The following is a 57,671-nucleotide window of genomic DNA, read 5'->3' on the forward strand; positions in this document are numbered from 1 at the left end:
AGCACCTGCGGGTCTTCGTGGAATACCTGACCTATGCCATGACCACAGTATTCACGCACCACTGAGTAGCTGTGTTTTTCGGCATGTTGCTGAATAACAAAACCAATATCACCTAAACGGGCGCCGTTTTTCACTTTACGAATGCCCATATACAAGCATTCCTGAGTCACTCGAATTAAACGGTCAGCTAAAATGCTCGGTTTACCAATCACAAACATTTTTGAGGTATCGCCGTGATAACCATCTTTAATCACAGTGATATCTATATTGATGATGTCGCCGTCTTTGAGTTTTTTCTCAGCCGACGGAATACCATGGCAAATCACCTGATTAACTGAAGTACAGATGGATTTTGGAAAGCCGTGGTAATTCAACGGGGCAGGGATAGCCTGCTGCACATCAACAATATAATTGTGGCAAATCGTATTCAGCTCTTCGGTGGTGACACCGGCTTTGACGTATGGCTCAATCATCTCTAATACTTCGGCAGCTAACTTACCTGCCACACGCATTTTTTCGATCTGATCTGCTGTCTTAATAATCGCGGCCATGCCATCTCTCTCTGCTGTAAAAATACACATTTCATTGTGTTTCAAGGGTGTCTATGGTATAAAGCGCGCCGCGATTTGGCAAATCAGATTCTGCTAAAAACGCAAAACGCAGATTAAAACTGCAATTAACTAAACAACACACATACATCGACACATAATCCGGGGTGCTGCAACTCATTGAGTTACGGTCGGTTTTATGGGATGTATGGAGGCCCAACCCCATTACTAAGGAATATTTATAATGGCAAAAGTTTCTATGCGCGATATGCTCCAGGCGGGCGTACATTTCGGTCACCAAACACGTTACTGGAACCCAAAAATGAAGCCATTCATTTTCGGCGCTCGTAACCGTGTTCACATCATCAACCTGGAACAAACTGTTCCAATGATGAACGATGCTTTAGCTTTCATTCAGTCTGTTGCTGCTAAAAAAGGCAAAATCCTGTTTGTTGGTACTAAGCGCGCTGCCTCTGAAGCAATCAAAGAAGCTGCTTCTCAAGTTGACCAGTACTATGTAAACCACCGTTGGTTAGGTGGCATGCTGACTAACTGGAAAACTGTTCGCCAGTCTATCAAGCGTTTAAAAGACCTGGAATCTCAAAGCCAGGACGGTACTTTCGACAAGCTGACTAAAAAAGAAGCTTTAGACCGTACCCGTGAAATGGACAAGCTGGAAAAAAGCTTAGGCGGTATCAAAGACATGGGCGGCTTGCCTGATGTTCTGTTTGTGATCGACGCCGACCACGAACACATTGCAATTAAAGAAGCCAACAACCTGGGTATCCCAGTTGTATCTATCGTTGATACTAACTCTGATCCTAAAGGTGTTGACTATGTGATTCCAGGTAACGATGACGCTATCCGCGCTATCCAGTTATACCTGGGCGCAGTAAATCAGGCCATCACTGAAGGCCGCAGCAAAAACATCGAAGTTCAGGCTGAATCTGAAAACTTCGTAGCTGCTGAGTAATTGCATTGTCTCTGTAGACTTGTAACCAAGGCTACATAAAGCAAGTTTAAACTTACAGGGGCATTTGCCCCTGTTTGTCCACGAAAAAATTTTGCGAGGAACTCCCCATGGCTGTAACTGCCGGTATGGTAAAAGAATTACGCGAGCGCACTGGCGCTGGCATGATGGACTGCAAAAAAGCTTTAGAAGAAACTGCAGGTGACATCGAAGGCGCAATCGAATTAATGCGTAAAAACGGTCAGGCTAAAGCTGCCAAGAAAGCTGGCCGTATCGCCGCTGAAGGTACTGTGATCACTCGCGTTGGTAACGGTTACGCTGTTGCAATCGAATTTAACTGTGAAACAGATTTCGTAGGCCGTGACGCTAGCTTCCTGGCTTTCTCTAACGCTGCTGCTGATCTGGCTCACGCCAACAAGCTGTTCACTGTTGAAGAGCTGTCTGCTGCGAAGCTTGGTGACACTACAGTTGAAGAAGCTCGCGCTACACTGGTTACTAAAATCGGTGAAAACATCAACATCCGTCGTATCTCTGTAGTTCAGGGTGACGTGATTGGTCAGTACACTCACTCAGGCCGTATCGGCGTGTTAGTGGTACTGGAAGGCGGTAACGAAGATATCGCTAAAGACGTTGCTATGCACGTTGCTGCTAACAACCCTTCATTCCTGACTCCAGAGTCAGTGCCAGCTGAAGTTGTTGCTAAAGAGCAGGAAATCCAGATCGAAATCGCTATCAACAGCGGCAAGCCAAAAGAAATCGCAGAGAAGATGGTTGCTGGTCGTATGACTAAGTTCACTGGCGAAGTTTCTTTAACTGGCCAGATGTTCGTAAAAGATCCTTCAATCACTACTGGTGAATTCCTGAAGCAAAACGGTGCTAAAGCTGTTAGCTACATCCGTTTAGAAGTTGGTGAAGGCATCGAAAAAGCTGAAACTGATTTCGCTGCTGAAGTTGCTGCTCAAATCGCTGCTGCTAAGAAGTAATTTACGCTTTAGCAATGCTTTGAAACCAGCTAGAATAACCGCGACCTGACCTTTGTCTGTCGCGGTTTTTTTATGTGCAGGATGTGCGGAACCTTATTACGACCTGTACGGCACCTGCCACAATTGAAAATCCGATAGCAAGGTTATATTCCTTCCAGATAAATGAGGACCTCATGAGCAATCCAAAACTCGCCTATAGAAGAATTTTATTAAAACTCAGTGGTGAAGCCCTGATGGGTGAAGAAGGCTTTGGTATAGATCCTAAAGTGCTGGATCGGATGGCTCAGGAAATCAAAGAGCTGGTTGAATTGGGTATCCAGGTCGCCATTGTAATTGGTGGCGGTAATATATTCCGTGGTGAAGGTTTAGCAAAAGCTGGCATGAACCGTGTGGTCGGTGACCATATGGGGATGTTAGCTACAGTGATGAATGGTCTGGCGATGCGTGATGCTTTGCATCGTGCTTTTGTGAACGCCCGACTGATGTCTGCTATCCCGTTAAATGGTGTATGTGACAATTACAGCTGGGCAGAAGCCATTAGTCTGTTAAAGTCTGGCCGTGTAGTCATTTTCTCTGCCGGTACTGGTAACCCGTTTTTTACCACAGATTCAGCTGCCTGTTTACGTGGTATTGAAATTGAAGCTGATGCGGTTTTAAAAGCCACTAAAGTCGATGGCGTCTATTCAGCAGACCCTGTAAAAGACCCAACAGCCACTCTGTACAGCAAATTGAGCTACACAGAAGTTCTGGAAAAAGAATTAAAAGTTATGGATTTAGCGGCCTTTACCTTGGCCCGCGACCATAATATGCAAATTCGTGTCTTCAATATGAATACTCCTGGTGCACTGAAACGTGTAGTGCTGGGTGAAGAAGAAGGCACAGTGATCGACCACGCTGAAAAATTACAGTAAACTAACTGCCACTTTTTTGGTGTAGCAAAAAAAGGAATAGCCAAAGTGATTAACGATATTCTCAAAGACAGCAAAACCCGGATGGAAAAAAGCGTTGAAGCGCTGAAAGGCCAATTGTCCAAAATTCGTACCGGTCGTGCTCACCCAAGTTTATTAGATGGCATTCAGGTGTCTTATTACGGCGCTAATACGCCATTACGTCAGGTTGCTAACGTGTCTGTAGAAGATGCCCGTACTCTGACCATCAGCGTGTTTGATAAAACTCTGATCCAACCTGTAGAGAAAGCTATTCTGCAGTCAGATTTAGGGTTAAACCCAATGAGCGCTGGTACTACTATTCGTGTGCCATTGCCTCCACTGACTGAAGAACGTCGTCGTGATTTAGTCAAAGTAGTACGTAACGAAGCTGAAGGTGCCCGTGTTGCTGTGCGTAACATTCGTCGTGACGCTAACGCTGATCTGAAGACTTTATTAAAAGATAAAGAAATTGGTGAAGACGACGAGCGTAAAGCCGTAGACGAAGTTCAGAAGCTGACTGACGCCTTTGTGAAGAAGGTTGACGAGGTTTTAGCTGACAAAGAAAAAGAGTTGATGGAAGTTTAATCAACCTCGCCCTGATTAGGGAAATAGCGCCGTGTAGGGTATACTTCGCGGCGTTTTTTATTATTGTGACAAGGTCAGATTCAGATGACAGAAGTGCAAACCGCGTTACAAAACGCGTTGCCACAACATGTCGCCATTATCATGGACGGCAACGGACGCTGGGCTGAACGGCAAGGCAGACCCCGGGTATGGGGTCATAAAAAAGGTGTTGATGCAGTGCGTCGCGCCGTAAGCTTTTGCCGTAAATTAGGCATCCAGTCTCTTACCTTATTTGCGTTTAGCAGTGAAAACTGGCGTCGGCCTGAAGACGAAGTCAGCGGTTTGATGCAACTGTTTTTACTGGTATTACAGCAGGAAGTGAAAACCCTGCACAAAAACAATGTACGGCTGAATATTATCGGAGACTTGTCTCCTTTTAGCGATAAACTCAAACAACATATTAAAGAGGCGCAACAGCTTACAGCTCAGAATACAGCTTTGACCCTAAATGTTGCAGCCAACTATGGCGGACGTTGGGACATAGTGCAGGCAGCACAACAATTAGCGCAAAAAGTCGCTGATGGTGAGATGACTGCTGCACAAATTGACGAACAATTGTTATCAGGCTGCATGCAAATGCATGACCAACCGGAACTGGATCTGATGATCCGTACCGGTGGTGATGTACGCATCAGCAACTTTTTGTTGTGGCAAGCTGCTTATGCTGAGTTATGGTTTACCGAAACCTTATGGCCTGACTTTGATGATCAGGTGTTTTCGGAAGCTTTGGCAACCTACGCCAGTAGAGAACGGCGTTTTGGTTGTACCGGAGCACAAATCCGTGAGCTGGCAATGCGTCCGATACAAGGATAACCAATTTGTTTAAGCAACGAGTTATTACAGCCCTGATCATGGCGCCATTGGCGTTGGCCGCAGTTTTTTTCCTTCCTTTGCACTATTTCGCTATTTTTATTGCTGCTGCTTTTTTGATTGGAGCCTGGGAGTGGAGTTTATTTTGTGGCTACACAACCAAACCCAGCCAATACAGTTTTATCGCTGTTGTGGCCCTGAGTATGGCGCTGATTTATTGGCAACTGCCTGACACTGCATACTGGCCAGTACAGCTTGATCTGTTGAGCAACAGCCTGCTTGCTATGGGTGTGGTCTGGTGGCTGATTGCGGTGCTTTTGGTCTTAAGTTACCCGCGTAGCAGTCAAAGCTGGGCCCAGGGGCATTTACGCCGTGCTTTGATGGGGTGGTTTACTTTAGTTCCTGCCTGGACTGCTTTGTTATTAATTCGTTCTGTCGATTTTCATCAATCCAGCTACACAGGCGCCTGGTTAATTTGTTTATTGCTGGGGATTGTCTGGGCCGCTGATATTGGTGGCTATTTTATTGGCAAGCCTTTTGGTAAACGCAAATTATTGCCTGCTGTCAGTCCGGGGAAAACGCTGGAAGGCATGCTAGGTGGCGTCGGCTTTGTGATGCTGCTGGTCACTGCTGTGGCTTATTACCAGGGGTTTCCGGAAGAAACAACCACCTGGTATCTGGCGGCTTTAGTGCTGACTATTTTGTCGGTGTTTGGCGATTTAAGTGAAAGTATGTTTAAACGTGTGGCTGGCTTAAAAGACAGCGGCAACATTATCCCTGGTCACGGTGGCATTTTAGATCGTATTGACAGTCTGACGGCCACAGCGCCACTTTATGCTGTATTGGTAGCTCTGATTGGGGGCTTCGCTTAATGCGGACGCTGGTGATCCTTGGTGCAACAGGCTCTATTGGCTGTAATACGCTGGACGTTGTGGCTATGCACCCCGGTGACTATCAGGTACTGGGGTTAACAGGTGCCACTCAGGTGGATAAGTTGTTTGCTCAAATTCAGCAGTTTAAGCCACGTTATGCGGTAATGACGGATGTGCAGGCTGCTGACAAATTACGCCAACTGGTGAAAGACGCTAGTCTTCCGACTGAAGTCTGGGCAGGAGCACAAGCACTTTGTGATTTAGCTGCTCATCCTGACGCTGATATGGTGATGGCTGCTATTGTCGGAGCGGCAGGTTTATTGCCTACTTTAGCAGCTGTTGAGCAAGGTAAAATTGTATTACTGGCCAATAAAGAAGCGCTGGTGATGAGTGGTGAGCTGTTTATCAATAAAGTGCAACATTATGGTGCTACTTTATTGCCTATAGACAGCGAACATAATGCCATTTTCCAGTGTTTACCTGCGCAATTACAACAAAACACCGCGACTCAGAAATTGTCTGACTTTGGTATCAGTAAACTGTTACTGACCGGCAGCGGTGGTCCGTTTTTACGTAAAGATTTGACAGAGTTCTCAAGCATTACTCCAGCTCAGGCTGTGGCGCATCCAAATTGGGTGATGGGACAGAAAATTTCAGTCGATAGCGCCACTATGATGAATAAAGGCCTGGAGTTTATTGAAGCACGCTGGTTATTTAACTGTGCTGCGGACGATATTCAGGTGGTGATCCACCCACAAAGTATTATTCATTCGATGGTGCAATACACGGACGGCTCTGTGCTCGCTCAATTGGGGCAACCTGATATGCGCACTCCTATTGCTCATGCACTGGCTTATCCACACCGCATTCAGACCCACGTAAAACCACTGAATTTTTTTGAACTGGCAGACTTTAGCTTCTCCAAACCAGAACCAGCGCGTTACCCCAACTTATATCTGGCGATAGCCGCTTGCGGTTATGGGCAAGGGGCTACAACGGCGCTGAACGCGGCCAACGAAATGACGGTCGCTGCATTTTTAGCAGGCCAAATTAGATTTACGGATATAGCGCAGTTGAACGAAAAAGCATTGGAGCGTTTTGCCACTATAAAAGCGCCTGATTTAGAAAGTATTCTGGGTCTTGATCAACAAGCCAGAGCTTATATGCAAGACCAACTGAAAAAGGTGAGTTAATGTCGGGTTTTGTCTGGAATTTAATCAGCTTTGTGGTTGCTATTGGCCTGCTGGTGACAGTGCATGAGTTTGGCCACTTTTGGGTGGCGCGAAAAAACAATGTACTGGTCAAACGTTTTTCTATAGGTTTTGGCAAAGCTATTTACCGCTGGCGCGACAAACAAGGCACAGAGTTTGTGATTGCGATGATCCCGCTTGGTGGTTATGTCCGGATGCTGGATGAGCGGGTAGACCCTGTGTTGCCGCAGTTTAAGGACTTAAGTTTTAACAGCAAAACAGTCGGACAACGTATGGCTATTATTGCTGCTGGCCCTATAGCCAATTTCCTGTTCGCTATCCTGCTGCTCTGGGGCATGTACCTGATAGGTGTGCCTAATATTAAACCTGTGATAGGGCAGGTAACGGCTGAGTCCATTGCCGCCAAAGCAGGTGTTCCGTCCAATGCGCAAATCACAGCGATCAACGGTGAACCCGCTGAAGACTGGCGCGCCATCAGTTTATTACTGGTCGAGCAGGTCGGTAGCACTGCTGTGGATATTACAGTGCAGCAGCTGGAAGGCAGTGACCAAAGTTATCAGCTGGATTTAACCGACTGGGTATTTGATCCGGATAAACAAAGCGTATTTGGCAGTTTAGGTTTAGAGCCACTGCGCCCGGAAGTTTTAAATGAAATCAGCCAGATTCAGCCAGGCTCAGCAGCTGAAGCCGCAGGTTTGCAGTTTGGCGATAAACTGGTTTCAGTGGATGGCAAAGCTGTGGCTGACTGGAATTCAGTCGTCACTTTAGTGCAAAACAATCCGGAAAAACCTTTGTTGTTTGGTATTGAACGTGCTGGCCAATCGATGGATATTCTGGTGACACCACAAAGCCGCGAAACTGCAGATGGTTTTCATCAGGGTTACCTTGGAGTCAGCCCAAAAGTATTGCCATGGCCTGAGCATTTATTGTTCACTCAGCAGTATGGCCCTGTACAGGCGGCCTTGGTTGGGGTAGAAAAGACCTGGCAATTGGTACGGTTAAGCTTCTCAATGATTGGAAAATTCATTTTTGGTGATATTTCTGTCAAACATTTAAGTGGCCCAATTTCGATAGCACAAGGCGCTGGAAGCAGCGCAGATATTGGCTTGATTGCCTTTATCTCCTTTTTAGCACTGATTAGCGTCAACCTTGGGGTGATAAATTTACTGCCTCTGCCTATTTTGGATGGTGGCCATTTAATGTATCTTGTGCTGGAACTAATACGCGGCAAACCTGTCTCTGAGAAGGCGCAGGAGCTGGGTTTCCGGATCGGAGCTCTGTTGCTGCTGACATTAATGGGAATTGCGCTGCTCAACGATATTTCTCGTTTGTAATAAACTAATCAAAAGTAGTCCAAAACAATGACAATTAAACGATTAGTAGCTGCGATGTTACTTGCTGGTTTAAGTAACTCGGTGCTCGCTGAACAATCATTTACTGTGCAAGACATTCAGGTCGAAGGCTTGCAGCGTGTTGCGCTTGGTGCAGCATTAAATAATTTGCCGTTTAATATCGGCGATACCATCACAGAAGCATCCTTATCGCGCAGTATCAAAAGTCTGTATGCGGCAGGTCACTTTGACGATATTCAGGTATATCGTGACGGCAATACCGTCATTTATCGCTTAAAAGAGCGTCCAACCATCAATAACATTGAGTTTGATGGCAATAAAGACATCAAAGAAGATCAGTTAAACGAAAGTTTAACGGGTCAGAAAATTATCATTGGTGAGCCTTTAGATAAAACTGTGATCAAAGAAGTTGAAAACGGTTTAACAGAGTTTTATCACGGCGTAGGTAAATACAACGCTGCGGTTGAGATGAAGGTCACTTATTTACCTCGTAACAGAGTCAATCTGAAAATCGAATTTGAAGAAGGCGATGCCGCTTCTGTTCGTCAGATCAACGTGGTAGGTAACGAGATATTCAGCGACGAAGAGTTGCTGAAAAATATTGAATCACTGTACGACTTGCCCTGGTGGCGTTTTCTGGCCTCTGATCGCTACCAGAAACAAACCTTGCAAGGTGACTTTGAAAAAATCCGTAGCTACTACTTAGACCGTGGTTATCTGCGTTTTAACATCGACGCCAACCAGGTTTCTGTTAGTACAGATAAAACCTCTGTCTACGTGACCCTGAACGTGACTGAAGGTGAACAATACACTATTACAGGCGTTGATTTTGTCGGTGATTTAATAGGGCAGGATGCTTTTATCAAGGCACTGTTACCTTTAAAAGCGGGTCAGCTGTACAACGGTGCTTTGGTAACTTACACAGAAGAAAGTATCGCCAAGTTACTGGCACGTTTTGGTTATGCCAACTCGAAAGTCCGCACTATTCCTGCGATCAACGACGACACCAAAGAAGTGGCTCTGACCATCAGTGTAGACCCGGGCAAACGCGTTTACGTGCGTCGTCTGGAAGTTGCCGGTAACGCTTCTACCAAAGACGAAGTTATTCGTCGTGAAGTCCGTCAGATGGAAGGCGCCTGGTTATCTAACGATGCGCTGGAATTGTCTAAAGAGCGTATTCAGCGTTTACCTTACATTGAGAAGGTTGAGTTTGAGACCAAAGAAGTTGCAGGCGTGGATGACAAAGTCGACGTTAGCTACAAAATTAAAGAACAACCGTCTGGTAACTTTAATGCCGGTATTTCTTACGGTGATTTCCAGGGCTTGTCATTCCAGATTGGCGTGGAGCAACAAAACTTCTTTGGTACAGGTAACTCAGCTGGCGTTAACTTAAGTACAAACAAGTACAACAGACAAATTTCATTGTCTGTGACTGATCCGTACTTCACACTTGATGCTGTCAGTTTAGGTGGTCAGATATTCTATTCAGATACCGACTATTCCAGTTTGTCATCTAACTTAGAAGCCTATAAACAAAAACGTTATGGTTTTGGCGCTACTGTTGGTTACCCAATCAATGAGTACAACAGATTAAACTTCGGCACCAACTATGCGGTCAACGAAATTAACTCCTTATCTGAATATGATCAGTTACGTCATTTCAGAGCTGTGTTAATGGATAAAAATGATCCGGATGGTGGTTATAAGTTTACTAACTACGAGCTGATTGCCAGCTGGATCCAAAGCACATTAAACCGTGGTTTGTTCCCGACTGCTGGTCATGAACTGGTGTTAAGCGGACGTATTACTACACCAAATTCAGATTTGCAGTACTACAAAACCACTTTTGAAGCCCGCAATTATATTCCGCTGAGTAATGACCACCGCTGGTCGTTCTTAAGTAAGCTGGAAGTGGGTTATGGTAATGGTTACGGCAGTAAAGATGGTTACGATTATACGCTGCCATTTACTGATAACTTCTATGCTGGTGGTCAGAATTTACGTGGTTTTGAAGCCCGTATTATCGGTCCTCACGCTATATACCGTCAGGTCAGTACAGTTCCGGGTTTACCTAATCCTACAGGTGGATCTGGTAATCCACTGCCGACTGATCCGAGTTTTGACACTTATTTAGTGTCTCCACGGTCAACGGGTGGTAATGCCATGGCTATTGCTACCCTTGAGTTAATCACACCGACACCTTTTGTCAGTGAGGATTATGTAAACCAGATACGTACCAGCCTATTTGTTGACGCAGGTAACGTCTGGGATACAGAGTTTGATTTAAGTCGTTATGATGGTTTAAGCCCGTCGACAAGTCAGAATTTTAACAGTCCTGCATTGTTAGACTATTCTGATCCAGGCTTAATCCGTGTTTCGACAGGTCTTTCTCTGCAATGGATTTCACCTATGGGTCCATTGACATTTAGCCTGGCTAAAATCATCCGGAAAGAAGAGGGTGATGATCAGGAAAACTTTAGTTTCAATATTGGTACTACATTCTAAATTTATGGGAAAGGGAAACACATGTTTAAGCAAAGCTTAGCAAAAACTGCATTGGTATTGATGGCTGGCCTGTTGATGGCTGGTACTGCTGCAGCAAAAGAAATGAAGATTGGTATCGTTGATGTACAGGCCATTGTTGCCCAATTACCTCAAACGACCTCTATTCAAAATACATTAAAAGCTGAGTTCGAAGGCCGTATTGCTGAAGTACAAAAGCTGGAAAAAGACATCGCTTTTAATCAGGAAAAATTAAAGCGTGATGGCGCTACCATGAACGACCAGCAGAAAAAAACTCTGCAGGGCGAAATGGAAAAGCAAATGCGCAGCTACGAGCAGTTAGCTCGTCCATTGGATGAAGATTACCGTAAGCGCCAGGGCGAAGAACGTAACAAGCTGATGGGTTTAGTGAAAACTGCGATTGATAGTCTGGCTAAAAAAGACAACTACGACCTGATTTTAAATGCTCAGGCTGGTGTGTTTGTTAAACCTGAATATGACATCTCTAATGCTGTTGTAGCTCAGGTGAGCAAAGCCAAATAATGGCAAAGCTTACTTTAGCTTTTATAGCTGAGCAGTTAAATGCTCAGCTAGTTGGAGACGCCACGGCACTGATTAGTGCCGTTGGTACATTGGAAGAGGCGACAAGCCATCAAATCAGCTTCTTGTCCAACAGCAAGTACCGTAAATTTTTGCAGTCGACTCAAGCCGGTGCAGTGCTTATTAAAGCTGATGATCAGAGCTACTGTCCTGTTAATGCGCTGATCGTAAACGACCCTTATGTGGCTTTTGCTAAAATAGCCCAATTATTAGATTCCACACCTGCTGCCGCTTATGGGCGGGGGCAGAATATAGTGATAGACCCTTCAGCTTCAGTGCCAGATTCAGTCGTTATAGGCCCCAACGTGGTGATTTCCGCTGGTGCCGTGATTGGCGAGAATGTACAAATTGGCGCTGGTTGTTTTATTGGCGAAAATGTCTTGATAGCCGATGGCTGTAAAATCTGGCCTAACGTGACCTTTTACCACGGCGTGAAGCTTGGTAAAAATTGTCTGGTGCACAGTGGTGCTGTGATAGGTGCAGATGGTTTTGGTTTTGCTAACGAACGTGGTCGCTGGTTAAAAATCCCTCAGGTCGGTACTGTCATCATAGGCGACGATACTGAAGTGGGTGCCAATACCACGATAGACCGTGGAGCTTTAGGCGATACAGTGATTGGTAAGAACGTGATTCTGGACAATCAGGTACAAATTGCTCACAACGTGCAAATTGGTGATCACACAGCCATTGCAGGTTGCACTGTCGTAGCTGGCAGCACTAAAATTGGCCGCTATTGTATTATTGGTGGTGCCTGCGCCATTAATGGTCATATGGAAATATGTGATGGTGTGCAAATTACCGGCATGTCGATGATCATTAAGTCCATCACCGAAAAAGGTATTTATTCATCCGGTACTCCGGCCAGCACCAATCTGGAATGGCGGAAAAATAGCGTCCGGTTTCGTCAACTGGACCAGATGTATCAAAAATTACGGGAACTTGAACAGCAAATGGCTGCTTTGTCCCTACCGCCTTCAAAAGACGAATAATATAAAAGAGGTTCACTTTGGCTAACCAATTGAATATCCTTGAAATACAGGAAATCATGGCCTTGCTGCCACATCGCTATCCATTTTTAATGATCGACCGGGTTCTTGATTTCACTCCTGGCGAATCTTTAACTGCTATTAAAAACGTCACAATCAATGAGCCGATTTTTACCGGTCACTTCCCTAATATGCCAATTTTCCCTGGCGTATTAATTCTGGAAGCTTTGGCTCAGGCCACAGGTATTTTAGGTTTTAAGACAGTGACAGAACGTTCTGAGAACGAGCTGTATTTATTTGCTGCTATAGACGAAGCCCGTTTTAAAAAGCCTGTTGTTCCTGGCGATCAAATGGTGCTGGAAGTAAAGTTCTTGAAAGAACGCCGTAATTTGTGGAAGTTTTATGGTGAAGCCAAAGTGGATGGCCAGGTCGTTTGTAGTGCTGAACTGATGTGTGCCAGAAGAGAGCTTTAATATGATCCATCCTACCGCTGTGATAGAACCCGGTGCCGTACTTGGTCAAAACGTCAAAGTTGGACCATTTTGTTATATTGCCGCTAACGTGGTGATTGGCGATGACACAGTGCTTGAATCTCATGTGGTGCTGAAAGGCCCAACCGTCATGGGCAAAGGCAATCATTTTTACCAGTTCACCAGCATAGGTGAAGATTGCCAGGACAAAAAATACAACGGCGAGCCAACAGAACTGATTATTGGTGACAACAATGTATTCCGCGAAAACTGTACTGTGCATCGTGGCACGGTGCAGGACAAAGGTGTCACCCGTATTGGCTCGAATAACCTCTTTATGAACAATACCCATGTCGCACACGACTGTGTGATTGGCGATAACGTGATTTTTGCCAGCGGTGCTCAGTCAGCTGGTCATGTACATGTTGGCGATTGGGCTATTTTAGGCGGCATGACAGGGATCCATCAGTTCTGCCATATAGGCGCTCATGCTTTTATCGGCGGTGGTTCTATTGTCGTCAAAGACGTACCTCCTTACCTGATGGCGCACGGCTCACATGCTGTACCTGCTGGTTTAAACCTTGAAGGTTTAAAACGCCGCGGCTTTAGTGCCGATGCGATTTTAGAAGTGCGCCGAGCTTATAAAGAAGTCTATCGCAAAGGTTTAACAGTGCAGGAAGCTTTGGATGCTCTGGCAGAAAAGTCTGCCGAATTCCCGGAAGTGAAAGCCTTCACTGATTTTATCGCCAACTCCAGCCGTGGCATTATTCGCTGATGGTTGAGTTGCAAACTAAGATTAAAATCGCGTTAGTCGCCGGGGAACACTCCGGCGATATTTTAGGTGCAGATTTAATCCGCGCTTTAAAGTTGTTGTACCCGCAGGCAGAATTTTACGGCATAGGCGGCGAGCGCATGAAAGCCGAAGGCTTTAGCGCTTTGTTTGATATGGAAGAGCTGGCGGTTATGGGCATAGTGGAAGTTTTAGGCCGCTTGCCACGTTTGCTGCAAGTTCGCAAAGAGCTACTGGCGAATCTTACTGCCACAAAGCCTGATGTCTTTATTGGCATAGACGCGCCGGATTTTAATATTCCGGTGGAGCTCAAGCTCAAAGCCGCTGGTATTAAAACTGTGCATTATGTCAGCCCCTCTGTCTGGGCCTGGCGGCAAAAACGTATTTTTAAAATAGCCAAAGCCACCCATATGGTGCTGGCGTTATTGCCTTTTGAGAAAGCCTTTTACGACAAATTTGCTGTGCCATGCAGCTTTGTCGGCCATACGCTGGCAGACCAAATGCCTTTGCAGCCTGATAAAGCCGCTGCCAAAACTGAACTGGGTTTAAAAGCCGAAGCGCCAGTGCTGGCGATCATGCCGGGCAGCAGAACCAATGAAATCAAATTATTAGCTGCAGATTATCTGCTTGCTGCAGAAGAATTACAACGTCAGCAGCCTGATTTACAGCTGATTTGTAATATGGTGACAGAGCAAAAAGCAGAGTTGTTCCGCCAGATTAAACAGCAGGTTGCACCGGATTTAGTGGTGCAGTTGGAAATCGGCAAAGCCCGCACTACGTTAACAGCGGCTGATGCTGTGTTTATCGCCTCAGGCACTGCCACCTTAGAAGCCATGCTGGCCAAAACCGCCATGGTGGTGGGTTATAAGATGAACTGGCTGACGCATCAGATAGCTAAACGTTTAGTGAAACTGAAGTTCTTTAGCCTGCCAAATTTATTGGCTGATAAAGCTTTAGTGACAGAGCTGCTGCAACAGCAGGTCACAGTCGACAACCTGGTGACAGCTATGGCGCCTTTATTACAAAACCAGGCAGCGCAGCAAGCATGTGTCAGCTCTTTTACAGAGCTGCATCAAGTGATCCGCTGCAATGCCAGCGAACAAGCTGCTGCGGCAATAGCAAAAGTGATGGAAAACCCTGTATGAGTGTTAAAGCTCTGAATGCTGAAACATACCAAAGACCACAAGTTCAGCTGATTTGTGGTGTAGACGAAGTAGGGCGTGGCCCGCTTGTTGGCGCTGTAGTAACAGCCGCTGTGATCCTTGATCCAAATAACCCTATTGTTGGCTTAAACGATTCTAAAAAACTGTCAGAAAAAAAACGCCTGCAACTGGCTGAAGAAATTAAAGCTAAAGCCTTAAGCTGGAGCTTAGGCCGGGCTGAAGTGCATGAAATTGACAGTTTAAATATTCTACACGCCACTATGCTGGCCATGACCCGTGCTGTGCAGGGGCTGCATATTAAGCCGGAATGGGCCTTAATAGATGGCAACCGTGTGCCTAAAGATATAGGGGTTCAGGCCAGTGCTGTGGTCAAAGGTGATGCTTTAGTGCCGGAAATCAGTGCTGCTTCTATTCTTGCCAAAGTGGCGCGGGATGAAGAAATGCAGCAACTGGCAGAGTTATATCCACAGTATGGTTTTGCTGGTCATAAAGGTTATCCGACCGCTGAGCACCTGGCAGCTATTAAAACTCATGGTGTGATTAACGAACACAGACGCAGCTTTAAACCTGTCAGGGATGTGTTGGAGCAGATGCATGGCTGATCCGGGTTTTATTCATTTAAGGGTGCACAGCGATTTTTCGATGATCGATGGCATCAAAAAAATAAAGCCTATAGTCAAAGCGGCGAAAGAGCTGAATATGCCTGCGCTTGCTTTAACAGATCAGATGAATATGTGTGGCCTGGTGCGTTTTTACAGTACAGCACATGAAGCCGGTATTAAGCCGATAGTAGGTGCAGATCTGTGGGTGCAGCATCCGCTGTTTCCGGGTGATGCCTGTCGTTTATTGATTTTGGCAGCCGACAACGCGGGTTACCAGAACCTGACTATGTTGCTGTCCAAGGCCTATTTACGTGGCCATGTGCATCACAAACCGCAGATTGATCATGAATGGCTGGTGGAATACAAAGAAGGCCTGATTGTATTATCAGGTGCGAAAGACGGCCCTTTAGGCAAAGCCTTAATTAAAGGCAATGCCCCCAGTGCTTTGGCCTTAGTGCAGTTTTATCGTGAACATTTCCCAAACCGGTTTTTTATTGAACTGACCCGCACCGGCCGTCCTGACGAAGAAACTTATATTCAGGCTGCAGTAGAACTGGCAGAACGTGAACAGTTGCCTGTGGTTGCCACTAACGAAGTGGTGATGTTAAGCCCTGACGATTTTCCGGCCCATGAAATCCGTGTTGCCATTCATGATGGTTACACCTTAGAAGATAAAAGACGGCCAAAAAACTACAGCGAACAGCAGTATCTGCGATCTGCAGAAGAAATGCTGGAGCTGTTCTCCGATATTCCGGAAGCGCTACAAAACTCAGTTGAAATCGCTAAACGTTGTAATGTCACCATAAGGTTAGGTGAATACTTCCTGCCGGCTTTCCCGACTGGTGGTTTGTCCGACGCTGACTTCTTAGTCTTAAAATCCAAAGAAGGTCTGGAAAAGCGTTTGCTGCAGTTATTTCCCGACCCTGAAGTTCGTAAAGTAAAACGGGTTGAATACGACGAACGTTTAGACATTGAGCTCGGCGTAATCAACCAGATGGGATTCCCTGGTTACTTCCTGGTTGTTATGGAATTTATCCAGTGGAGCAAAGACAACGATATTCCGGTCGGCCCTGGCCGGGGCTCGGGTGCCGGTTCTTTAGTGGCTTATGCACTGAGCATTACCGACCTTGACCCTTTGGAATTTGACTTACTGTTCGAACGTTTCTTAAACCCTGAGCGGGTGTCGATGCCTGACTTTGACGTCGACTTCTGTATGGACAGACGCGACGAGGTGATAGAACACGTTTCCGACATGTATGGCCGCGAAGCCGTATCGCAGATCATCACCTTCGGTACTATGGCGGCTAAAGCTGTTATTCGTGACGTTGGTCGGGTACTGGGTCATCCTTATGGTTTTGTGGACCGTATCTCTAAGCTGATCCCACCCACTCCTGGTATGACGCTGGAACAGGCTTTTAAAGAAGAGCCACGTTTACCCGAATTGTATGCCGCCGATCAGGAAGTAAAAGACTTGATCGACATGGCGCGTCAGTTGGAAGGTGTGACCCGAAACGCCGGTAAACACGCCGGTGGTGTGGTGATAGCGCCGACTAAAATTACCGACTTTGCGCCTGTCTATTGTGATGAAGAGGGTAATAACCCCGTCACTCAGTTTGATAAAAACGACGTAGAATACGCAGGTCTGGTGAAGTTCGACTTCCTCGGTTTGCGCACACTGACCATCTTGCAGTGGGCTGTGAATATGACCAACGAGCGTCTGGCCCGTGAAGGCAAGCCGCTGGTGGATATTAATACTATTCCGCTGACCGACCGCAAGAGTTTTGATGTGCTGATGAAGGCGGATACCACAGCGGTATTCCAGCTTGAATCCCGTGGTATGAAAGACTTAATACGCCGTCTGCAGCCCGACTGTTTCGAAGATATGATAGCCCTTGTGGCTTTGTTCCGTCCTGGTCCATTGCAGTCAGGCATGGTAGATAACTTTATCGACCGTAAACGGGGTCGTGAAGAAATCTCTTATCCGGATTCTACCTGGCAACATGACTCGTTAATTCCTATTCTGGAGCCTACCTACGGCATTATCCTGTATCAGGAACAGGTTATGCAAATCGCGCAGGTCTTGTCTGGTTATTCACTGGGCGGCGCTGACTTATTGCGCCGTGCTATGGGTAAAAAGAAGCCAGAAGAGATGGCTAAACAGCGCGATACTTTCCGTGATGGTGCTGTGGCGAATGGCGTCGATGCCGAACTGTCGATGAAAATCTTCGATTTGGTAGAGAAGTTCGCAGGCTACGGTTTTAACAAATCTCACTCAGCCGCTTATGCTTTGGTGTCGTATCAGACCTTGTGGATGAAGGCACATTATCCGGCTGAGTTTATGGCCGCTGTAATGTCTGCCGATATGGATAACACCGACAAAATCGTCATTCTGGTGGATGAATGTGAGCATATGAAGCTCAAATTGATCCCGCCTGATGTGAATTCTGGTGAATATAAATTTACCGTAAACCGCCAAGGCCATATAGTTTATGGTATAGGCGCGATAAAAGGTGTGGGTGAAGGTCCGGTTGAAGCTATTTTGGCGGCACGGGCTAAACATGGAACATTCACAGACTTGTTCGACTTCTGTAATAAAGTTGATTTAAAACAGTTGAACCGCCGCGTTATTGAAAAGCTGATTTTATCCGGCGCTATGGACCAGTTGGGCCCACATCGTGCTGCTATGATGGCGACCTTGGAAGAAGCAATGAAAGGCGCGGAGCAGCAGGCTAAAGCCGAAGCTATGGGTCAATCTGATCTATTTGGTTTAATGGCACCAGAGCCTGAACACGCAGCCAGTGCTTTTAAACAAGTGCCGATTTGGCCGGACGAAGTCTGGCTGGAAGGCGAACGAGAAACCTTGGGTTTATACCTGACAGGTCACCCTATCAACAGATATCTGGTGGAGTTACCGCATTACAGTTCTGGCCGTTTAGTCGATATGCAGCCGGGTCGTCGTGATCAGGTGGTGCATGCTGCTGGTTTAGTCTTGTCTGTGCGCACTATGATCAATAAAAAGGGCAGACGTTGGGCTATTGTCACTTTAGATGACAAATCTGCGCGCCTGGATGTACGTTTTTTCCCCGAACAGTTCGAAAACTTCGAGCATTTGCTGCAAAAAGACAAAATATTGGTGGTGTCGGGACAGGTCAGCTTTGATGATTTCAGCGGTGGCCTTACAATGTCCGGCCGCGAAGTAGTGGACATCATAGCTGCACGGGAAAAATGCTTAAAATCCTTGACCTTAACTGTACATCAGCAGCAAATGGGACTGGATTATCTGCAAAAACTGCAGCAAGCTATGCACGAATTTAAATTAGGCACAGTGCCTGTGAAGCTGGTGTACCAGCGTGACGAAGGTCAAATCACAGTGGCATTGGGCACCGAATGGTGGGTAACACCTACCGATGCTTTGTTGCATCAACTGCGACAATTAGCAACAATACAACTGGATTTTCATTAATTAGGTAGTGACAGTCGATGATGCTGAATTATTTAGAGTTTGAGCAACCGATTGCGGAACTTGAAGCCAAAATAGAAGAACTTCGCAAAGTAAGCCGCAATGGCGAGTTTGATCTCGGCCTTGAAGAAGAAGTAAACAAGCTGAAGGAAAAAAGCTTAACTCTGACAAAAAAGATCTTTGCAGAATTAGGTGCCTGGCAGGTTGCTCAGTTAGCCCGTCATCCGTTGCGTCCTTACACGCTGGATTACATCAAACATATTTTCACTGACTTTGACGAGTTTGCCGGTGATCGTACTTTTGCCAACGATCCTGCCATTGTCTGTGGTACAGCCCGTTTAGGTGACAAAACCGTGATGGTGATTGGTCATCAGAAAGGTCGTGACACCTCTGAGAAAATCAAACGTAACTTTGGTATGCCAAAACCTGAAGGCTACCGTAAAGCTTTACGTATGATGGAAATGGCTGAACGTTTTAATTTGCCCATCATCACTTTTATCGACACGCCTGGTGCTTATCCTGGTGTGGGCGCTGAAGAACGTGGTCAAAGTGAAGCTATTGCCCGTAACCTTAAAGTGATGGCTGGCCTGAAAGTGCCGGTGCTCTGTACTGTGATAGGCGAGGGTGGTTCTGGTGGTGCTTTAGCTATTGGCGTCGGCGATCAGGTCAACATGCTGCAATACAGTACTTATTCGGTGATTTCACCTGAAGGTTGTGCTTCTATTCTGTGGAAAAGTGCTGATAAAGCCCCTATTGCTGCTGATGCCATGGGTATCACAGCACCACGTTTAAAAGAGCTGAACCTGATTGACGAAATTGTCAGCGAGCCTTTAGGTGGTGCACACCGTAATCATGAACAAATGGCACAAAGCTTAAAGCAGGCCCTTTTACGTGACTTAGCCAAGCTGGAAAAGTTAAGTATTGAAGACTTGCTGGACAGAAGGTATAAACGCTTAATGTCTTTTGGCTATTGCTAATATACCCGTCGTACTTGAAGCTGCAGCTTTGTTGCCTGCGCGCTCTCGCCCCAGTCACATAGACAACTATGCTCCTGGGGTCTCGCTCGCTAGTCGCCTCACTGCAACATCAATTACTTAGGGTATAAAAGCCGCCGCAAGGCGGTTTTTTGTTGTTTAGGATCTATGGTTTTTATGAGTTCAGAGTTCACCGCCTCACTGCGCAAGCATATCCAACAGCTTGGTTTAAACCAGCTGGTGCTGGGGTTATCTGGTGGGCTGGATTCTATGGTGTTGCTGGAGTTATGCCATCAGCTTACTCAGAGTTGTGTTATCAAGCTTAAAGCTGTTTATATCCATCATGGCTTAAGTGTTAATGCCGATCAGTGGGCAGCTTTTTGTCAGCAGCAATGCCTTAAACGCCAGATCCCTTTTGAAGTGCAAAAAGTGCAGCTGAATCCAACTGCCAATATTGAAGCTCAAGCTCGCGCTGCCCGTTATTCTGCTTTGAGCGCTTTTGTCCTTACTCCCCAAACAGCTTTATTAACGGCTCATCATGCCGATGATCAACTCGAAACTTTGTTGCTGGCATTAAAACGCGGTGCAGGTCCGGCAGGTTTATCAGGTATTGCCGCTTTACAGTCTTTTGCTGCGGGCTGGTTACTACGGCCTTTGTTAGATTTTAGCCGTGAGCAACTGGACGCTTTTGCGAAGCAGCAACAGCTGGAGTGGATTGAAGATGAAAGTAATAACGACAGCAGATTTGACCGTAACTTTTTACGATTACAGGTTATTCCATTATTGCAGCAACGCTGGCCGGCATTCCGGCAAAATGCATTGCGTTCTGTCACTCATATTCAGCAGCAACAGCAGTTTGTTGAAAAGCAGCTTGAGCAGCTATTACCCACTGTAATGCACGCTGCTGAATTAGATTTAAAACTGCTAACAGCACAAGACTTAACCACACAAAAGCTATTGGTGCGCAGCTGGTTGGCTTTAACAGGGTTTAATCCATCAACCGACTGGCTGGAACGATTCTTTTCGGAGCTGATTGGTGCTAAAGCAGATGCTCAGCCTTTGCTGGAGCTGGATGCTTACCAAATTCGCCGTTTTGCCGACAAAGCTTATATCACACAAATGGCAGAGGCACCGCAGGCCGGAGTTTTGCTCGAATTAAAACACGGGCAACAGCTGAACACTGCTGTAGGACAGTTCCTGCTGAATGGTGACAACAAGGGCACGCCTGTGCTGATAACTGACGATACTCTATATCTGGTGTTTGGACTTTTTAGTTTGCCTTTTAAACCTGCAGGTGAGCGTCAGAGCAAAGAATTGAAACAATGGTTGAAGTTATGGTCTATTCCGCCCTGGCAACGTGGGCACTTGCCTGTGCTAGTGCAGAATAATCGGGTGGTGGCAGTACTTGGGGTCGCCACTAGTGCAGCGCAAGATCAAGCCAATGCCTTTATCGACTGGCAAAAAAGTTAACGCGAAGCTGAACCAAATCGCGGGCAAAAAAAAGGGCTTTTGGATCTTCTGTCCTTTAGCCCTAATGTACGACGACCAAAACCTCTGTCTACTTATGTCAGGTCTGCTAACGTCAGGCCTGATTCAACAGTGCGACTTTCACCGCGTTTTTACCAGCCTGTTTAGCTTGTGATAAAGCTTCATCAGCACGACTGAATAACAACTCAGATTTTTGATTAGGTGCCAGATGTGCTAAACCCGCGCTTGCTGTGACAGCAAACTGATTACACACATGATGCTGATTAATAGCTTTTACCAGACGATGTGCCACTAATTCAGCCGATAAAGCGTCATCCGCTGTCAGTAATATGGCAAATTCATCGCCACCAAAACGGAATAAACAATCGCTGGCTCTTAAGGTTTGACGCATCGCATCTGCTACTGCAATCAACACATCGTCACCGGCAGGGTGGCCAAAGTTATCGTTAGTTTGTTTAAAATTATCCAAATCCAACAAAATTAATGCACAGGCTTCCTGGCGTCTGTTGGCCAGTTGTACAGCCCGTTCAAACTGATCGTCAAAATTACGTCTGTTGCCTAAATCAGTCAGACTGTCTTTTAACGCCAACTGCTGCAAACGAACCACCACTAAGGTATTTCGCAGCGGATACAGCCATTGCCGTTCCAGTTGCCATAACTGATGTTGGATCAGAGGCGTAAAAGCCTGATCGGACTGATAACTCAGCTCAGCAAGGCATTGATCGTTCAGCATTAACACGCTGCGGTGCTCAAAATTGCCATCTTCTGAACCTGGTGCCAGGTATTTACCTACTGCGGTTTGTAATTGAATGGAGCGCAGAGGCAAAACTTTGCCAGCGGCCATTGAATAGATTTGTAGCTGATTAGCGAGATCTAAGCTGGTTTGCAATTGCTCTGGCAGAGTTGCCGGATCCGCGGACAAACCAGACCAATGTGGCTGACTGGTGATGCCAGCATAACTGGTTCCACTCAAAGTCATATCTTGTAAGCCAAATAATTCCACTGCCGACACTCCGGAGCATATCTAAGATAGCTGGAATTTGCAGGTATTGTGCCACTTTAATAAGTGAATGATATTATTGATTTTTTCAATTATGCAGTTTCAGCTGACGATTTTTTGACGGCAAGGGCTGGCTAAAAATTGCCCCCTCATACCCGCCTTAAGATCGCAAAAAATCCAGCAGTTCCGGCATTTGTTGCATCGCATCCTGATAGCCAATTTCAATGAGCCTTTTGGTGTAGGATTTCTCAAACAGCAGGTAGCTGGTTAAGCTCGACTCCGAATGCTGGGTAATACCTGTTAAACGCAATAAGCTACGAACAGCCATAGGAAGCTGCAAAAAGTGCTGGCTGGCAATTTCATTAAAATTCACACTGGGGTTAATTAAAAAACTCTCAACCTTCTTCAGATCGGTCGGAATATTATGTGCAGTTAAAGTATCTACGGTTTTATTGATCCTGTTCATGCGCTCTAAATCGGCATTGAGCGTATCCGAAAAAATCGTATCCAACAAATGACCCGCCACAGTAGCTAAACCCGGATGATGCGGCATAGCGTTCGCTAAGTCGCGGGCACGGGGTTGCTCCAGACCTATGATCAGTATTTTTTCTGCACCTAAGTGAATCGGCGAGCTCAGAGGCGACAATTGATTGACTGAACCATCGCCATAATAATGCTGGTTAATCCGCACCGAAGGGAACACCAGCGGAATAGCAGCTGAAGCCAATAAATGGTGAACCCCCAATAAGGTTTTTTGGCCGCAACGTTTTGCTCTGCGCCATTCTTTGGCTTCATTACCCTGAAAAAAGGTGATGGAGTCGCCAGTGTTATAACTTGATGCAGTCACAGAGACACTGGATAAATAACCGCCCTGAATGTTGCGGTCTATGCGCTGTAAATCAACAATATTGTGAAGTAGCAAACGCAGCGGTTTGTTGTCCAACAAGCTGACTGGCCTTTTATTGGCGTAGTCGGTTTGAAAAGCAGTTAAAAAACCACGTAACAAATGCCAGCCCAAACGTAAATAATCTGAGTAATACACCTGGTGGGTATGAAAATTACGCCAGACCCATTCAATTTTTTTCACACCTAAGTGAAAACAGGAGGCATAACAGGCGATCCCAGTGGCATTGATGGCGCCAGCTGAGGTGCCACAAATAATTTCAAACGGAATTTTACTGTTGCGTGGGTAATGCTGGGCCAGTGCTTTGAGCACGCCAACCTGATAAGCGGCTCTGGCACCACCCCCTGTCAGCAGCAAAGCAACTTTTTTATTGGTGTTTTCACCTTTTTCGCTATCAGTCACTGAAACTTCTTAACTCTTTAGAGACTCTCTGTTTATATATTGCTGAAAAGCAAAATAAATGCAACGCTATAGCCAGTTTTTCAACGGCTTAATATCAGTGACCCGAATTAGTGAAAGGAAAAAACAAAAATGACTGAGAAGGCTCCTGGCACAGGCCAGCAACAATATTACATAGGTTTAGCTGTAGTGGCTGTAACCCTGATCGCCATTGCCTGGTTTTTCTTCCGGGCTGACGATGCAGTGGTAGAGCCTGAAGCTACTCCTGTACCTACAGTACAACAACCAGCTCCTGCCGATGTGTTAACAGCAGAGCAAGAGCCTGTCGATAGTTTGACTGTGCAGGCTCAGGATGAAACTCCGTTGCAGGAGACTCCACTAGACGACGCAGTGGCGGTTGAGCCTACGGTGAAGTTACCCAGCCTGGATAACTCAGATGCTGAAGTGAAAAGTGGATTATTGGGGTTACGCTGGAAAGCGGGTTTAGCTTCTTTGTTTGTTACAGAAGATATGATCCGTCGTTTTGTGGTGAATGTGGATAATATCGCCCAAGGCACATTGCCAAAAAATCAGGCGCTGTTTCAGCCTATGACAGTCAAGTTTGCCACTTTACCGGCTGAAGGCGGTGCTGTGCAGCTGGATCCGGCTAACTTTGAACGTTATGAGCCTTACCTGCAATTGCTGGAAAGCGTTTCAGTGACTGAAGTAAAACGTTTATTTGAATACTATTACCCGCTGATGCAGCAGGCTTATGCTGAGTTGGGTTACCCTAATGCACAGTTCCGAGTGCGTTTGCAAGAAGCTATTAAAGTACTATTGGCAACTCCTGAAGTGGCACCACCTATGGTATTAGCACGTCCTAACGTCTATTACACATATGCTGATCCGGAGATTGAAGCTTTGCCTTTGGCACAACGTCAAATGATCCGTTTAGGACCTGACAATCAAAAACGCTTAAAACGCGTTTTAGAAGCACATCAATTGGTGCTGGCTCAGCCTTAATGCCAGCTTTACCTGCTATTCCGGCGAGCTTGCCACGTCGTCACAGTAACCTGGGCCAAAAACTTGGCCTCTGGTTGCTGAAACTGCTGGGTGGCTGGAGTATTCAGGGCGAACTACCTGCACATAAAAAGATGGTCATTGCCGTCGCCCCTCATACCTCAAATCAGGATTTTTTTGTCGGTATAGCCGCAGCTTTAGCCCTTGATCTTAAAATCCGCTTTTTAGGCAAACACAGTATCTTTGTTTGGCCTGTGAAAAGGCTTTTGCTGTCTTTAGGCGGGATCCCTGTTGATCGCAGCCATCCACAGGGTGTGGTAGGGCAAGTGGTGGCAGAGTTTGAGCAGAGTGATTCGTTATTATTAGGCTTATCACCAGAAGGCAGCCGTAAAAAAGTACAACAGTGGCGGTCAGGTTTTTGGTTTATCGCAAAACAAGCCAATGTGCCTGTGTGTTTAGTCGGGCTGGATTACAAAAACAAGCAACTGGTGTTTGGTCCATGCTTGAACACTGGTGAAAATTTCGCCGACGATCTCCAGCAAATACGCACATTTTTTCAGCAAATGACTGCAAAGTATCCAGAAAACGCTTAAGTTCTTGCACAGCTAAAAGCTTTTAAGCATAATGCGCGCACCAGTTTTACTGGTACCTTCAATGGTGGCCTCATCGGTCCTCCCGCAATACTAATTCGTTCACCTGGTCAGGTCCGGAAGGAAGCAGCCAAAGCGGATAACGTATGTGCCGGGATGTCGGCTGGTGAGGTCGCCACCCAAATTTTGTTCCTTCGATTGCTACCCACTTTTAATTTAGTTAAATTAATTCATTAGATTGATTTTTAATTCATGGAACGGACTCTGTATGCATAATTTTCTTTCCGGTTTACTACTGGCATCTGGTGTTTTAGCTTTTTTCTCTGTCGCTGCTGAAGATAACAAGGCTGGCGTTTTGCCGCTTGAGACCTTTTATCAGGGCGAGCGCATCGAACAACTGAAGTTATCACCGGACGGAAAACGTTTGGTGGCACTGAAGAACATTAAGCAAGACACCTTAATTCAGCTAATCGACTTAGTTTCGGGTGAGTCGGTTTATCTGGGCAAAACTGATAATAAAAAATACAGGTTTGCCTGGGTACGTTGGGCTAATAATACCCATTTGTTAGCCAGCTTCCGCTATGGTGATGTGCGGGGCTTAAATACCAAAACCACCGAAAGCCGCTTATTTTCTATTGAAGCCAAAGCTGGTGCAGAACTGGTGCCTATGGTCAAAGCCGTAAGAAAAGGGGAGCACCAAAGTCAGTTCCAGGATGATGTGATTAAATTACGTTTTCCGGATGATGATCATTTTTTACTCGGATTAGACCGGGAAATGGCTGGACACGATACCATCTATCAGGTCAACGTGAAAACAGGTAAAGCCAGTGTGGTACAACGGCATAAAACCAACGTTGCTTCATGGGTAGTGGACAGACAAGGACAAGCCAGAGCCAGCGTTGATTACAATACAAAAACCACAGAATCTTCAGTACGGGTATTACGCCCAGGTCAAACAGAATGGGTTGATGCCTGGCGTTGGCCTGCATTTTCTGAACAAGCCATTTCGCTGCTAGGTTTTGGTAAAGACCCTAAAGATCTGTATATATCAGCGAATCATGAAGGGCGCTTAGCTGTATTTAAAGTCGATTTAAGTAAAGCAGACTTACCCCGCCAGTTGATCCTGAGTCATCCTGTGTATGATATTGAAGGCTCATTGATTTATTCGGCTGCGCGCGATGAACCTGTAGGTATATATTTCAGTGATGAGTCTTCCCGCAGTTTATTCTGGGATGAGGAATTTAAAGCTTTTCAGGCGGGTCTGGATAAAGCTTTGCCTGATACGGTCAATTACATTACCAACTTAAGTTCAAATGACCGTAGTTACCTGCTGTATGCAACCAATGCCACCACACCTGGGGTTTATCTGCTTGGCAACAGGGATGAAAAAACCTTAATTCATCTGGCGGATACCTTCCCTGGATTAAACGAAGAAAATTTAGTTCATAAAGAAAAAATCAGTTACAAAGCACGGGATGGTTTGAACATTGAAGGCTATTTATCTGTACCAAAAGGTAAAACCGGGCCTGGCGCTCTGGTGGTATTACCTCATGGTGGACCTTTTTCACAGGATTCCAATAGTTTTGACACCTTCTCAGCTTATCTGGCGAACAAAGGTTATATAGTGTTTCAGCCTAACTTCCGTGGTTCTAGTGGTTACGGCCATCAGTTTTTAACTCAGGCTGTGGGTCAGTATGGTATGGCCATGCAGGACGATATAACTGATGGTACTCAATATCTGATTGAACAAAAGATCGCAGACCCTAAACGTATTTGCATTATGGGTGCCAGTTACGGTGGTTATGCCGCTTTGTTAGGGGCTGCCCGTACACCAGATTTATATCAGTGTGCTATCAGCTTTGCCGGGATCTCTGATTTACGTGAACAACGCAATAGTTACCGTAATTACACCAATTACAATCTGGCGAAAAAGCAGATGGGTGAAGACAATGACCAGCTTGAACAGAATTCACCAGTGAATATGGTTGAAAACATTAAAGCCCCTGTCTTGCTGCTGCATGGCACTGAAGATCTTAGCGTAAGGGTAAAACAAAGCCGGATGATGGCGGAAGAGCTAGCCGACGAGAAGAAAGTATTTACTTATATTGAAATTGAAGATGGCACCCATAATCTGGATTATTTGCCCCACCGCAAACAAACCTTCGAAGCTATAGATGCCTTTTTAAATAAGTATTTACCGCTCTAACCCTTCACTTACTACAGACTGCAGTGCGTTACAGAACGCGCACTGCAGTCTGTTAATCATCATCCACTGTCGAGTTTTTACCTGAGTGCTGAATACGGTCTATGACAATCACTGCCGCTAATAATTGCGCTGTTAGTTTCGGCTCGTAAATATCCACGCCGTAAGTATCTGACCAGCTAAACCAGGACTTTGATACTTCTGCCAGTACCTTGCCGTTTTGACTGATTTTATATTCGTGTTGCCATAAATTGCCATGCATCTCCAGCTCACCGGCAGGACCGCTAATGGTAAAGCGGCTGGTCCAGAAGGGCCAAAAACATTTGCGGATCAACCACTCACTACCATCTGCACACAACAGCCGGCAGGCGGGCATGATGGTCAGGTACTTACGTTTGATTTTTAAAAGCTCAACACCACGGCTGTCAAACATCGTCTGGCTGCTGGAGATACTGAAAAACTTGCCTTTGGCACTAAAAGCCGCGTTGCCGTTTTCATCTTCAATAGTAAAGCTGTCGGTCAGGCTGAATATCTTTTGTTTGATTTTATATTTCATAGGTGCAGCTCCTGTCTTCCATATCTGCCTTATGCTGCCTGAGTTTTTCATTGGATCAAAGTCATAACATAATGATTTACAAAAAAGTGTGGGCTTTGGTGTTACGGGTATTTCTGCAGGCATCTGGACCTTCGCTTTACTGTGCTCAGCAAAATATTGGAAACCTATAATTAAGGATGCTAAGTTAGCTGCATGTTTCAATTATTTAGCCGCGCAGCTCCAAAACTAAATAGGTCCTGATTGCTGTTATACACTGCTAAACAACAAGGAGAGTTCATTTGAACATTGATGCAACGCTGTACGGCCAGTTTGTGATCATATTTGCGCTCGTTATGGCGGCGCTTTGTTATTACCTGGGACGTCGTAAAACCCAAAATCCTGTTTTAGCTGGTTTACTTGGCGCAGTTTTATCTTTATTACCGCTATTTGGTCTGGTTTATCTGATGGTGTTGCTGTTTAAAAAAGATCTGAGTTCAACATCAGCAAGTAAGTTAGATGCTGTATAGCCTTGCAAGGTAGCGCTAATTACTAAAAGAGAGCAGAGGATCATGAAAAAAAGTAACAAAACTGAAGGCAGTTCAAATGCTTCGTTGTTTTCATTTTTGCTTTTGGGTTTTGCATTTGACAAGTCAGTGCCGAAATCAAAAACATCCTTGGTCATGCTTTTGGTTTTTATCTTGTTATTTGGCTGTTTAGCTTTGTTTCTGGTTAAGATGGCAGGCGCTCGATAAAGCAGAGATGCTGAGTTTACGCATCACTTTATAAGCGCCGCTAGCCTTAAACGCCAGAGCTATTCAGCCTTAGCCTGATGCCGCTGCCTTAGTACCTCAAGCACATCATGCAAAGCCAAATCCTGACTTTTCAGCAACACCAGCAAGTGATAGATCAGATCCGCAGCTTCGTTTTTCAGCTCTTCTCTATCGCCTACAGTAGCGGCCAGAGCAGTTTCTACCCCTTCTTCACCGACTTTTTGCGCTATACGCTTCACACCTTTGGCAAATAAAGAGGCGGTGTAGCTAGAGCTTGGGTCGGCGCCGTATCTGCTGTGGATCACTTGTTCTAATTGATCTAAAAAGGCTAAGTCGGGCTGGTTGGCGTCTTCGGCGTGCCAACAACTTTCGGTGCCTACATGACAAGTGGGGCCAATAGGCAGGACTAAAGCCAGAATACTGTCCTGGTCGCAGTCCGCTGCCATGCTTTGTAATTTCAGCGTATGGCCTGAGCTTTCGCCTTTGGTCCATAAGCGGTTTTTACTGCGGCTAAAAAAAGTCACATCGCCGGTTTCCAGGCTTTTTTGTAGCGCTTCTTTGTTGGCAAAACCTTGCATCAGCACTTTGCCTGAACGGGCATGTTGCACTATTACCGGTAATAGGCCATCACCTTTGCTGAAATCCAGCTGGTTCAGGTTGGTTAAATTCAGTTTCATGGCCTGATCTCCAGCTTACGTTCTAATAAAAATGCTTTTAGCTCTGGTATAGGAATAATGCCTTTGTGGAACACCGAAGCGGCTAAAGCGCCGTCTACATCGGCTTGTTCAAACACATCTGCAAAATGCTGCATGCTACCCGCGCCACCACTGGCAATCAGCGGCACTTTGCACGCATTTCGCATCAGTTGTAACTGAGTTAAATCATACCCCTGGCGCACACCATCCTGATTCATACAGTTCAGTACTATTTCACCAGCGCCCAGCTCTTGAACCCGCTTTAACCAGTCAAGCGTTTGCCAGCGGGTTTTTTGGGTGCGACTTTCATCGCCTGTGAACTGATAGACCTGATATTGACCTGTTTCTTTATCAAAAAAGCTGTCGATGCCAATCACCACACATTGCTGACCAAAGCTGTGTTCCAGCTCGCTAATCAGTTCTGGTCGCGCCAGGGCAGGGCTATTCACAGAGATTTTATCTGCACCCATCTCCAGAATTAATCCGGCGTCAGCGACAGATTTAATACCACCGGCGACACAAAACGGAATGTCGATCACTTCAGCTATACGGCGCACCCAGCTTTTATCGACCACACGGCCATCGCTGGAGGCTGTGATATCGTAAAACACCAGCTCGTCTGCGCCTTGTTCGGCATAAGCCTGAGCCAGCGGCACTATATCGCCAATGATTTCGTGGTTACGAAACTGCACGCCTTTGACCACTTTGCCATCGCGCACGTCTAAACAAGGAATTATGCGTCTTGCCAGCATTGGATTGCCTCCTCTGCCGTGAACTTACCCTCTAACAAAGCCCGGCCTAAAATCACCCCGGCCACGCCAGTAGGTTTTAAGGCTTTGATATCAGCCAAAGAGCCAACACCACCCGAGGCTTGCCACTGAATTTGCGGATACTTCTGCACCAGCTCTGTATACAAGGCGACATTAGGGCCCTGCAAGGTGCCATCTTTACTGATATCGGTGCACAGTACATGTTTTGCACCTGCCGCAATAAAACCATCCAGCACCTGCTCAAGGGTAATAGTCGATTCTTCAATCCAGCCGTGGCTTGGCAAGGTTTTATCGCCTTTGGCGTTAATAGATACATCAAGCGCCAGAACTATTTTGTCACCGCCATAAGTTCGCAGCCAGCCTTGCACTGTTTCTGGCTCACGAATAGCCACACTGCCCACCACTACACGGCTGGCACCAGCAGCCAGTAACTGCTCTACATCTGCTGCCGTACGCACACCACCACCCACCTGGACTGGCAGAGGCGCGTTTTGCATTAAGCTGGTTAACAGTTCAAGTTGGCGGTCCGCAGCATTTTTGGCGCCCGTTAAATCCACCAGATGCAAAATGCCTGCGCCAGCTTCGGCGTATAAGTCGCGCAGCTGCAATGGAGTTTGCTGATACTCAGTGGTTTTATCGTAGCTGCCCTGATAAAGCCGCACTGTTTTACCTTGTATTAAATCTATAGCCGGAATAATCACTTTTAATCCTGTAACGGCATCGCCGAATCAAAAAATATTAACCATTAAAAGCCAGAAAGTTCTGTAATAAACGAGCGCCGACAGCACCTGAACGTTCAGGGTGAAATTGCGCTCCCAGCTTATTGCCTTTGCCTATCACAGCAGCAAAATCACTGCCGTAATGGCAGCGGGCTAAAGTGGTATCGGATGGCGCTACCGCAAAACTATGGACAAAATACACATAGTCTTTTTCGCCTATGCCTTTGAGTAGCGGGTGATTTTGTGCACTATCTTCCACCTGCAAAGTATTCCAGCCCATATGAGGCAAACGTAAATCGCCGACTTGCATGCGCTTGACCTGACCTGGTATTAAACCTAAACAGTCGACATCCCCTTCTTCGCTGCGGTCGGTTAAAAGCTGCATACCCAAGCAAATGCCAAGGAGTGGCTGCTCTGCCTGTTGTAAGGTGGCAATTAAATCGCGTTCACGCAAATTCGCCATCGCCTGACGGGCAGCGCCTACGCCCGGCACTAATAAACGGCTGGCGTTTTTTATCACGCTTAAATCGCGGCTGACTTTGGCATCCACCCCCAAGCGCTGGAAAGCACAATACACAGAGCTGATATTGGCGCAGCCGGTATCTACAATCACCAAAGACATTAAAGCACTCCTTTACTGCTTGGCAGAGCTTCGCCTGATACTTTAATAGCCTGACCAAGTGCCCGGCCAAAGGCTTTAAATAAACCTTCGACCATATGGTGTTTATTGCCCGGGCTGACGGATAAGTGCAGTGTCATCAGCATGGCATCACTTAAAGAGCGGAAGAAGTGGTGTACCATTTCAAGGTTCATAGTACCAACAGAACCCTGACCTAAATCGGCATCAAACTTCAGCAGCGGACGGCCGGATAAATCCAGCACACATTCAGCGCGGCATTCATCCATTGGCAAGACAAAACCAAAGCGGGTAATGCCTTTTTTATTGCCTAGCGCTTGTTTGAGCGCCTGACCTAAAGCCAACGCTGTATCTTCCACGCTGTGGTGATCGTCAATGTGCAAGTCGCCTTTAACTTTGAGTTGCAGGCTAAAACCACCGTGGGTGGCAATTTGATCCAGCATATGGTCAAAAAAGCCAACGCCGGTTTCAATGACATTGCCGCCTTGCTGGTCTAAATCGACATTGACCTGAATATCAGTTTCGCGGGTGACACGATTGACGCTGCCTTTACGGCCTTTGCTTAACAGCTGTTTGGTGATTTCTTTCCAGCCTAAAGTGTCACGGTCATAACGGAACGAAGGCAGGCCCATATTTTCGGCCAGTTGCACGTCGGTTAAACGGTCGCCAATGACAAAAGAGTTGGTGAAATCCACTTTACCTTGCTGCAGATAATCTTTAACTAAACCCAGCTTCGGCTTACGGCAGCTGCAGTTGTCTTTATCAAAGTGTGGGCAAATCAGAATATCGTCAAAACGAATGCCCTGCGAATTCAGCAACTGCATCATTTTTTCCTGCGGCGCATCAAAGGTATCACGCGGGAAACTACTGGTGCCCAGACCGTCCTGATTAGTCACCATCACCAATGAATAACCAGCGGCCTGCAACTTGAGTAATGAAGGCACCAGATCGGGCTCGTATGCCAGTTTTTCCAATGAATCCAGTTGTTTATCTACCGGAGGTTCTTCCACCATAGTGCCGTCACGGTCGATAAATAAAATAGCTTTGGCACTCATAAAGACTCCTGTTTTTCTGTAGTTATTTTGGTGGAATAAGACGACATAATCTGTTGTAACTGCGCCATTTCATCTGGCGAACCAATGGATACCCGCACCACCTGACCTAAACCTAATTGGCTGGATTGGTTACGAATAAGCACCCCTTGCTCTGCAATAAAGCTGACCAGCGCCGCAGCATCAGGCACAGAGAGCAGCACATAGTTAGCCTTAGACGGATAGACACGGCTTACATAACTCAGAGTTGTGGCAAAAGTGCTGAAGCTGTCACGTAAGCTGTTGATTTGTTCCACTGTCGCACGCATTTTTTGCTGACCCTGGCTTGATAACGCCTGCACCGCAATTTCAGCCACAGGAGCTGGCACAGGGTAGGGCGCAATCATCTGGCGAAGTGCGGCTATCACAGAAGGCTCTGCCAAAGTAAAACCACAACGCAGGCCTGCCAAAGCAAAAGCTTTAGATAAAGTACGCAGCACCACTAAGTTGCTGTATTGGTTTAATAAACCAGCCACAGAAGCTTCTGGTGCAAACTCAATATAGGCCTCATCAACGACCACTAAAGCTTTGTCTTTATAAAACTCCAGCACCTCGACAATTTGCTCCCGGGGTATTAAATCGCCTGTAGGGTTATTGGGGCTACAAATAAATACCAGTTTTACATTGGCTTTTTGTGCAAATAAAGTCGGCAGATCCAAAGTTAAATCTTGGGTTAAAGGCACTATATTGACATCCACCAGCTGACTTTCGGCGCTGATTTTGTACATGCCATAAGTGGGCGGGCAAATGCTGATGGCATCTTGTCCTGGTTCACAGAAGCTACGAATTAAAAGCTCAATGCCTTCGTCTGCACCACGGCTGGTCAGTACCTGATTGGTTTCTACGCCAGCATAAGCTGCATAAGCGCTGATTAACTCTTTTGGCTGACAATCCGGGTATCTGTTGTATTGGCCTGACAATTCATAGTCTGTTGCCATAGAGTTTTCGTTGGCATTCAGCCATACCGAGCCGCCACTCATGCTTAAGCGGGCTGACGCATAAGGCACTAGTTGTTGTACTTTTTGCCGGGCTAAAGAACTGATACGGCTCATTGACGATTTTCCTCTGAAATTTTTGCTGAAAGCTCTAGCTCTGCTAAGCGAAATGACACCGCATTGGCGTGCGCATCTAATCCTTCGGCTTTGGCCAGTTTGACAATAGTGGGGCCTAAATCGCGCATACCAGCTGCTGTTAAAGTCTGCACTGTGTAACGACGATAAAAGTCGGCCAGACTTAAACTGCTGTGATTACGGCTGTAGCCATAAGTCGGCAATACGTGGTTAGTACCACTGGCATAATCACCTGCAGATTCAGGTGTGTAAGGGCCAACAAAAATACTGGCGGCGTTGGTCAGTTTGCCAAGCAAAGCCTGATCGTCAGCGGTTTGAATAATTAAGTGCTCAGGCGCGTATTGATTGCTCACTTGTGCCGCTGTCGCTAAATCCGGCGTTAAAATCAGTCTGCTGTTGCTCAGGGCTTTTTTAGCAATTTCAGCTCGTGGTAATAAAGCCGTCTGACGTTTTAGCTCACTGATGGTATTAACCAGTAAAGCTTCAGAAGGGCTTACCAACACCACTTGTGAGTCCGGACCGTGTTCGGCCTGGGATAATAAATCTGCCGCCACAAAGACCGGATTGGCGTTGTCATCGGCAATCACCAGCACTTCAGAAGGGCCAGCTGGCATATCAATAGCGGCGCCGCGGGCATCCTGACTGACTTGCTGTTTGGCTTCGGTAACAAATCTATTGCCAGGGCCAAAAATCTTATCCACTTTGCCGATAGTTTCAGTGCCATAGGCCAAGGCCGCAACAGCCTGAGCCCCACCTAAGGTATAAATCTCCGTAATGCCACAAAGTGATGCTGCATAAACAATCTCTGCGGCAATATCACCAGCTGAAGGCTGGCCCGGAGGCGTGACTAACACCACACGACGGCAACCAGCCAGTTGAGCTGGCACACCTAGCATCAGTACAGTCGAAGGCAAAGGGGCGCTGCCACCTGGTACATACAAACCCACCTGATCCAAAGCACTGTAATTCAGTTCACAGACCACACCGGGCTGAGTTTCAATGCGGATATTTTGTGGCAATTGAGCCGCATGAAAGGTGCGGATATTACGGTACGCAATCTGAATGGCGGTTTTTAGCTCATCGGATAAAGAGGCGATTAAGCTTTGTTGCAGATCCTCGGTCAAACGCAAAGGGTTGCTTTGCAGCTTGTCAAATTCGCGACTAAAACGCAGCAAAGCAACATCGCCTTCAGTACGCACTGCACGGATAATGTCCCGCACTGTTTGTTTTAGGCTGTCGGATTCCTGCTGCAGCGGGCGCTCTAATAAAGCCTGCTGTGCAGTTTTATCCAGTTGTTGCCAGTTGCTGATCTGAAACTGCATGTTTTACTCCATCATCTTTTCAATGGGTAATACAAGAATGGAGCTGGCACCTAAGCCTTTCAGTTGCTCCATGGTTTCCCAGAACAAAGTTTCGCTGCTGACTACGTGCAAAGCCACTAAATCGTCATTGCCTGCCAGTGGCAATAAAGTTGGGTTTTCGGCGCCTGGCAGCAGAGCTATCACTTCCTGCAAACGAGCGCGCGGTGCGTGCAACATGATGTATTTGCTTTCATTGGCCTGCATCACACCCTGAATACGTGGCATCAGTTTTTTAATCAGTTTCAGTTGTTTCTCATCTGCTAAATCACGGCGCTGAATCAGTACTGCTTTGGAGCGGTAAATCACTTCCACTTCTTTTAAACCATTGGCCTCTAACGTAGCGCCTGTGGAGACTAAGTCACAAATGGCGTCGGCTAAACCTGCGCGTGGAGCTACTTCAACCGAACCTTTTAAATTGACGATACGGCAATTGACGCCGTTTTGTTTTAAATAGCGATTCAGTAAACGTGGGTAGGTGGTCGCAATAGTGCGGCCTTCTAAATCTTTGATGGATGTATAGTCTTCTTCCTGCGGCACTGCGATAGATAAGCGGCAGCCACCGAAATCGAGACGGGCCAGTACAGTGTAATCATAAGTTTCGTTGTCCATTTGACGTTGCAAAGAGACTTCTTCCAGTACGTTTTCGCCAACAAAACCTAAGTCACAGACGCCATCCATCACTAAACCCGGAATATCGTCATCCCGCACCCGCAGTAAGTCGATATCCATATTTTCTACATGGGCAATCAGGCGCTGTTCGCGTAAGTTGATTTTCAAACCGCAGCTGGTTAAAAGTGCCTGAGAGTCTTGCGACAGGCGGCCTGACTTCTGAATGGCGATACGTAATCTGTTGGTAGTGACTGTCATGTTATTATTTCTCTCATAAAAGCTGGGGCTTATAAAAATCGTAAAACAAAAACCCCGGGATTTTAGCCCCGGGGTTCAGTTGGAATTGGTTTTCACTTTTCCACCAGAGGCTGGTTATGACCTAGCCTCCAATGTCAACACGGACCGGCTAGTCGGATAAATGATGGTGATGATGCCAGTGGATGTTGATAGTCATGGAAAGTTACTCCTCGTTAAGATGTATACAAGCTAACTGCTTTTTGTCATTCAGGCAACAGGATTTTTTGTTTCAGCTGTATTTTGTTTTGAAGCTGTTATTTTGTTATCTTGCTGTTTTAATTCGGCTATTTTGTTTTTCATACAATTATTTGCGATAAAAAATGAATAAGTTATAAAAAAACAACTCTAACGGGTAGAGTGAAAAATAATCAGGTTGTATAGATAAAGTTATTTTGTTGTCTGCCGATAACAGAGCAAAGGAGGGTCTATGGACGCTATATTTCCCTATTTGTACCGACCACCGGGTACGCCAGCTGAACAGCCTGGACCTATGATCGCGCCTGTGTTTAAAGATGCCAAAATCAGCGCTTATGAAAAAGAAGAAAAGCGTTTCCTGATTTTACTGAAAGATCAGCAAAAAAAACGTCAGGACAGGCGCCGTCGTGACGACTATCCGCCAGCACCTGAAACCACACCTGAAGAAGAGCAGCATGTGGATGATGAAGGACACTTAGATATTTTTGTCTAGCCAAGGCATAATAGCGCAAATTCTTGCCGGGCCTTGTTTATGCTGTTGTCTGCTGTTTCATCCATCATCTCTGTCTTCTCTGACAGACAGTTCGCCCACTTATGCTAAAACAAGTGCAGCAGGCTTTTGCCGAACAAGGAGCTTTATCCAAGGCTATTGACGGTTTTAAGGCCCGTGAGCCACAAAAGCTGATGGCGGCTTCTGTGACTAAATCTATTGAAAACGGCAACGCTTTATTGGTGGAAGCTGGCACTGGTACAGGTAAAACTTACGCCTATTTAGTGCCGGCTTTGTTATCCGGCAAAAAAGTTATTTTATCCACTGGTACTAAAAACCTGCAGGAACAGCTGTATTTCCGTGACTTACCTACGGTACTCAAAGCTTTGGCTTTGCCGGTGGATACCTCTTTATTAAAAGGCCGCTCCAACTATTTGTGTTTATTTCGCTTAGATCAGCATTATCAGCATGTGCCTACGGCAGATGCGGCTGTGATCAATGATTTAAGTCTGATCAAAAAGTGGTCGAACGAAACCCAAAGTGGGGATATCGGCGAGCTGACTTATATAGCCGAAGACTCCAAAGCTTTGCCTTTGGTGACCAGTACGGCAGACAACTGCCTTGGCAAAGACTGCCCTTCTTATGAAGACTGTTATTTGCTGCGAGCTCGCAAAAAGGCGATGCAGGCCGATTTAGTGGTTGTGAACCACCATTTGTTTTTTGCCGATATGGCACTGAAAGACACTGGTTTTGGTGAGCTGCTGCCGAATATGGATGTGGTGATTTTTGATGAAGCGCACCAAATTCCGGATATTGCCAGTGAGTATTTTGGTGAGACCTTATCCAGCCGTACTTTGCTGGAGCTTTGCAAAGAGCTGGAACTGATTTGTAAAACTGAATTGCGTGATCATCCGCAGTTAAGCAAAACAGCAGATAAGCTGGCGACTTTAGTGCGGGACTGGCGCCTGCTGTGGTCAGATGAACCTGAACGCGGCAACTGGCGTGACAGCAGTAAAAGACCTGATGTGCAGTTGGCGCTCACAAGGGTGTCTGAAGCCATGGGCATGTTGTATCAGGTGCTTAAAGGCAGTTTAGGTCGCAACGAAGTAGTGGATCACTGTTTTGAGCGGCTGGCTTTGGCTAAAACTCAGCTGGAAAAACTGCAGGATGTCAGCAAAACCGGCGTCAGTTTTTGGTATGAAACCACCAGACAACATATAAGTCTGCATTTAACGCCTTTAAGTATTGCCGATAAATTCCGTGAGCTGGTGTTTGCGGAAAAACGCAGCTGGATTTTTACCTCAGCGACCTTGTCGGTGGATCAGGGTTTTGCTCACTATATTGAACAAATGGGCTTGCAGCAGGCGGATACTTTGCTGCTCGACAGCCCTTTTGATTATGAACAACAAGCCATGTTACTGGTGCCTCGTTATTTACCAGAACCCAATGACGCCCGTATGGGCAAAGCACTGCTAAAATTGGCGGTGCCTTTAATTGAAGCTAATCAGGGCCGTTGTTTTTTCCTGTTCACCAGCCATCGTATGCTGCAGTGGATGGCGAACGAGCTGCCACAGCATTTGTCGTTGCCTGTGCTGGTGCAGGGTACTACCAGTAAACGTTTATTGCTGGAACAGTTTGTTGAAACCAAACATGCTGTGTTACTCGGCACCGGCAGTTTCTGGGAAGGTGTTGATGTGCGGGGTGATACCTTAAGCTGCGTCATTATCGACAAACTGCCTTTTGCATCGCCTGACGACCCGTTATTGCAGGCGCGTAACGAAGACTGTCAGATGAAAGGCCTTGACCCTTTTGCTTTAGTGCAATTGCCACAAGCCGTGATCACCTTAAAGCAGGGCGTTGGGCGTTTAATCCGTGACGTGTCAGACCGTGGTGTATTGGTGATTTGTGATAACAGATTAGTGACCCGGCCTTATGGCTCGGTATTTTTAAAAAGCTTACCGCCAATGCGCCGTAGTCGTGATTTGCAGGCTGCAGTAAAATTTTTAGAAGATTTACCCAAATAAAATGAATTGTAGAAAAGGAGCCGCCTGTTGAAATTACTGGCATTAGATACCTCAACCGAAGCTTGTTCAGTGGCTTTAACTGTCGATGGCAAAATTCTGACTTTGGACGAAGTCTGTCCACAGCAACACAGCAAACGTATTTTGCCTATGGTGCAGCAGCTGTTGTCTGAAGCTGGCTTAACCTTGCAGCAACTGGATGGTCTGGTTTTTGGCAAAGGCCCTGGTAGTTTTACCGGTGTACGTATTGGTGTGGGTGTATGTCAGGGCCTGGCTTTTGGCGCTGAACTGCCAGTTTATGGTGTATCAACCCTGGCGGCTATGGCACAAGCCGCACACAGATTACATCAGGCCCATCAGGTCGTTGCCGCTATAGATGCACGAATGAATGAAGTGTATCTGGCCAGTTTTCAGTTAGATGATCAGGGCTTGATGCAGCCGCTAAGCACTGAAATAGCAGCTAAACCTACTGCTTTGCCTGCACCTGTATTAAAAGGCCATATTTGCGCTGTAGGGACGGGCTGGCAAACCTATCCACAACAGCTTGAAGACTGGCATAAAACTGGCAATAGCGGATCAGAGGATCTTGCTGTGGTTCATTATAGCCCTGTGATTCTGTACCCTTCAGCGCAGGATATGTTGAGTCTGGCGGCAATTCCGTTCCGGCATGGGCAGTTTATTGCCGCAGAACTGGCAGAACCTACTTATGTTAGGGACGAAGTAACCTGGCAGAAATTGCCCGGTAGATAAACCCGTCGTCTTTGAAGCCGCAGTGTTGTTGACTGCGTGCCTCGCCCCAGTCACATAGGACTACTATGCTCCTGGGGTCTCAGGCACTTGTCGCCTAACTGCAACTGCAATGACTTAGGGTTTTGTCCCGTCGTCGGAGTAGCTGCGGCCTAGGGATAAAGATTGAAAAAAGCTACTTGGCGAAATTTTTTGCTAAGTTATACTGGCATCAAATAAAGGCAAATTGCGAGCAGTTATGACAATAGCCGTCAGTCGTGATGTACCTAAAAGCCCCAGTGTCGGGCTGGTATTTCAGGGCAATAAAACCAAAGCCGTTGAGGCTGAACAGCAAAGCAAAACCACACTGGTACCTTCTGGCACCGGTGTGCGTGCTGACGCTCAGGCTTTATCTATGCTGGATGAGCAGGAAGCACAAAAACGCACCATGTACGACCAGCCAAAACAGCGTAATCAACAAGCTTTAGATGCCTACGAAATGTTAGCTAATCAGGAAAAACGCGAAAAAGTTCAGCAAATGTTTAGTCTGGATTTGTACGCCTAAACCTTAATCCCGCTCCAAAACAATCACTTCAAAATTCATAACAATAAAACCAATGAAAGTGTTTTCATTGTGATTTATGCTGTCTTTCTAATAATAAAATGGATTCAGGTTATGTTTGACAGCAAGGTGTTTCGGGTTTGGTTTATTGCTGCTTTAGCGCTGTGGTTTGTGCTTTTTAATCAGTTTAATCAACTCAGTTTTTTAATAGAGCATTGGTATTACCCGGCCATTATGGTGGCTGGTGCTTTTGTCGCTGGTGTGACGCCAGAAGGTGGCGGAGCTGTTGCTTTCCCTATTTTAAATATCTTCCTCAATATAGACCGCACTATGGCGCGGGATTTTAGTTTAATGATCCAGAGTATTGGCATGACCAGCGCCAGTATTTTTATCTTAAGTCACAAAGCTAACTCGCTTAAAACCTATAAACCTTTACTGATGTTTATCCCCGTAGCTTTTGCTGGTTTTGTAGTGGGCATGCAACTGCTGCAACAACTGCCTGTGTACATAATGCAGGCGCTGTTTTTAAGCCTGATCACCAGTTTTGCAGTGGTCTATAGCTTTGGTAAACACAGAGGCAGCAAAGCCACTTTAGACCTGAATAAGCCTATGGATTTTGTCTTGTTGCTGCTGATGTTAGTAGCTGGTGGCATGTGCGCCAGTTTATTTGGCACTGGCGCTGATATTATTTTATATACCTTGTTAGTGACTCGTTTTCGTATGCAGGAAAAAGTCGCTACTCATATGAGCATTATGTTGATGGCCTCTATCAGTGTGCTTGGTTATGCCTACCGACATTTTGTTGATCAGGGCTTAACTGGCTATCAGGTGCAAACCTGGTTATGTGCTTACCCTGTAGTATTGCTGATGGCGCCTTTAGGGGCTTATGTACTACACCATATTAATAAAGAGATTATGTTGTATGCCATAGCAGTGCTGAATGTCGCTCAACTGCTGTATTTCCTTTGTTATAACCCTTCGGTAGATAAGCTGATTTGGGCTTGTGTATTCACTGTAGTACTGTCGACTGGCTTTTATCTGCTGATCCGTAATCTGAGTCGCAAAACTCTGTATTCAGAACAACCGCAGGTGCTTGTGTCACATTAAGGGATCCAAAGAGTCTAACCACACGTATACATAAACATTGATCCTAAGAGTCTGTGTTTATGTCCCGTTATTGTTTAGTCACTGGTGCCAGTTCAGGTTTAGGCCGCGAACTGGCCATTCAATACGCTAACGAAGGTTGGCAGGTGATCGCTGTTGCTCGTTCTGTCAACGCGCTCAATGAACTGCACAACCAACACAACAGCATTCACGCTTTTCCTTTGGATTTGACCAACACAGAGCTGTTTTCGGCTGCTGTTGAGCAACTCTCCCAACAGATCCCGGCTTTGGATTTAGTTATTCTTAATGCGGGCAGTTGTGATTACGTCGATGCGACCAATCTGCCTTTAGATATTTTCGACCGCACTATGGCGCTGAATTTTCAAGCCCAGGTAGCGGCTGTGAAGTTGCTATTACCGCTGCTGCAAAAATCGGAGCTGGGTACTTTGGCTGTCGTTAGTAGTCTGGCGCATTTGTTTCCATTTACCAAAGCAGAGGCCTATGGCGCCAGTAAAGCAGCACTGAGTTACTTTGCTGACAGCTTAAGAGTGGATTTAACGGACTCTGGCGTGCGGGTTTGTCTGATTGAACCAGGTTTTGTCGATACCCCTTTAACGCAAAAGAACGATTTTAAGATGCCATTTCTGCTGCAGGTCGAAGACGCTGCAGCTCGTATCAGAACAGGGCTTCAGGCACAGCAGCAACGCATACGGTTTCCAAAACGGCTGGTGTGGAGCCTGCATCTGCTGAACCTGCTACCTTATTCATTGCGCTGCAAAGTCGCGTCGGGGATGCGGCAACCATGACAAGCATGAACTGGCCCGCCTTGATTGGCTTTAAATTAAGCTGGTTTGCACTTGTGTTCTTCCAAAACTTGCTGCTTATTCCAGTGGTGCTGTTTGTGCTGTGGTCGTTGTGGCGCTGCAGTAACGCTGAACGTTTGGCCTGGTTTGCTTTGGCAGCCGTGGGGATTACGCTGGATTCTGTATTGCAGTACAGCGGGGTTTTAAGTTTTACCGGCTCCATCTGGTTACCACTTTGGATGTTGGCCTTGTGGCTGGTTTTTAGTTTAGTGGTGGTACAGGTGTTTTCGGCTTATCTGCAAAATTACTGGATAGCGGCACTTAGTTCAGCCGTTGCTGGTCCAATGGCTTATCTGGGAGGTGCAGCATTAAGCGGTCAGATGCAGGTCAGCAGCACAACTGAAGCCTATATAGCATTGGCTTTGTGTTGGGGCTGCTATGGTGTGTTATCAGGATGGAGCAGACGATTTTATGCGTAAAATTTTAATGATAGTCACAGTTCTTTTCAGCTTGAACGCGCAGGCCATGCCAGATAACGTCAAGTTAGTGGGGCAGGGTCAGTTCAGTTATTTATTCTGGGATTTGTACCAGGCGCAACTTTATACGGCAGATGGCAACTGGAGCGGTTACCAGCAAAGTGCTCCTTTGGTACTCAAGCTGACTTATCAGCGTGATATCAGCAAAGCGGATTTTATTGAAGCGACTGTTGATCAGTGGAAACATTTGCACGGTAAGGTTTCAGCTCAGCATCAGGATTGGGCAAAGCAACTCGACACACTTTGGACTGATGTTAAAAAAGGCGACCAGTTAAGTTGTGTTTTATTGGCCGATGGCACAGTACAGTTTTACTTCAACGATAAGCTGCTGGGAGACGTCACAGACCCTGCTTTTGGTCCGGCGTTTTTAGATATTTGGTTGTCTGAAAAAACCTCTGCGCCAAAGCTGAGAAAACAATTGCTGAAAACTTCAGCATAAAAATGAGGCAGTGATGTGTTGGTGGCGGTGGATTTCTTCACTACACCCAACGCATATCAATGCCTCTTGTCCCCTCTGTATGCACATCTAATTTAGTTGATGGTGTTTTTCATCTTATTTACTTTCAGTTTTGTCACAAAACAACAGCTGACTGACTTCTGTTTATTAATTAATCTTTTGGTGAGTGGCCCTGAATAAGGTGTTTTTGCAGTATTGTTGTTATTAAACAGTTAGATATGTCATAACCCTTCTGTTTTGTTGTCTGATCCTTATACAGTTTCATCGTTTATTTTGTATACATATGTTTATGTTGTTGATTCTTATCATAAATTTAACACCTGTACTTTTTGCGGCAGATGCCAGTTAACGCAGTCATTTGGCGGTTAAAAGCGGTTGACCCTTACAAAACATTGCATTTATTATCCGCCGCCTTTTTGGGATAGCCCCAAATCAGGCGTGTTGTAGCTTCAATCAACACCATTGTTGATTGCCGTAAAAACAGAGTCACTACGCAGTGGCCCAGGGAGAAAAAATGTTTGTAAGTAGTAAGCTGTCAAAAGCAGTTGGTTTAGCTGTCGCTTTTGGCGCTGTGTCAGGCGTCACTTTTTCTGGTTCAGTACAAGCTCAGGATACTGGGAGTGTTGAACGTATTCAGGTTACAGGTTCGAGCATCAAACGTACTGATTTCGAAGGTGCATTACCAGTTCAGACTATTGATCGTGCAGCTATTGACCGTTCAGGTTTAGCAACAGCAGGTGATTTAATTCAGTCTATTCCGTCTATGCAAGGTTTCACCTCTGATGGTGACTCAGTGGGTGGCGGCGGTGGAGGTATGAAAACCGCTTCATTACGTGGTTTAGGTGCTGAATACACTCTGGTTCTGATCAATGGTCGCAGAATGGCACCACGTGGCTCAGGCTCTACTATCGACCTGAACTCTATTCCTTTAGCTGCTATTGAGCGTGTTGAAGTACTGACAGACGGCGCATCTGCTTTGTACGGTTCTGACGCTATTGCAGGTGTTGTAAACTTTATTACCAAAGACGATGCTCAGGGTGTGAATGTTTCTGCCCGTTATAGCAAACCTGAAGAGAAAAATGGTACCAGCGACAATTTCTCTATTACAGGTGGTTTAGGTGATTTTGATACTGACGGTTACAACGTATTGTTATCTTACAGCCGTGACTCTCAGGAACAGCTGAAGGCGACAGACCGTGACTTTGCTAAATCAGGTATTATCCCTTTTACCTTGAATAACAAAGAATATTTCTATGTTGCAGGCTCGCCAAACGCCATCCCTGCAAACGCCCGTTATGTATACACTGGCGCCGATGGCAAATTAACCAACTCAGCTGCATTTAACCCTTATGCAAAACAAAATGGCGCTTGTGCACCAGACAACTTTGAATCTTCAGGTTTATGTCAGTATGACTACACTACAACTGTAGAAATCCTGCCAGAAAGTGAACGTGATTCATTTATGCTGGGCACTGACATTGCATTGGGCGAAGATACAAAGTTATTTGCTGATGTGATGTACTCAGATTTCTCTCAGACCACCCGTATCGCACCAAACGCTACAGGTTTCTTCACCTTAGACAAAGATTCAGCCTTAGCTCAACAATACGTGATGCCATATGTTGATCCAGCTCATGTGGGTTCTGTAACTTCTGTCCAGGCCCAATGGCGTGCATTACCACTGGGTGGCCGTGCTACTGAGTGGAACACCAAATCAACTCATATCGTCAGTGGTATCGAAGGTGTGATTGACACTATCGACTACTCAGCTGCTTTCACTTTCTCAAAAAATGATACAGATGAAAACATTGCTGGCGGATACCCAATCTATGACAAGTTCATGGACGCGGTAAGTTCTGGTCTGGTGAACGTATTTGAAACTCCGGATAAGATCAGTGCTGAAGGCCTTCAGGCGCTGCAGGATTCTCAGTACTTCGGTAACTGGAGCAATGAGACCACTGAAGTCAAAGGTGTGGATCTGAAAGCATCTACGCCGGTGTATTCTCTGCCTGCTGGTGATGTGTATATAGGTACTGGTGTTGAGTTCCGTAACACAAACTACGTTAGCTCTCTGGCTGATGCGAATAAACAGGATCTGCTGTTAGGCGCAAACATTGGTTCAGAGTATGACTTAAGCCGTGACAACTACGGTGGTTTTGTCGAAGTGATAGTTCCGGCTCTTGAGAATCTGGAACTGACTGGTGCTGTGCGTTATGACAACATTGGTGAAGTAGAATCTGATTTCGTTTATGACGAAGACGGTATTGCCAGCCCGGGCAGCTACACTGTAAACGATTCAATGAATGACACCACGTACAAACTGGCGCTACGTTACAACGCAACGGAAGACTTGTTACTGCGTGCATCAACTGGTACAGGCTTTAAAGCGCCTTCTATGCTGGACTTAGCTCAGCCTAAAGCTCCGTTTGGTGTAACAAGCGGCGCTTACCTGTGTCCATTCGCAGGTACAACGGATCCATTGGCTGAGGTATGTAGTGTATCGCCACAGCAGTTTGAAGCTTTTAATCAGGGTAACCCGAACTTAAAACCAGAAGAGTCAAAACAGTACACTGTAGGTTTTGTGTACGCACCTGACAATAACTTCAGCTTCAGCCTGGACTACTGGAATATTGAGCTGACAAATATGGTGACAGCAGTCACTGAAGCTCAGATTGTTGCAGATCCAGAGCGTTACCGTCACCTGTATACCACGAAAACAAACAAAGCGACTGGTCAGGAAGAGCTGGCCATCATTTTTGAAAGCATCAACGTGGGCCAATCCAAAAATACTGGTCTTGACTGGGATTTAACAGTAGGTAATGACTTATCTTTTGGTCGTTTAACTACAACGCTGGCTGGTACTTATGTGCTGGATAGCGAATATACCCGTCCAGGTACTACAGATGACTGGATCAGCAGCTTAGGTCGTTTTGGTGATGACAATAAGGTTGTTTTCAGAACCTTAGCTAAATTCACTAATACATTAACTCACGGTGATTTCGCTCACAGTGCGACGCTGAATTACCGCAGTGGTTATGAAGATCAAGCGCAATCTGCAGCCAGCCGTTATGTACGTTTAGGCTCTGTAACTGGTCCTGGTGTAGACATTCAACTGAGTGTTCCTTCATACGCCACTATCAACTATCAGACCAAATACCAGGCGATGGACGCTTTGGGTGTGACGTTCGGTATCAACAACTTAGCTGACCGTGCTCCTCCATTATCCTTACGCTCAGGTGGTGCTGGTCACCAGGTTGGTTTCGACCCTCGTTACACTGATGTTTATGGCCGTACTTTCTATTTAGGTCTGGACTACAAGTTCATGTAACTTGATCGCAAGTGAAGGGAGATTTCTGTTGATGACAGAAGTTTCCCTGAACCAAAGAAAAACCCCACTGCGTGCAGTGGGGTTTGTTTTTTTAGAGCTACAGATCATTTTTTCTGTTGAATAAACTGGATCAGTTTTGCTGCGATTTCAGTATTGTCCTGAAAGCCTGCGAATGCTTGTTTATCAGCACCATAAGCCAGTACTGGTACATCAGCCGCTGTATGGCCACCGCTGGTCCAGCCCGTGGTAGAGTGATGGTCAATACGTTGTTTCACTGCTTTAGCCAGAGGCTCTAAGCCTTCAGCACGCGCCTTAGTCAGCAACTGTTGCTCATCTGTTTTCAGTTCAAGACCTGTTAAACCCAACCATGCCTGATACAACACCTTGTCATCTTTCAGCGCTAACAGCTGACCCGCTATGTATTCGCCAGAATGTTTTACCTTTTTAATCACATCCCGTTTCCAGCTGTAATTACCATTCGCTCCTAAAGACAAACCACCGGTTTCGTGATCTGCTGTCACCACTAAAATGGTATCAGGGTGACTATCGACATAAGCTTTGGCTACTTTGATGGCCTCACCAAAATCATGCATTTCAGCCATGGCACAAGCTATATCGTTGGCATGACCACACCAGTCAATCTGGCTGCCTTCAATCATCACGACAAAACCTTTTTCGGCCGGAGACAGCAGCTTCAGTGCTTTTTCTGTCATTTGTTTTAGTGGCAGAGGTTCAGGGTTGTCTAAGGCACTGTCAAACCCCTTAGGTGCAAATAAACCTAAAGCAGGCAGCTTGTTCAGCGTTTTTAAGCCAGTCCAGCTGTCTGCGTACTGGAAACCCGCCTGTTTAAATTCTTCCACCAGATTACGGTCTTTACGGATAAAGTAGCTGGTACCGCCGCCGAGCATTAAATCGGCAACGATCTGACCATTTACTTTATTGTCGATGTAATCATCGGCTATCTGATCGTAGTTTTGACGGCTTTTGTCATGCGCCAGAAAACCAGCAGGCGTGGCATGGTTAATTTGCGCCGTCACCACTACACCTGTCTGCATACCTTTGGCTTTGGCAATTTCCAGCATAGTGGTTAAAGGTTTATGGTCATGGTCAACTGCAATAGCGCCATTATAAGTTTTATGCGTGCTGGACAAGGCAGTCGCCGCCGCAGCTGAGTCTGTCACTACGGTATCGTCATCCGGGTAAGTACTGGCATTGCCAATCCATAACTCGTCAAACACAGTGCGTTCCACCACTTTGGTGTCCGGATTATCCATGTAATAACGATAGGCGGCTAAATAGGCCGGGCCCATACCATCGCCAATCATATAAATAATGTTCTTAGGTGCGGCAGTGACAGCGAAAGATGTTGAAGCAAGGCAAGCGATGCTGATTAAACTTAGTTTCTTTAACATAGGAAAGCTCTGTAGATGGCTGAAAATCTGGTGCTACCAGAGTCTGTAGGGTGAGGTTATCTTACGTCAGTGACTAAAATATGACAAAACTGTAAATAGTCTAAACGCGACCAACAGACGTAAAAGCAGGACTGAAAGGTGTGAAAACAAAACTTAGTATATAAGTGTTGCGGAGCGGATCATGCATGGCTTAGAGTAAGTATGGAACTAAAGCCGCTACACCTTATCTAACAGGCCGTGTAGCAAACGAGGTTGAAAAAGTCATGAGTAAGAAGTTTGTAGTTGTTGCTTTGAGTCTGATGATATTGGCTGGCTGTGCCAGTTATCCCGAACAGGTTCGTATTGCAGATAACGTAGCTTTAACCAGCTATGAAAATGCGGTGCAACAAAATATCGATTTTGGTACTGCCCGCTGGAGCGGCGTCATTGCTGAAATCAGTAATAAAGCCAATCAAACCCGTCTGGAAGTTGTGTATTTTCCGTCAGGCTCTAATGGACGTCCTGCAGTATCTGATCAAACCAAAGGCCGTTTTGTTACCTACATCAACGGCTTTTTAGATCCTATGGTGTACCAGCGTGGTAAGTCGGTTACAGTGCTGGGTGATTTAACCCGATCTGAAGTGGGTAAAGTTGACGAATACGAGTACCGTTACCCGGTCATTAAAGACGCTAAAGTGTATTTATGGCCAAAACAAGAAGAACGTATTGAAGTGATTGATACCTGGCCTATGATGCGTCCGTACCCTTACCCTTATTATTGGGGTTATGGCCCAGGTGTGCGTGTCCGTACTATTACAAAACAACAATCGACAACACAAGGCGCAGTTCATGTTGACAATAATAAACAGAATAAAGTGCAACCTTAATTTAGTAGTAATTTCAGCTGCGCTTTTTAGCGCAGCGGCTGTGGCTGAAACTCCTTCTGCTCCAGACTTAACAGCTCTGGCGGAACATTCATTCCGAAGCGTAGAAGATAAGGCCAGAAATCAGTATCGCCATCCGGTAGAAACACTGAACTTTTTTGGCATTAAGCCTACCATGTCAGTGCTGGAGATCTGGCCTGCCCGTGGCTGGTATACAGAAATTCTTGGTCCCTATTTAAAAGAGCAGGGCAAACTGAGTATTGCTAATTTTCGTGTGGATGATGGCACTATGCAGGATGACAGAAAAATCTTCTGGAGTCGGATCAGTGAAAAACTCAGCCAGCGTATTCTGAAACATAAAGACCATTTTGGCACTATCCAGCAAACGGAATTTGATCCTCCTGCCTATATGTATCTGGGGTTAACTCAACAATACGATATGGTGCTGAGTTTCCGCAACGCTCATATCTGGAATGAACAAGGTTATCTGCTGGATGTATTTCGCGCCGTATTTGATGTACTCAAACCTGGCGGAGTCTTTGGCATAGTCGAACACAGAGCAAGCCGGGTATCTGAAATCTCCAGCTCTGCTGTTGAAGGTTATCTGGACGAGTCTTATGTGATTGCTGTGGCTGAACAAGCTGGTTTTACACTGCAGACAAAGTCTGAAATCAATGCCAATCCAAAAGACACCAAAGATTACCCTAAAGGGGTGTACACCTTACCGCCAACCTTAGCTATGGGTGCTGTAGACAGAGCTAAATATCTGGCTATAGGTGAAAGTGATCGTATGACCTTAAAATTCGTCAAGGCCGCCAGCGAGTAATGCTGGCTGTGGAGTTTTCACTGCCCGCTTTATCTTTAGCGGGCTGGCAGCAAGGTCCAACTCAGCAAAAAGTAACTTTATGCCTGCACGGCTGGCTGGATAATGCCGATAGTTTTTTACCCCTTTCTGCCTGCTTAAACGAGTTGAATCTGGTTGCCATTGATTTACCGGGGCATGGACTGTCACAACATCGTAGCCTGGATGCCCATTATCATTTTTTAGACTGGATTTATGATCTGGCGACGCTGATTAAAATTCAGGGTTGGCAACAGGTCGATATTATTGGCCATTCGATGGGCGGTATGATTGGTTCTGTGCTTGCTGCTGTAATGCCACAGATGGTGCGCAAATTAGTACTGATCGACAGTATGGGTCTGGTGACTGGCGAGGCTGGAAAAACAACAGAGCAAATACGAAGTGCCATCAATCACAGATGGCAAAGCCCACATAAACAAAAACCAGTGTATCCCGATCTGCAAAGTGCAGCGCTTGCCCGCCAAAGTCAAAGCGATTTTGATCTGGCTTCGGCGTTGATTTTGGCCAAACGTGGCACAAAGCTTTGCCCTGGTGGGCTCACCTGGTCGGCTGATATGCGCTTGAGAGAATCTTCTGCCTATCGATTGCTGCAACCCCAGGCGATGCAGCTGCTTAAAGATATTCAATGCCCAGTGCAAGCTATTCTGGCCAGTGATGGTCTGGAGATGATGCAACAAGCCAGGCAACAGTATCAAAGCTGTTATCAGCAACTTGAATGGGTTGAGATCAGAGGGGGTCATCATTGCCATATGACTCAGCCAGAACAAACGGCCAAGGCCATTCGTCAATTTTTACTGTCCTGATTGTTTTTTATGCTCTGCAATCCTGCAGAGCACCCTTAGGGGCCAGCTAAAGCTGTTAAAAATCGTTCCTGACGATTTTTTATGCTCTGCAATCCTGCAGAGCACCCTTACGGGCCAGCTAAAGCTGTTAAAAATGGTTCCTGACGATTTTTTATGCTCTGTAATCCTGCAGAGCACCCTTACGGGCCAGCTAAAGCTGTTAAAAATCGTTCCTGACGATTTTTTATGCTGTTATAGTCGGGGTCAGAACTGCTGCTTGAGCAGGCAATTGTTAAATGAAAGCAATTGTGGGATGATGCAGGATTAGAGTAAAAACTCAGTGTCGTTTTGTTTCAGACCCCCAATGATGTCTGTACAAAGGGCCAAAGCACTAACTATAACTACTATAACTAAAAAATAATAAATACCACGAGGAGAGGACAGTGGATCGAGTCTGGGCAAAAAATTATCCTGAAGGCGTTCCGACAGATATCAATGCTGATCATTACGCATCATTACTGGAAGTTTTTGATGAGAGCATCAAAGACCATGCTGAAAAAACCGCCTACATCAATATGGGCAAAAGCATTACGTACGCAGAACTGGACCAGCTGAGCTTAAAGTTTGCTGCTTATTTGCAGCAGCAATTAGGCCTGAAAAAAGGTGATGCTGTTGCTGTGATGATGCCAAACCTGCTGCAATACCCAGTTTGTATTTTAGGTATATTGCGTGCAGGTTGTGTAGTGGTTAACGTCAATCCACTGTACACACCTCGTGAATTAGAGCACCAACTGCTCGACTCACAAGCCAAAGCAATCGTCATTGTTGAAAACTTCGCTCATACCTTGTCTGATGTGCAGGATAAAGTGAAGCTGGACCATGTGATCCTGACACATATGGGCGATATGTTAGGCCTGCTTAAAGGCACTATCGTCAATCTGGTGGTTAAGCATGTTAAAAAGCTGATCCCTGCTCATAATCTGAAAAAGTACGTCACCTACAAACAGGTGATCGCTGCCGGTAATGCGGCTGCGTACAAAAAGCCTGTAGTGGTTGGAGAAGATTTAGCTTTCCTGCAGTACACAGGTGGTACTACAGGTGTATCTAAAGGCGCTATGCTGACGCACCGCAATATGGTGGCCAATCTGGAGCAGGCTGATGGTTGTATAGGTCCTCTGCTGACTCACGGCAAAGAGCTCGTGGTCACAGCTCTACCGCTTTATCATATCTTCGCATTAACGGCCAATTTCCTGGTCTTTATGAAGTATGGTGGTACAAACCTTTTGATCACCAACCCAAGGGATATGCCCAACTTTGTTAAAGAACTGGCAAAGTATCCTTTCTCTGTTATCACAGGTGTAAATACACTATTTAATGGTTTATTGAATACGCCTGGTTTTGCTCAGCTGGATTTCAGCAATATGAAGCTGGCATTGGGTGGTGGTATGGCAGTGCAGCGCCCTGTGGCAGAACGCTGGCAGAAAGTGACTACAACCCGTTTAGTAGAAGGTTATGGTTTAACTGAATGTGCACCTTTGGTCACTGTCAGTCCTTATAATCTGCCTGCGTATAACGGCAGTATAGGTTTTCCTGCACCTTCCACTGACATCAAGCTTGTCAATGATGATGGTGCTGAAGTAGCTGCCGGCGAAGCTGGTGAAATGTGGGTCAAAGGCCCACAGGTCATGAAAGGCTACTACAACAGACCTGATGAAACTTTAAAGGTACTGAATGCAGATGGCTGGTTAGCAACAGGGGATATAGCCCGTGTGGATGACGACGGCTTCTTCTACATAGTTGATCGCAAAAAAGACATGATTTTAGTCTCAGGTTTTAACGTTTATCCAAATGAGATTGAAGAAGTGGTCGCGATGAATGACAAAGTACTTGAAGTGGCTGCTGTTGGTGTTCCAAACGAAGCCACTGGCGAAGCGGTGAAGATATTTGTGGTGAAAAAAGACCAAAGCCTGACAGATGTTGAGCTAATACAACACTGTAAAGAACGTTTGACGGGCTATAAAGTGCCGAAGCTGGTAGAATTCCGCACTGAATTGCCAAAAACCAACGTGGGTAAAATCTTAAGGCGGGAGCTGAAAGGTTAAACCAGAAAAAACCGGCTTTGGCCGGTTTTTTTACGATGAAAAGTTGGCTAGAGAAATAGAAAGAGACAATCAAGGATTTCAAATGACGTATCAGCTTATAACCTCCTCATCTGCTTTAGCTGCTTTTTGTGCGCAAGCCGCCAGTACGGACCTGTTAGCTGTTGATACTGAATTTGTCCGCCAAACTACCTTGAGTCCAAAGCTTGGCTTGATCCAGCTGTTTGATGGTAAGCAACTGGCGTTAGTTGACCCTTTAGCTATTGATGACTGGAGCTCCTTGCAACAGCTGTTTGCCAGTCCAACAGTCTGCAAAGTGGTGCACTCCTGCAATGAAGATTTAGAAGCTTTAGCCACTAAAAATCTGTTGCCTATATTGCCTCTGATCGACACTCAACTTGCTGCTGAACTGGCAGGTTGGGGCGGTAGTCAGGGCTATGCCAAACTGGTGCAACGGGTTTGTGCTATTGAGCTGGATAAAAGTGAATCCCGCACCGACTGGATAGCTCGGCCTTTATCTGCATTGCAACTGGACTACGCGGCCAAAGATGTCGAGCATTTACTGGACGTGTATCAGGCGCTGAAAACTGAGCTGGTTGCAAAAGGCCAATACGAACTGCTGCTTGCTGAAGGCGAACATTTAATAGCACGTCGCTCTTTTGGCTTGCCTTTGTCATTTCGTCATCTTGAGCTGAAAAACAGCAATCTGCTGACTCCACGTGAGCTGGCTATTTTGCGTGAATTGGTGATTTGGCGTCAGGACTATGCGCAGCAGCACGATATGGCACTGGGTTTTATCTTTAAAGATCATCATTTACTGGATATCGCCAAACGCCGTCCTGGCAGCCTGGAGTCGATGTTTAATATCCCGGAATTACCCGGCCGTGAAGTACGTCGCCACGGCAAAACAGTATTAGCCCTGATTGAACAAGCCAAAGCTTTGCCACTGGAGCAATGCCCTGCGCCTTTTTATCACACAGATGTCTTTCTGGGGTTCAAAGAAGAGCTACAGAAAATTACCGATGCCATCAAAGCTGCAGCCAAAGCGTCCGGCATTCCGGCTGAATTTATGGCCGTGCGTCGCCAAAGCACAGAGTACTTTAACTGGTGCTGGCGTGTCAGTGACGAAGACAGAGCTCAATTGCCTGTTCCCGAGTTTTTGCGGGGATGGCGTCGTGAGGTTTTAATCAATCACTTACCTGTTCCAGCTCATATAAAGCCACTGATCTAAAAGTGTTATTGTTACGTATTACGGCGCTGTTTTTCGTCTGGTTTAGCGCATTTTTTGCGTTGAATCCTGCTGTTTTTTTCACAAATCTGCACTGATCCTATAAAAAAACACCTTCGTAACCCTTTTGCTACATCAACAATCAAAAGGGTTAGAAAATGATGAAATTGACAATGAAGTCGCTCGCAATGGGCGCAGCCTTTTTATTGGTCGGTTGTAACAGCTCCGACAATGACTTGCCTGCAATACCAGAAAAACCTTCCAGTGTATCGGTGAAAGTTGTACATGCCGTCTCAGACGCCCCTGATGTGTCCGTCAGTCGCACCAACGGCGTGGTGATACCTAACTTAGCTTTTGGCGCCGTGGCAGAAGCTCTGGTTGCAAGTCCGGGCGACTTTGCTTTAGCTGTGGATGCCAAATTGCCGGGCGATACAGTGGCCCGGGTTATACCTGAAACTACACTTACTCTGGCTGAAGCAACAGATTACGTTGTTTTTGCAGCGGGCAAGGCTGCAGACAGCAGTATCGAGCCTATAGTGGTATCTATTCCACAAACTGCAGTCACCAGCGGCAACGTGCGTTTGCGTGTGGTGCACGGCGCAGCATCAGCACCCACAGTAGACGTGCATTTAACAGCTCCTGCTGATGCGCTATCGGCAGGTACTGTCGCTGCTACTTTAGAATTCACCGACGCCACTGGTGACGTTACAGTGCCAGCGGGTGACTACAGAGTTCGTATCACGCCGGCAGGTAATTTAACTACAGTGGTTTACGATTCAGGCACTGTGGCTTTAACCTCAGGTTCAGACCTGACTGTTGCTGCGCTGGACAATAGATTTGCCGGTGATTCACCTGTTTCTTTATTGGCATTAGTGCAAGGTGGCAATACCAGTCTTGAGCTATTAGATGAAGGTTCTGTATCAGCAGTGCGAGTGGTACACGATGTATCAGATGCACCTGCTGTCGATGTATTGGTAGATGGCGCAGAAGCTATTAATGCTTTAGCTTTCCCAAATTTTACTGATTACGCTGAATTAGCTCCAGACACATACAACGTAAAAGTGGCTGCGGATGCGGATAACTCAGTGGTTGTTATTGATACCGATCTGGAGCTGGACGCTGGTGCTTATTACACAGTGCATGCAGTAGGTTCTTTAACTGAAGACAGTATCGAACCTTTGGTGGTGGTGGATAACCCACGTCGTATCGCAACAGCGGCACAAATTCGTGTGATCCATGGCTCCAGCCTGGCAGGCCCGGTGGATGTCTATCTGACTGCAAACTCGGATATTTCAGCTGCAACAGCGGCGCTGAGTAATGTGCCTTTTAAAGCGGACTCAGGGTATATCCAGGTACCAGCAGGTGATTATTTTGTCACTGTGACACCAACAGGCAGCAAAACAGCAGCCATAGGTCCTGTGGCAGTGACATTGGATGCAAACAATATTTATACAGCGGTAGCTCGTGATGGAGTGGGGTTAACAGCGGATCTGGGATTGATCCTGTTGGATGACTTTAACAACGTGCAGTAGCAAAAATGAGGCAGAGTCACAGACTCTGCCTCATTTGTTTATTACTTCTTATCGTCTGGGAAAGTGACGTTTAATTCCAGCACAGACAGTTGATCTGAGCTTTTCTCCAACGACACCGACACCTGATCGTCAGCTATATCCACATACTTGCGGATAACCGCCAGAATATCGCGCTCCAGCTGCGGTAAATAATCCGGGCTGTTGCGGCGGTTGCGTTCATGGGCAACGATGATCTGTAACCGCTCTTTGGCAGTTGAAGCGGTATTTTTTTTCGTTGAACGGAAATAATCCAATAACGACATTCGCTTAGCCTCCAAATATACGTTTCAGCAAGCCTTTTTTCTCAACATTCAAGAAACGGAAAGGCACTTCTTCGCCAAGCAAGCGGGCGACCGTGTCTAAATAGGCCTGACCAGCATCGCTGTCCTGATCCAAAATTACTGGCTGACCTGAGTTCGACGCATTTAATACCGCCTGAGATTCAGGGATCACACCCAGCAGTTTAATGGCCAGAATTTCGCCCACGTCTTCCACACTCAGCATCTCACCTTTGACTACACGCTCAGGGTTGTAGCGGGTTAACAGCAAGTGTTCTTTAATACCTGGTAAACCTTGTTCAGCACGACGTGATTTGCTGCTCAGCATACCTAAAATACGGTCTGAGTCACGCACTGACGATACTTCAGGGTTGGTCACAACCACTGCTTCGTCGGCAAAATACAACGCCATCATGGCACCTGATTCAATACCAGCAGGTGAGTCACAGATGATGTAATCAAATTCTTCAGCCAGTTCGTTCAGAATGCGCTCTACGCCTTCTTTACTCAAAGCATCTTTATCGCGGGTTTGTGAAGCAGGCAGAATAAACAGGGTGTCGATACGTTTATCTTTGATCATCGCCTGTTTTAAATTCGCTTCACCGTTAATCACGTTAACGAAGTCGTATACAACACGACGCTCACAACCCATGATTAAATCGAGGTTTCTTAAACCTATATCGAAATCGATAATGACGGTTTTAAAACCGCGCATCGCGATGCCTGTACCAATAGCCGCGCTTGACGTAGTTTTGCCTACGCCACCTTTACCTGATGTAACAACAATGATTTTTGCCATCGCAAAATATCCTTAAAGCAAATCTGCTAAAACCAACTTATCGTCCTGCAACCCAATGCAAGCCGACTTACCCCAATATTCGCCTTGCAGACTGTCACTGAGCCAGTAACTTCCGGCTATGGAGATCAGTTCAGCTTCCAGCTTGTGACAAAACACGCGTTTTTGACTATCTCCGGCAGCGCCTGCTATGGCTTTACCACGCAGCGTACCGTAAATATGTATATTTCCATCGGCAATGACTTCAGCGCCGGCACCTACAGTACCACGGATCACTAAATCTGCACCTTTGGCATAAATTTGTTGGCCAGAGCGAATATTTTGCTCCACAACTTTGGTTTCCATCACAGGAGCTGCAACTGCAGCTTCTGTTTTGGCTTCTTTTTCTTTGGTTTCTTTAGCTGGTGTTTTGCTTTTGCTCAGTTGTAATGAGGCTAAACCTGCGGCCTGAGCCACTTTTTTCAGCTCTGCTGAAGCACCACATACACCTACTAATACCAGCTCAAGTTCTTTAAATACTTCAGCAATAGCTTCAAAATCAGGAGCTTGAGTAACAGACTCGACATTAATCACCACAGGTGCGCGGTAAAAAAAGGCAGGAGCTTGTGCCAGTTTTTGTTGCAGCTGGGTTTTTACTGCAGCAGCAGACAGGTCCTGACAATACAACACAGACAGTGGAAACAAACTGCCTTTTAATTCAAAGGAATGATCAGACATAGCTCAAAATGCGCACTTTATTATTTGTTTAATGACGGCAAAAATACGTGTCAGCCTTTGCTTGCTTGGTACGCAAGGCTGGTGCTTCATGTTATAGTTTGCGCCCCTGTTAGGCAAGTTAGTAAGAGTAGTTTTTGTCCTATGTTATGTGTTGTTTATAAAAGTCCAAAGATGGACCAAACCTATTTATACGTATTGCGCCGCGATGACTTTAGCGCTGTACCTGAAGCCTTACTTAAAACCTTTGGTAAACCACAACTGGTCACGCTGATTAATTTGGCGACCAAAAGCAAATTAGCCCATGCAGATATCGATAAGGTCAGACATCAACTGACAGAGCAGGGTTTTTATTTACAGTTGCCTCCGCCGCCTGAAGATTTACTGAAAGCGCATAAAGAGAGCCAGCCAAACAAGGAGTAACCTATGAAGTTGACTCAAATTGCAGTCATTGTGGTCAGTGGCTTATTGTTGTCTTGTACCAGCACAGTGTCGGGCAAAGCCCAGGCCAAAACTGAAGCGGTAAAAACTGTGCCTGCGGCTAAAACACAAGCCGGGAAAAAAGCTCAGGCTGCTGTAACCGCCACAGCATTGCCAACACAAGCTGCTGTGAATAAAGCTGCTGTAAATAAAGGTAGCTTTGAGCAATACGCTGCAGCTTTAAAGCAGGAAGCCTTGCAAAAGGGCTATGCCAAAACACTGGTCAATGACGTATTCGCCAGCTTAAAGCATTACCAGTCTGCAGTGGTTGCTGATAAAAAACAGCCTGAATTTACTGAGACTTTAGATACGTATTTACCAAAACGCATCAGTAAACAGCGTATCTCGCTTGCCCGTAAATACTACAAAGAAAACCAGCAG

56 protein-coding genes and 1 other RNA gene (2 of these 57 only partly in view) are annotated in these 57,671 nt (G+C 46.1%); 41 read left to right on the forward strand and 16 right to left on the reverse strand.

Annotated features, from left to right (window positions below):
* Nucleotides 1-551 carry the 5' portion of a type I methionyl aminopeptidase gene (map, locus tag LSG34_RS13495; RefSeq protein WP_233009624.1) on the reverse strand. 241 nt of this gene lie to the left of the window's left edge, so only the first 551 of its 792 coding nucleotides appear in the window; the start codon lies at nt 549-551; its stop codon lies beyond the left edge, outside the window.
* Nucleotides 552-792: 241 nt separating this feature from the next.
* On the opposite strand from map, the gene rpsB reads away from it, so the two are divergent.
* The 18 genes from rpsB to tilS all read left to right on the forward strand — a co-directional run bounded on the left by rpsB (nt 793) and on the right by tilS (nt 21,316).
* Nucleotides 793-1,521, forward strand: a complete 729-nt coding sequence (gene rpsB / locus LSG34_RS13500; RefSeq protein WP_008900631.1) for a 30S ribosomal protein S2 — start codon at nt 793-795, stop codon at nt 1,519-1,521.
* 107 nt (nt 1,522-1,628) lie between these two features.
* Entirely contained in the window at nt 1,629-2,501 is an 873-nt protein-coding gene (tsf, locus tag LSG34_RS13505) for a translation elongation factor Ts (RefSeq protein ID WP_233009625.1), read from the forward strand.
* 173 nt (nt 2,502-2,674) lie between these two features.
* Nucleotides 2,675-3,412, forward strand: coding sequence for a UMP kinase (pyrH, locus tag LSG34_RS13510; protein WP_008900629.1), 738 nt, complete (start codon nt 2,675-2,677; stop codon nt 3,410-3,412).
* Nucleotides 3,413-3,457: 45 nt separating this feature from the next.
* On the forward strand, nt 3,458-4,015 hold the full coding sequence (gene frr, locus LSG34_RS13515) for a ribosome recycling factor (protein ID WP_233009626.1): 558 nt from the start codon (nt 3,458-3,460) through the stop codon (nt 4,013-4,015).
* Nucleotides 4,016-4,099: 84 nt separating this feature from the next.
* Nucleotides 4,100-4,867 carry a polyprenyl diphosphate synthase gene (gene uppS, locus LSG34_RS13520; protein ID WP_008900627.1) on the forward strand — a complete coding sequence of 256 codons (768 nt, stop codon included), beginning with the start codon at nt 4,100-4,102 and terminating at the stop codon, nt 4,865-4,867.
* Between the two features lie 5 nt (nt 4,868-4,872).
* Nucleotides 4,873-5,736 (forward strand): phosphatidate cytidylyltransferase, encoded by an 864-nt coding sequence (locus tag LSG34_RS13525; protein ID WP_233009627.1) that lies wholly within the window; start codon nt 4,873-4,875, stop codon nt 5,734-5,736.
* Nucleotides 5,736-6,929, forward strand: a complete 1,194-nt coding sequence (ispC, locus tag LSG34_RS13530) for a 1-deoxy-D-xylulose-5-phosphate reductoisomerase (RefSeq protein ID WP_233009628.1) — start codon at nt 5,736-5,738, stop codon at nt 6,927-6,929. The genes LSG34_RS13525 and ispC overlap by 1 nt, the downstream gene beginning before the upstream one ends.
* Nucleotides 6,929-8,281, forward strand: coding sequence for a sigma E protease regulator RseP (gene rseP, locus LSG34_RS13535; protein ID WP_233009629.1), 1,353 nt, complete (start codon nt 6,929-6,931; stop codon nt 8,279-8,281). The genes ispC and rseP overlap by 1 nt, the downstream gene beginning before the upstream one ends.
* Nucleotides 8,282-8,308: 27 nt before the next feature.
* Complete coding sequence (gene bamA / locus LSG34_RS13540) at nt 8,309-10,804, forward strand: outer membrane protein assembly factor BamA (protein WP_233009630.1); 2,496 nt, start codon at nt 8,309-8,311, stop codon at nt 10,802-10,804.
* Nucleotides 10,805-10,825: 21 nt separating this feature from the next.
* On the forward strand, nt 10,826-11,344 hold the full coding sequence (locus tag LSG34_RS13545; RefSeq protein WP_233009631.1) for an OmpH family outer membrane protein: 519 nt from the start codon (nt 10,826-10,828) through the stop codon (nt 11,342-11,344).
* Nucleotides 11,344-12,390 (forward strand): UDP-3-O-(3-hydroxymyristoyl)glucosamine N-acyltransferase, encoded by a 1,047-nt coding sequence (gene lpxD / locus LSG34_RS13550; protein WP_233009632.1) that lies wholly within the window; start codon nt 11,344-11,346, stop codon nt 12,388-12,390. The genes LSG34_RS13545 and lpxD overlap by 1 nt, the downstream gene beginning before the upstream one ends.
* A gap of 17 nt (nt 12,391-12,407) precedes the next feature.
* Entirely contained in the window at nt 12,408-12,860 is a 453-nt protein-coding gene (fabZ, locus tag LSG34_RS13555) for a 3-hydroxyacyl-ACP dehydratase FabZ (protein ID WP_233009633.1), read from the forward strand.
* Nucleotide 12,861: 1 nt separating this feature from the next.
* The gene (gene lpxA, locus LSG34_RS13560) at nt 12,862-13,632 is read left to right on the forward strand and encodes an acyl-ACP--UDP-N-acetylglucosamine O-acyltransferase (RefSeq protein WP_233009634.1); all 771 of its coding nucleotides are present in this window, start codon (nt 12,862-12,864) and stop codon (nt 13,630-13,632) included.
* Nucleotides 13,632-14,792 carry a lipid-A-disaccharide synthase gene (gene lpxB / locus LSG34_RS13565; RefSeq protein ID WP_233009635.1) on the forward strand — a complete coding sequence of 387 codons (1,161 nt, stop codon included), beginning with the start codon at nt 13,632-13,634 and terminating at the stop codon, nt 14,790-14,792. The genes lpxA and lpxB overlap by 1 nt, the downstream gene beginning before the upstream one ends.
* Nucleotides 14,789-15,412, forward strand: coding sequence for a ribonuclease HII (gene rnhB, locus LSG34_RS13570; protein WP_233009636.1), 624 nt, complete (start codon nt 14,789-14,791; stop codon nt 15,410-15,412). Before lpxB ends, rnhB begins: the two co-directional genes overlap by 4 nt.
* On the forward strand, nt 15,405-18,875 hold the full coding sequence (gene dnaE, locus LSG34_RS13575) for a DNA polymerase III subunit alpha (protein WP_233009637.1): 3,471 nt from the start codon (nt 15,405-15,407) through the stop codon (nt 18,873-18,875). The genes rnhB and dnaE overlap by 8 nt, the downstream gene beginning before the upstream one ends.
* A 17-nt stretch (nt 18,876-18,892) precedes the next feature.
* The gene (accA, locus tag LSG34_RS13580; protein WP_053425498.1) at nt 18,893-19,849 is read left to right on the forward strand and encodes an acetyl-CoA carboxylase carboxyl transferase subunit alpha; all 957 of its coding nucleotides are present in this window, start codon (nt 18,893-18,895) and stop codon (nt 19,847-19,849) included.
* A gap of 174 nt (nt 19,850-20,023) precedes the next feature.
* The gene (tilS, locus tag LSG34_RS13585; protein ID WP_233009638.1) at nt 20,024-21,316 is read left to right on the forward strand and encodes a tRNA lysidine(34) synthetase TilS; all 1,293 of its coding nucleotides are present in this window, start codon (nt 20,024-20,026) and stop codon (nt 21,314-21,316) included.
* A 112-nt stretch (nt 21,317-21,428) separates the two neighbouring features.
* Here the strand turns inward: tilS and LSG34_RS13590 are convergent, their stop codons facing one another.
* Together LSG34_RS13590 and LSG34_RS13595 are read right to left on the reverse strand one after the other, a co-directional pair.
* Complete coding sequence (locus tag LSG34_RS13590) at nt 21,429-22,337, reverse strand: GGDEF domain-containing protein (RefSeq protein WP_233009639.1); 909 nt, start codon at nt 22,335-22,337, stop codon at nt 21,429-21,431.
* Nucleotides 22,338-22,494: 157 nt separating this feature from the next.
* Nucleotides 22,495-23,640, reverse strand: a complete 1,146-nt coding sequence (locus LSG34_RS13595) for a patatin-like phospholipase family protein (RefSeq protein ID WP_233009640.1) — start codon at nt 23,638-23,640, stop codon at nt 22,495-22,497.
* Between the two features lie 129 nt (nt 23,641-23,769).
* On the opposite strand from LSG34_RS13595, the gene LSG34_RS13600 reads away from it, so the two are divergent.
* From LSG34_RS13600 to LSG34_RS13615, 4 genes are all read left to right on the forward strand, one after another.
* Nucleotides 23,770-24,639 (forward strand): DUF3014 domain-containing protein, encoded by an 870-nt coding sequence (locus tag LSG34_RS13600; protein WP_233009641.1) that lies wholly within the window; start codon nt 23,770-23,772, stop codon nt 24,637-24,639.
* Nucleotides 24,639-25,229 carry a 1-acyl-sn-glycerol-3-phosphate acyltransferase gene (locus LSG34_RS13605; protein ID WP_233009642.1) on the forward strand — a complete coding sequence of 197 codons (591 nt, stop codon included), beginning with the start codon at nt 24,639-24,641 and terminating at the stop codon, nt 25,227-25,229. Before LSG34_RS13600 ends, LSG34_RS13605 begins: the two co-directional genes overlap by 1 nt.
* Nucleotides 25,230-25,300: 71 nt before the next feature.
* Nucleotides 25,301-25,398: signal recognition particle sRNA small type (gene ffs, locus LSG34_RS13610), an RNA gene on the forward strand.
* A 96-nt stretch (nt 25,399-25,494) separates the two neighbouring features.
* Entirely contained in the window at nt 25,495-27,432 is a 1,938-nt protein-coding gene (locus LSG34_RS13615; RefSeq protein WP_233009643.1) for an alpha/beta hydrolase family protein, read from the forward strand.
* Nucleotides 27,433-27,484: 52 nt separating this feature from the next.
* Here the strand turns inward: LSG34_RS13615 and LSG34_RS13620 are convergent, their stop codons facing one another.
* Entirely contained in the window at nt 27,485-27,985 is a 501-nt protein-coding gene (locus tag LSG34_RS13620; RefSeq protein WP_233009644.1) for an LURP-one-related/scramblase family protein, read from the reverse strand.
* 278 nt (nt 27,986-28,263) lie between these two features.
* Between LSG34_RS13620 and LSG34_RS13625 the strand changes: the two genes are divergently transcribed.
* Both LSG34_RS13625 and LSG34_RS13630 read left to right on the forward strand, forming a co-directional pair.
* Nucleotides 28,264-28,491, forward strand: coding sequence for a glycosyltransferase 87 family protein (locus LSG34_RS13625; protein WP_233009645.1), 228 nt, complete (start codon nt 28,264-28,266; stop codon nt 28,489-28,491).
* A 42-nt stretch (nt 28,492-28,533) separates the two neighbouring features.
* Nucleotides 28,534-28,716: a hypothetical protein gene (locus LSG34_RS13630; protein ID WP_233009646.1), complete on the forward strand. Its 183-nt coding sequence runs from the start codon at nt 28,534-28,536 to the stop codon at nt 28,714-28,716.
* A 59-nt stretch (nt 28,717-28,775) separates the two neighbouring features.
* On the opposite strand, the gene hisIE is transcribed toward LSG34_RS13630, so the two are convergent.
* The 8 genes from hisIE to hisG are packed head-to-tail and all read right to left on the reverse strand — an operon-like array spanning nt 28,776 to nt 35,944.
* Complete coding sequence (hisIE, locus tag LSG34_RS13635; RefSeq protein WP_233009647.1) at nt 28,776-29,411, reverse strand: bifunctional phosphoribosyl-AMP cyclohydrolase/phosphoribosyl-ATP diphosphatase HisIE; 636 nt, start codon at nt 29,409-29,411, stop codon at nt 28,776-28,778.
* Nucleotides 29,408-30,181 (reverse strand): imidazole glycerol phosphate synthase subunit HisF, encoded by a 774-nt coding sequence (gene hisF, locus LSG34_RS13640; protein WP_233009648.1) that lies wholly within the window; start codon nt 30,179-30,181, stop codon nt 29,408-29,410. The genes hisIE and hisF overlap by 4 nt, the downstream gene beginning before the upstream one ends.
* Nucleotides 30,163-30,900 carry a 1-(5-phosphoribosyl)-5-[(5-phosphoribosylamino)methylideneamino]imidazole-4-carboxamide isomerase gene (hisA, locus tag LSG34_RS13645; RefSeq protein WP_233009649.1) on the reverse strand — a complete coding sequence of 246 codons (738 nt, stop codon included), beginning with the start codon at nt 30,898-30,900 and terminating at the stop codon, nt 30,163-30,165. The genes hisF and hisA overlap by 19 nt, the downstream gene beginning before the upstream one ends.
* A 37-nt stretch (nt 30,901-30,937) precedes the next feature.
* Nucleotides 30,938-31,540, reverse strand: coding sequence for an imidazole glycerol phosphate synthase subunit HisH (gene hisH / locus LSG34_RS13650; protein WP_233009650.1), 603 nt, complete (start codon nt 31,538-31,540; stop codon nt 30,938-30,940).
* Nucleotides 31,540-32,610 (reverse strand): bifunctional histidinol-phosphatase/imidazoleglycerol-phosphate dehydratase HisB, encoded by a 1,071-nt coding sequence (hisB, locus tag LSG34_RS13655; RefSeq protein WP_233009651.1) that lies wholly within the window; start codon nt 32,608-32,610, stop codon nt 31,540-31,542. Before hisB ends, hisH begins: the two co-directional genes overlap by 1 nt.
* Nucleotides 32,607-33,698: a histidinol-phosphate transaminase gene (gene hisC / locus LSG34_RS13660; protein ID WP_233009652.1), complete on the reverse strand. Its 1,092-nt coding sequence runs from the start codon at nt 33,696-33,698 to the stop codon at nt 32,607-32,609. The genes hisB and hisC overlap by 4 nt, the downstream gene beginning before the upstream one ends.
* Nucleotides 33,695-35,038 (reverse strand): histidinol dehydrogenase, encoded by a 1,344-nt coding sequence (gene hisD / locus LSG34_RS13665; protein WP_233009653.1) that lies wholly within the window; start codon nt 35,036-35,038, stop codon nt 33,695-33,697. The genes hisC and hisD overlap by 4 nt, the downstream gene beginning before the upstream one ends.
* A gap of 3 nt (nt 35,039-35,041) precedes the next feature.
* Nucleotides 35,042-35,944: an ATP phosphoribosyltransferase gene (hisG, locus tag LSG34_RS13670; protein ID WP_233009654.1), complete on the reverse strand. Its 903-nt coding sequence runs from the start codon at nt 35,942-35,944 to the stop codon at nt 35,042-35,044.
* 466 nt (nt 35,945-36,410) lie between these two features.
* On the opposite strand from hisG, the gene LSG34_RS13675 reads away from it, so the two are divergent.
* The 9 genes from LSG34_RS13675 (at nt 36,411) to LSG34_RS13715 (ending at nt 46,205) form a co-directional block, all read left to right on the forward strand.
* Nucleotides 36,411-36,671, forward strand: a complete 261-nt coding sequence (locus LSG34_RS13675) for a hypothetical protein (protein ID WP_233009655.1) — start codon at nt 36,411-36,413, stop codon at nt 36,669-36,671.
* Nucleotides 36,672-36,772: 101 nt separating this feature from the next.
* Complete coding sequence (locus tag LSG34_RS13680) at nt 36,773-38,692, forward strand: ATP-dependent DNA helicase (protein WP_233009656.1); 1,920 nt, start codon at nt 36,773-36,775, stop codon at nt 38,690-38,692.
* 27 nt (nt 38,693-38,719) lie between these two features.
* Nucleotides 38,720-39,439, forward strand: coding sequence for a tRNA (adenosine(37)-N6)-threonylcarbamoyltransferase complex dimerization subunit type 1 TsaB (gene tsaB, locus LSG34_RS13685; protein WP_233009657.1), 720 nt, complete (start codon nt 38,720-38,722; stop codon nt 39,437-39,439).
* Nucleotides 39,440-39,674: 235 nt separating this feature from the next.
* A complete protein-coding gene (locus LSG34_RS13690) occupies nt 39,675-39,980 on the forward strand; it encodes a hypothetical protein (protein ID WP_233009658.1) in 306 nt (101 codons plus the stop codon).
* A 111-nt stretch (nt 39,981-40,091) separates the two neighbouring features.
* Nucleotides 40,092-41,084: a sulfite exporter TauE/SafE family protein gene (locus LSG34_RS13695; RefSeq protein WP_233009659.1), complete on the forward strand. Its 993-nt coding sequence runs from the start codon at nt 40,092-40,094 to the stop codon at nt 41,082-41,084.
* A 59-nt stretch (nt 41,085-41,143) separates the two neighbouring features.
* Nucleotides 41,144-41,887 carry an SDR family NAD(P)-dependent oxidoreductase gene (locus LSG34_RS13700; RefSeq protein ID WP_233009660.1) on the forward strand — a complete coding sequence of 248 codons (744 nt, stop codon included), beginning with the start codon at nt 41,144-41,146 and terminating at the stop codon, nt 41,885-41,887.
* On the forward strand, nt 41,884-42,363 hold the full coding sequence (locus LSG34_RS13705; protein WP_233009661.1) for a DUF2878 domain-containing protein: 480 nt from the start codon (nt 41,884-41,886) through the stop codon (nt 42,361-42,363). Before LSG34_RS13700 ends, LSG34_RS13705 begins: the two co-directional genes overlap by 4 nt.
* Nucleotides 42,356-42,859, forward strand: a complete 504-nt coding sequence (locus LSG34_RS13710; protein ID WP_233009662.1) for a chalcone isomerase family protein — start codon at nt 42,356-42,358, stop codon at nt 42,857-42,859. Before LSG34_RS13705 ends, LSG34_RS13710 begins: the two co-directional genes overlap by 8 nt.
* A 532-nt stretch (nt 42,860-43,391) precedes the next feature.
* On the forward strand, nt 43,392-46,205 hold the full coding sequence (locus tag LSG34_RS13715; RefSeq protein WP_233009663.1) for a TonB-dependent receptor: 2,814 nt from the start codon (nt 43,392-43,394) through the stop codon (nt 46,203-46,205).
* Nucleotides 46,206-46,309: 104 nt separating this feature from the next.
* On the opposite strand, the gene LSG34_RS13720 is transcribed toward LSG34_RS13715, so the two are convergent.
* Nucleotides 46,310-47,617: an alkaline phosphatase gene (locus tag LSG34_RS13720; protein WP_233009664.1), complete on the reverse strand. Its 1,308-nt coding sequence runs from the start codon at nt 47,615-47,617 to the stop codon at nt 46,310-46,312.
* A gap of 263 nt (nt 47,618-47,880) precedes the next feature.
* Here LSG34_RS13720 and LSG34_RS13725 point away from each other — a divergent pair, with 263 nt between their 5' ends.
* From LSG34_RS13725 to LSG34_RS13750, 6 genes are all read left to right on the forward strand, one after another.
* Entirely contained in the window at nt 47,881-48,483 is a 603-nt protein-coding gene (locus LSG34_RS13725) for a Slp family lipoprotein (RefSeq protein ID WP_233009665.1), read from the forward strand.
* 40 nt (nt 48,484-48,523) lie between these two features.
* Nucleotides 48,524-49,306: a class I SAM-dependent methyltransferase gene (locus tag LSG34_RS13730; RefSeq protein WP_233009666.1), complete on the forward strand. Its 783-nt coding sequence runs from the start codon at nt 48,524-48,526 to the stop codon at nt 49,304-49,306.
* Nucleotides 49,306-50,145, forward strand: coding sequence for an alpha/beta fold hydrolase (locus LSG34_RS13735; RefSeq protein WP_233009667.1), 840 nt, complete (start codon nt 49,306-49,308; stop codon nt 50,143-50,145). Before LSG34_RS13730 ends, LSG34_RS13735 begins: the two co-directional genes overlap by 1 nt.
* 422 nt (nt 50,146-50,567) lie before the next feature.
* Complete coding sequence (gene fadD / locus LSG34_RS13740) at nt 50,568-52,226, forward strand: long-chain-fatty-acid--CoA ligase FadD (RefSeq protein WP_233009668.1); 1,659 nt, start codon at nt 50,568-50,570, stop codon at nt 52,224-52,226.
* An 82-nt stretch (nt 52,227-52,308) separates the two neighbouring features.
* Nucleotides 52,309-53,454 carry a ribonuclease D gene (gene rnd / locus LSG34_RS13745; RefSeq protein ID WP_233009669.1) on the forward strand — a complete coding sequence of 382 codons (1,146 nt, stop codon included), beginning with the start codon at nt 52,309-52,311 and terminating at the stop codon, nt 53,452-53,454.
* A gap of 155 nt (nt 53,455-53,609) precedes the next feature.
* Complete coding sequence (locus LSG34_RS13750) at nt 53,610-54,983, forward strand: DUF4397 domain-containing protein (RefSeq protein ID WP_233009670.1); 1,374 nt, start codon at nt 53,610-53,612, stop codon at nt 54,981-54,983.
* A 41-nt stretch (nt 54,984-55,024) separates the two neighbouring features.
* On the opposite strand, the gene minE is transcribed toward LSG34_RS13750, so the two are convergent.
* From minE to minC, 3 genes are read right to left on the reverse strand one after another with little or no spacing between them, the layout of a single operon-like run.
* Nucleotides 55,025-55,285, reverse strand: coding sequence for a cell division topological specificity factor MinE (gene minE, locus LSG34_RS13755; protein ID WP_233009671.1), 261 nt, complete (start codon nt 55,283-55,285; stop codon nt 55,025-55,027).
* A 4-nt stretch (nt 55,286-55,289) separates the two neighbouring features.
* Nucleotides 55,290-56,099, reverse strand: a complete 810-nt coding sequence (gene minD / locus LSG34_RS13760; protein WP_127021166.1) for a septum site-determining protein MinD — start codon at nt 56,097-56,099, stop codon at nt 55,290-55,292.
* Nucleotides 56,100-56,111: 12 nt separating this feature from the next.
* Nucleotides 56,112-56,813, reverse strand: a complete 702-nt coding sequence (gene minC, locus LSG34_RS13765) for a septum site-determining protein MinC (protein ID WP_233009672.1) — start codon at nt 56,811-56,813, stop codon at nt 56,112-56,114.
* Between the two features lie 141 nt (nt 56,814-56,954).
* Here minC and LSG34_RS13770 point away from each other — a divergent pair, with 141 nt between their 5' ends.
* Together LSG34_RS13770 and LSG34_RS13775 are read left to right on the forward strand one after the other, a co-directional pair.
* On the forward strand, nt 56,955-57,233 hold the full coding sequence (locus LSG34_RS13770) for a YcgL domain-containing protein (protein ID WP_264346014.1): 279 nt from the start codon (nt 56,955-56,957) through the stop codon (nt 57,231-57,233).
* Between the two features lie 3 nt (nt 57,234-57,236).
* Nucleotides 57,237-57,671 carry the 5' end (the start) of a lytic murein transglycosylase gene (locus LSG34_RS13775; protein WP_233009674.1) on the forward strand. The gene runs 723 nt beyond the window's last position, so the window shows 435 of its 1,158 coding nt (coding positions 1-435); its start codon is at nt 57,237-57,239; its stop codon lies off the right edge, out of view.

Origin of the sequence: Rheinheimera faecalis (assembly GCF_021290965.1) — a bacterium.
In the GTDB taxonomy this organism is placed as follows: Bacteria; Pseudomonadota; Gammaproteobacteria; order Enterobacterales; family Alteromonadaceae; genus Pararheinheimera; species Pararheinheimera faecalis.

Bases quoted from the DNA above. Each gene is read 5' to 3' on its own strand.
- LSG34_RS13680 (WP_233009656.1), top strand. From the start codon at position 36,773: ATGCTAAAACAAGTGCAGCAGGCTTTTGCCGAACAAGGAGCTTTATCC.
- LSG34_RS13700 (WP_233009660.1), top strand. From the start codon at position 41,144: ATGTCCCGTTATTGTTTAGTCACTGGTGCCAGTTCAGGTTTAGGCCGC.
- minC (WP_233009672.1), bottom strand. From the start codon at position 56,813: ATGTCTGATCATTCCTTTGAATTAAAAGGCAGTTTGTTTCCACTGTCT.
- LSG34_RS13750 (WP_233009670.1), top strand. From the start codon at position 53,610: ATGATGAAATTGACAATGAAGTCGCTCGCAATGGGCGCAGCCTTTTTA.
- lpxD (WP_233009632.1), top strand. From the start codon at position 11,344: ATGGCAAAGCTTACTTTAGCTTTTATAGCTGAGCAGTTAAATGCTCAG.
- tilS (WP_233009638.1), top strand. From the start codon at position 20,024: ATGAGTTCAGAGTTCACCGCCTCACTGCGCAAGCATATCCAACAGCTT.
- rnd (WP_233009669.1), top strand. From the start codon at position 52,309: ATGACGTATCAGCTTATAACCTCCTCATCTGCTTTAGCTGCTTTTTGT.
- bamA (WP_233009630.1), top strand. From the start codon at position 8,309: ATGACAATTAAACGATTAGTAGCTGCGATGTTACTTGCTGGTTTAAGT.
- LSG34_RS13725 (WP_233009665.1), top strand. From the start codon at position 47,881: ATGAGTAAGAAGTTTGTAGTTGTTGCTTTGAGTCTGATGATATTGGCT.
- dnaE (WP_233009637.1), top strand. From the start codon at position 15,405: ATGGCTGATCCGGGTTTTATTCATTTAAGGGTGCACAGCGATTTTTCG.
- LSG34_RS13720 (WP_233009664.1), bottom strand. From the start codon at position 47,617: ATGTTAAAGAAACTAAGTTTAATCAGCATCGCTTGCCTTGCTTCAACA.
- rseP (WP_233009629.1), top strand. From the start codon at position 6,929: ATGTCGGGTTTTGTCTGGAATTTAATCAGCTTTGTGGTTGCTATTGGC.
- LSG34_RS13710 (WP_233009662.1), top strand. From the start codon at position 42,356: ATGCGTAAAATTTTAATGATAGTCACAGTTCTTTTCAGCTTGAACGCG.
- hisIE (WP_233009647.1), bottom strand. From the start codon at position 29,411: ATGAAACTGAATTTAACCAACCTGAACCAGCTGGATTTCAGCAAAGGT.
- minD (WP_127021166.1), bottom strand. From the start codon at position 56,099: ATGGCAAAAATCATTGTTGTTACATCAGGTAAAGGTGGCGTAGGCAAA.
- accA (WP_053425498.1), top strand. From the start codon at position 18,893: ATGATGCTGAATTATTTAGAGTTTGAGCAACCGATTGCGGAACTTGAA.
- minE (WP_233009671.1), bottom strand. From the start codon at position 55,285: ATGTCGTTATTGGATTATTTCCGTTCAACGAAAAAAAATACCGCTTCA.
- rnhB (WP_233009636.1), top strand. From the start codon at position 14,789: ATGAGTGTTAAAGCTCTGAATGCTGAAACATACCAAAGACCACAAGTT.
- LSG34_RS13620 (WP_233009644.1), bottom strand. From the start codon at position 27,985: ATGAAATATAAAATCAAACAAAAGATATTCAGCCTGACCGACAGCTTT.
- rpsB (WP_008900631.1), top strand. From the start codon at position 793: ATGGCAAAAGTTTCTATGCGCGATATGCTCCAGGCGGGCGTACATTTC.
- LSG34_RS13675 (WP_233009655.1), top strand. From the start codon at position 36,411: ATGGACGCTATATTTCCCTATTTGTACCGACCACCGGGTACGCCAGCT.
- hisC (WP_233009652.1), bottom strand. From the start codon at position 33,698: ATGAGCCGTATCAGTTCTTTAGCCCGGCAAAAAGTACAACAACTAGTG.
- LSG34_RS13735 (WP_233009667.1), top strand. From the start codon at position 49,306: ATGCTGGCTGTGGAGTTTTCACTGCCCGCTTTATCTTTAGCGGGCTGG.
- hisF (WP_233009648.1), bottom strand. From the start codon at position 30,181: ATGCTGGCAAGACGCATAATTCCTTGTTTAGACGTGCGCGATGGCAAA.
- LSG34_RS13715 (WP_233009663.1), top strand. From the start codon at position 43,392: ATGTTTGTAAGTAGTAAGCTGTCAAAAGCAGTTGGTTTAGCTGTCGCT.
- hisD (WP_233009653.1), bottom strand. From the start codon at position 35,038: ATGCAGTTTCAGATCAGCAACTGGCAACAACTGGATAAAACTGCACAG.
- LSG34_RS13630 (WP_233009646.1), top strand. From the start codon at position 28,534: ATGAAAAAAAGTAACAAAACTGAAGGCAGTTCAAATGCTTCGTTGTTT.
- uppS (WP_008900627.1), top strand. From the start codon at position 4,100: ATGACAGAAGTGCAAACCGCGTTACAAAACGCGTTGCCACAACATGTC.
- LSG34_RS13615 (WP_233009643.1), top strand. From the start codon at position 25,495: ATGCATAATTTTCTTTCCGGTTTACTACTGGCATCTGGTGTTTTAGCT.
- LSG34_RS13770 (WP_264346014.1), top strand. From the start codon at position 56,955: ATGTTATGTGTTGTTTATAAAAGTCCAAAGATGGACCAAACCTATTTA.
- LSG34_RS13600 (WP_233009641.1), top strand. From the start codon at position 23,770: ATGACTGAGAAGGCTCCTGGCACAGGCCAGCAACAATATTACATAGGT.
- lpxB (WP_233009635.1), top strand. From the start codon at position 13,632: ATGGTTGAGTTGCAAACTAAGATTAAAATCGCGTTAGTCGCCGGGGAA.
- lpxA (WP_233009634.1), top strand. From the start codon at position 12,862: ATGATCCATCCTACCGCTGTGATAGAACCCGGTGCCGTACTTGGTCAA.
- tsf (WP_233009625.1), top strand. From the start codon at position 1,629: ATGGCTGTAACTGCCGGTATGGTAAAAGAATTACGCGAGCGCACTGGC.
- LSG34_RS13605 (WP_233009642.1), top strand. From the start codon at position 24,639: ATGCCAGCTTTACCTGCTATTCCGGCGAGCTTGCCACGTCGTCACAGT.
- hisB (WP_233009651.1), bottom strand. From the start codon at position 32,610: ATGAGTGCCAAAGCTATTTTATTTATCGACCGTGACGGCACTATGGTG.
- hisH (WP_233009650.1), bottom strand. From the start codon at position 31,540: ATGTCTTTGGTGATTGTAGATACCGGCTGCGCCAATATCAGCTCTGTG.
- ispC (WP_233009628.1), top strand. From the start codon at position 5,736: ATGCGGACGCTGGTGATCCTTGGTGCAACAGGCTCTATTGGCTGTAAT.
- LSG34_RS13705 (WP_233009661.1), top strand. From the start codon at position 41,884: ATGACAAGCATGAACTGGCCCGCCTTGATTGGCTTTAAATTAAGCTGG.
- pyrH (WP_008900629.1), top strand. From the start codon at position 2,675: ATGAGCAATCCAAAACTCGCCTATAGAAGAATTTTATTAAAACTCAGT.
- LSG34_RS13690 (WP_233009658.1), top strand. From the start codon at position 39,675: ATGACAATAGCCGTCAGTCGTGATGTACCTAAAAGCCCCAGTGTCGGG.
- LSG34_RS13545 (WP_233009631.1), top strand. From the start codon at position 10,826: ATGTTTAAGCAAAGCTTAGCAAAAACTGCATTGGTATTGATGGCTGGC.
- LSG34_RS13695 (WP_233009659.1), top strand. From the start codon at position 40,092: ATGTTTGACAGCAAGGTGTTTCGGGTTTGGTTTATTGCTGCTTTAGCG.
- hisG (WP_233009654.1), bottom strand. From the start codon at position 35,944: ATGACAGTCACTACCAACAGATTACGTATCGCCATTCAGAAGTCAGGC.